Here is a 48796-nt window from a genome sequence, read left to right as displayed (position 1 = left end):
CCCAAAGCTATTGTCAAGCGCGTTCAAATGCGATTCCCCTGCCGCTCCTGCGGCGCAAGCTTGAGGATATGGCGCTGACGGTGCAGGCTCGTCGCGTCGAGGGATTCGCGGCGGCCCTTGATCTGGTCAAGACCAATGACGGCGAGTACCTGTCCCGCAAGCTCGAGCAGTCGCTCGCGGCGATGACCGTTGCGGCGCAAGGCACGCTGGCGGAGCATCTCGGCGACATCGACAGCGGCAGCGCGTGGGTGCGGTGGCTGATGGGGGCTGGCGCGGCCCTCGCGCTCCTCACGATGCTGTGGGCCACGTGGATGCTCTACACCGTCGCCACCACCGACGCGCTGACCGGCCTGCTGAGCCGCAACCAGATCTGGGAATTGTTCAGCGCGCGCAATGGCGGCGCATATTCCAAGATGGCCGCGATGCTGTTCGTGGATATCGACCGCTTCCGTTCGGTCAATCAGGTCTTCGGCCCGGCGCGGGGCGATGCGTTGCTGGCCCAGATCGGCCGGCGCCTCAAGCGGATTGCAAGGGGGCATCACGTGGGGCGCCTGGGCGGCGACGATTTCGCCATCTGCGGGATCGGGATCAGCGCGTCGGAAGCGGAGGAACTGGGCATCGCAGCCGCCGCGATCATCGCCCGCCCCTTCACCATCGATGGCCGGAGCCTGCATCTCACGGCCAGCATCGGGGTCGCACACGTCGACACATCCGGCGATGTGGACCTGCGTCAGGGCGCGGACGACGCCATGTATGTCGCCAAATCCCGCGGCGGCAACCAGGCGGTCGCGTTCGTGCCCTCGATGCATGATTCACGCAAGGAGCAAGCCGAGCTTGAGGAGCATCTGCATTTTGCGCTGGACAGTGAGGCGGAGTTTTCCGTCGTCTACCAGCCGGTGGTGGGCATCGCGAGCGGCAAGCTGATCGCCCTCGAGGCGCTGGCCCGGTGGACCCATCCGCTGCTCGGTCCGATCCCGCCATTGTGCTTCATCGAGCTGGCGGAACGCAGGGGCTTGATCATTCCCCTGGGCCTCAAGCTCATGAGCGTCGTCGTGCGCCAGGCGGCCATCTGGCACGCGCGCTATCCCGGGAGATGCCCGGTCATCAACATCAACATTTCTCCGTCCCAGTTCGCCACCGGCGACGTCATCGCCGACCTGGTCAAGCTGCTCCTGCTTCACAACCTGCCGCCCAGCTCGTTCTGCATCGAGTTGACCGAGCGTGCCTTTGCCGACACCCACGCCCTGCGGGCCTTGAAGGATGCGCAGCAACTGGGCTTCAAGGTTGCCATGGACGATTTCGGCATCGGCTATTCCTCCTTGTCACAACTGCCGCGCCTTCCCCTCAGCTCCATCAAGCTTGACCGCAGTTTCATCTGCAATGCCTCGCAGAGTCCCGGCGACGCCGCGATCCTGATCGCCATCGTCCAGCTCGCCCATACGCTGAAGCTCGATGTGACGGCCGAAGGCGTGGAATCGCCCGAGCAGCTCAAGCTCGTGGCCGAGGGGGGATGCGATGCCGTGCAAGGATATGTCTATTCCCGCCCGCTGAGCGTGGAGGCGCTCGCCCCCTTGATGTCGGGGGAGAGCGCGTTGCTGCCGAAGCCGCCGGAAGATGAGAGCCGGGCCTCGTTTTGCACCGCTGCGCCCACACCCGCGCTTCCGGCGTGAGGGTGGCGGGCGACCGGCGGCACGGCCAAACGCCGCCGGTGCCTGTGGCGAGGCACCTATGGCTGAACGCTGCGCACGCCCTCGGCGGTCACTGACGGGCTCAAAGCCCTGGCCGCGGTCTCGATGACAGCCGCCACCTCCTTGGGATGGGATTCGTACACCGAATGGCTGGCGCCGGGGATTTCGACCGTGTGGCTGTTGGCCCGGGCGTAGTACCAGCGCTCAAGATCGGGATTGATGATCTGGTCGCCGCCCGCGACCACGCCCCAGCTCGGCTTGGTCTTCCAGGCGGCGGCGGTCAGCGGCGTGCTGAAGACGCTGGCCGCGGCCAGGACCTGCGAGCGGGCGACGAAGTCGGCGCGGGCGCGCGGCAGGTCGGGGGCGAACAGCTTCGGGAATTGCGCGGGGTCGAGATAGGTGTAGCCATCCGCCGTCTTCTCGATGGCGCCCGGGGTCTTGGCGAGCACGCTCGGGGTCTTGCGGCCGAGCGCGGCCTCGTCTTCCCCCACGTCGGGCGCATGCGCGGCGACATAGACCAGCCCGACCACCTTGGGGTCCACGCCGGCCTCGGTGATGAGCGAGCCGCCGTAGCTGTGGCCGACGAGCAAGGTCGGCCCATCCTGGAGATCGAGTACCCGCTTGGTCGCCGCGACATCGTCCGGGAACGAGGTTTCCGGTTCCTGCACCATGGTCACCTTGAAGCCGTCCTGGGTGAGGATGTCGTAGACCGGCTTCCAGCCGGACGCATCCACCCAGGCGCCGTGGACCAGGACGATGTTCTTCAGCGGCTCCGCCTGCGCCGATGCGGCGGTGGCCAGGAGCAAAACGGACGCAGCGAGAAGAGGGAATGCTTTGGACGTCTTCATGTCGGGAAGTTCCTGTTGGATTTTCCCGTGATATTACAGGCGCCCGCCGATCCGATATTTCCTCGCGCCCGCTCGTTTGTCTGTATCGCACGTCACCGGCGACGGTTGGCCCGGAGGAGGTGCGCCAGCGACCCCGGCGCAGGCGCGGCCGAAGACCCGGCGGAAGCCCTTGGAGACGCTATGAATAAATCTGTTCAAGGGCGTCCCGCGCGGGAACCAACGGCAACGCTGATGGTTGTCCATGGCTGCGACCTGATGCCCGCGCCCCCTGGCGCGGCATCCGACCATCTGTGCTGGGACCCATGGCCAACTGGAAACTCAAGCTCTCCCGACCCATCACCCTGTCGCGAAGCGCCGGCGGACGGACCCTCGTGACGCTTCGCGACGCGGCCGGCGTGCTGCATCCCCGCTTCGATAAACTGCGTTGTCCCACCAAGACGCTCGCCATCGAGCTGCTCGGGGAAGCCGCCGAAAACGAAGGCCGCGAGGCGATCCGGGACGCGACCGATCAATTGGCCCGCTTCCTCGCGGAGCAGCGCGTGACCCCGGCCTAGGACAAGGCCGCCGGGAACCCTTGCCCCCGGCGGCGCGCGTTCACTTGGTGTCGCGGATCGCGTCGAGGGTCTTCTGGCCGAATTGCTGGGAGAATTTGGCATAGGCGGGCTTCAGCGCCTCGGCGAACTTGGCCTTGTCCACCACGTCCACCACCATGCCGGACTCCTTGAGCGTCTTCACGCCGCTGGTCTCCAGTTCCTCGACCTTGGCGCGCTGCGCGGTGATCGCCTTGGCGACGCCGTCGCGGATGATCTTCTTGTCCTCGGCACTCAGCTTGGCCCAGGCCGTGGGAGAAATCATGATCACGGTCGGTGCGTACACATGCCCCGTCAGGCTGAGATACTTCTGCACCTGGAAGAACTTGGCGGTGATGATGTTCGACAGCGGGTTCTCCTCGCCATCCACCACGCCCTGCTGCAGGGCCGGATAGAGCTCGGGCCAGGCGATCGGGGTGGGGCGGGCGCCGAGCTGGCTGAACGCGGCGATGTGGATCGGGTTTTCCATGGTGCGGATGGTCAGGCCGGACATGTCGGCCGGGGTTTCCACGGCGCGCTTGTTGTTGGTGAGGTGGCGAAAGCCGTTCTCCCCATAGCCCAGGCCCACCAGGCCCTTGGTGCCGAACTTGGCGAGGATGTCCTGGCCGATCTGCCCGTCGAGGACGGCCCGCGCATGGGGCGCGTCGCGGAACAGGAAGGGAATGTCGAACACCAGGACATCCGGCACGAAGTTGCCGACCACCGAGGTGCTGGTCATCGCCATGTCGATGGTGCCGAGCTGGAGGCTCTCGACGATTTCCCGTTCGCCACCAAGCGTCCCGCCGGGAAAGATATCCACCTTGATGCGCCCGCCGGATTCCCCCTCGACCGTCTCCTTGAACGCGGTGGCCGCCGCGCCGAAGTGGCTGTTCATGGGGTTCACGAAAGTATATTTCAACGTCGTCTGCGCCGAAGCGCTTCCCATCGCGGCGAGAAGCAGCGCGCCGATCATCCAAGTCTTCATGTTCATCTCCTGGCTCTCGTGGGGTCGGATTTTTCAAGAATTCTCAAGGTTCCCGGCGGCTCGGCCGGGAGCGTGCTGTGCCTGATCAGGCGATGCGAAAGCGCGCGATCATGGCCGGGTCCGGGTCCAATCCGAGGCCGGGCGCGGTGGGGACGGGCAATTTCCCGTCCACGGGGAGCGTCGCGCCGAGATACAGCTCGTCCTCGAAGTCGCAATAGAGCCGTTCGAGCATGGGCACGGCGCGCTGGGAGGCGCTGATGTGAAGGGTGGCGATCTGCCCCGGCCCGAACAGCGCGCAATGGGGCAAGAACTCGATGGCACTGGCCTCGCAGAAGGCGGCGATCTTCATGAGTTCGCTGATGCCGCCGGTCTTGGCGACGTCGGGCTGGGCGATGTCGATCGCGCCGGCATCCACCATGGCGACGAAATCGTGCAGCGAACCGGCATTCTCTCCGGCGGCGATCCGGTGGATGCCCTCGGCGCGCACCCGCGCGAGGCCGCGATAATTCTCCGGCGGCCAGATCGGCTCCTCCAGCCAGAGCAGCTTCAGGTTCGCCATGCGCTGCTCCATGGCGAGCGCCTCGGCGACGCTCCACGGACAATTGACGTCGAGCATGATGGCGGCATCGTCCCCCGCCGCCTCGCAGGCCGCCGCGATCTCGGCATAGCCCACCTCGTGCAGCTTGATGTGGCGATAGCCCTCGCTAATCGCGCGGCGGGTGGCGGCGGCGACCCCCGCCTCGGAATCGTAGCGCAGCAGGCTGGCATAGACCTCCACCTCCTCGGCGAACGCCCCGCCCAGCAGGTTCACCAGCGGCTCGCCCGCCGATTTCGCGGCGATGTCCCACAGCGCGATGTCGACCGCCGAAATGGCGTACATGGTGGGGCCGACGCGACCGAAATTCTGCAGGCCGAACTCCAGCTTGTGCTTGATCCTGGAGATCGCGGCGGCATCCTCGCCCAGCACCAGCGGCAGCACCCGCGTCTCGATCAGGCTGCGCAGCGAGACGTCCTCGGTGCGCGAGAAGGCTTCCCCCCACCCCACGAGGCCGGTGTCGGTCTCCAGCCGCACCAGCATGGTGTCGAAGGTGTTCTTGGGCGCGCTGGTGAAGGCCCATACGGGCTTGGCGTCGCTCTGGAAGGGGACCGCGACGAGGATGCATTCCGCCTTGACGATGCGTCCGGCGCCAGACATCGGCCTGAGGGTGGGGCGGGCACGTTGCGCAAGATTCACGGGCAACTCCGATCGATAACGCCTCATTTCGTGCCGAGGACATCCGGCAGGAACAGGCTGATGGCGGGGACGAGGGTGATGAGGCCGAGAACCAGGATCTGGATCGCGAGGATCGGATAGATTTCCCGGTTCAGAAGAGACATCGGAACCTTGGCGACCAAGCCGGTGACGGCCAGCAGGCTGCCCACCGGCGGCGTGATCATGCCGAGGTTGAGGTTGACGATGACGATGATGGCGAAATGCGTGGGGTCGATGGAGAGCGCCGCCGCCATGGGCGCGAGGATCGGCGCGAGCACCAGCACCCCCGGCAGCGGCTCGATGAAGATCCCGAACACCAGCAGGAACACGTTCACCGCCAGCAGGAAGGCGATCGGCGAGAGGCCGAGCGAACCGATCCACTGGGTGAGCGCCTGGGGCGCCTGGGCGAAGGTGAGCAGCCAGGCGAAGGCCATCGAAGAGGAAATGATCAGCAGCACGGCGGCGGTCATGAAGGCCGAGCGGGCGAGGATGCCCGGCAGCATGCGCCAGGTCAGGGTGCGATAGACGAACATGCCGCACACGAAGCCGTAGAACACCGCCACCACCGAGGCCTCGGTCGGCGTGAACGCGCCGGAATGCACGCCGAACACGATCAGCGCGGGCAGGATCAGCGCGGGAATGGCGATCCATGTCGCCCGCAGCGCCTGGGCGAGCGTCGGCGGCGTCCCGTCCGCCCTGAAGTTGCGTCGGTGGCTGGCATACATGTTGTAGCCGACCAGCGCGCCGGAGATCAGCAGGCCGGGCAGCACGCCCGCCACGAACAGGCGCGGCACCGAGACGCTCTCATCCTGCAGCGCATAGAGGATCATGACGATGGACGGCGGGATGATCGGCCCGACGAGCGAGGCCGCCGCCGTGATCGCCGCCGCATAGGCGGGCGGATAGCCGGACCGCCCCATCATCCGGATCAGCAGGGCGCCGGGGCCGGCCGCGTCGGCCACCGCCGAGCCGCTGATGCCGGAGAAGAAGGTGATGGTGAGGATGTTGGTATAGCCGAGCCCGCCCCGCTTGTGGCCGACGAACAAGGCGGCGAACCGCAGCAGCACCTCGGCCAGCGAGCCGCTGGACATCAGCTCCGCCGCCAGCAGGAAGAACGGGATGGCCATGAGCGGAAAGCTGTCGAGGCCGGCCACCATCTTCTGCACCACGATGATGGGCGTGAGGTCGGCCTGGGCGCTCGCCACCAGCGTCGCGACGGCGAGGGCGAAGCCGATCGGCACCCCGACGAGGAGCAGCACCACAAGCGCAGCGAACAGGATGAACGTGATCATGCCGTAGGCGCCTGTTCCGGCGAGAGGTCGTCGGAGCTGTCGAACGTGCCCCAGGCGACGAACCGGCCCGCCATCATGAACAGGTGCCAGAGGCAGAGCGCGAAGCCGACCGGGGCTGCGAGCGCCACCAGGGCGAACGGCATCCCGAGCACGGGCGTGGTCTGGTACCAGGAGCGCGCCACATAGGCCCAGCCGGCATAGAGCAGCCACAGCGTACAGCCGGCGACGATCAGCGCGACCACCAGGCGAAGCGCGCGCTGGAGCGGCAGCGACACCGCCGCCACCAGGGAATCCACCGCCACATGCCCGCCCACCCGCAGCACCGGCCCGATGCCGATGAAGGCCAGCCACACCATGATGTAGCGGCTCGATTCCTCGGCCCACACCAGGGTCCCGTTCGAGAGATAGCGCAGGGCGACGCCGACGAACACGAACACCGCCATCACCGCGAGCGCGAGGATCATCAGCCACCGGTTCACGAACATCACCGCCGTGTCCGTGCGCGTCACACCGCGTCGAAGCGCTGCGCCGAGACCTCCATCTGCACCCATCTCGATCTCCACCGGGCCGAAACCAGAAATGTTGATTGTCAACAATTGACCATAATCGAGCCCGTGCCACCGAAATGGTCAAGCCCATAAAGTCGCCAGCCGGGATCAAAAAATGAGCGGAGCTGTCGGTGGAGGCGCCTCGGGCGGGCGGCTCAGCCTCGCACGCCAGGAGTCCCGGCGGTGGCGGCAGTGCAGAAGGCGCGCCGGACTCTGGTCCCGTCCTGGCGGCTTGGTGCATCGCAAGCCTGAAGAATGGGCATGGCCCGTCCCCCTCCCCTGCCCTCCGCTTTGCCGGACGGCGCCGCCTGCGGCGGGCGGCGGAATGTGCCGGGAAGCGCCCGTTTGCGCGCACTCATCGGCTTTCTGACCGGCGACCTCACGCCCAGGGTGAAGCGGTTCCGCAGGAGAGCCGGGCCGGCTTTGGACGTCGCATGCGCAAATTGCGGGCACCGGACGCTGAAAAATTCACGTTGACGGACCGCTAGACTGTCAGCACGCTGATCACCACGAGAGAGGCAATGCTGAGACCGGGATGACCTGATAGTCAGCATACTGATTATCAGCGCCGATCCCTGTCTGCCGCGCCCTTCGCTCATGTGTTTGCTTTTGCGTGATCGAAAACAATAAAATCCAGAGTTCGCCGCGCCCCTTGAGACGCTTTCACTGCGAAATCATGGGGTTCGAAACTGCAAATGTGGACGTTGCTCAAGACGATCTTCATATTGATCAGAGGGGACTAAGACGATGTTGAAGCGCATCGTGCAGACCGGCGTAACGCTTGCCGTAATTCTTGCGGGAATGCAGGCCGCCAACGCACAGACGAAAATCCGGTTCGCACTCGACTGGATTCCGGGCTCCGCCCACGCACCCTTCCTCATCGCGCTGCAGAAGGGCTATTACAAGGCCGAGGGCCTTGATGTGACGGTCGATCCCGGCAAGGGCTCCACCGAGGTGGTCCGCCAACTGGCGGCGGGCGTCTACGACATGGGCTTCCCGGACATCAATGTCCTCGCCGAGTTCAACGCCCGCAATCCCGAGCAGGCTTTCCCGGTCGTGATGAGCGGCTATGAGCAGGCGCCGGCGGCGATCTTCTTCCTGAAGTCCAAGGGCATCACGGAGCCCAAGCAGCTCGACGGCAAGAAGCTCGGCTCGGCCGCGCACGATTCAACCTTCAAGCTGTTCCCGATCTTCGCCCAGATCAACGGCATCGATCTGCCCTCGGTGCAGATCCAATACATCGAGCCCAATCTGCGCGAGGCCATGCTCGCGCGCGGCGAGGTGGACGCCACCCCGGGCCAGCTCTTCAATGCGGTGATGCAGCTCAAGTCCAAGGGCGTGCCGGAAAGCGACATCGGCTACTTCATGTACTCCAAGTACGGCCTGCCGCTGTACAGCAACTCCATCGCCGCCAACAAGGCGTTCCTGGAGAAGAACCCGGAAGCGGTGCGCGCCTTCTTGCGCGCCACCATGAAGGGCGTGCGCGACATGGTGAAGGACCCCGAGGAAGGCGTGAAAGCAGCCCTCGTCTACCAGCCGCTGCTGAATGCCGACATCGAGCGCGAACGTCTCAAGCTGGCGATGGATTGCTGCATCATCACCGCCAATGTCCTGAAGGACGGGTTCGGCGTGATGGATACCGAGCGGCTGCAGAAGGACATCGAGCTGATCGCCAAGGTCAACAAGCTGCCGCGCGTGCCGACCATCAAGGAAGTCTATGACCCCTCCTACCTGCCGTCCAAGGCGGACCTGATGGTCAAGTGAGGCCGACCGGCCGGTCACGGCCGGACTGAACCAGGATGCCGGGACGGCAGGCGCCTCCCGGCATCTCGGCGTGCGGGGCCCCGAAGATGCGCGGAGCGCGCCCCGCCCCGACGGCACCGCGAGCCGAAGCTCCAACGAAAATGCCCACGAGGCCGTCATGACAGATATCGTCCAGGTTCCCTGCTTCATCGCGGGCCGCGAAATCCTCGGCGCGCGCTTCTTCGAGAAGCATAATCCCGCCACCGGCCGCCTCGCCGCCCATGTGGTGGAAACCGACGCGGACATGGTGGACCAAGCGGTGGGCGCGGCCCGCGCCGCACTCTCCGGCCCGTGGAAGCACACCACGCTGGAGGATCGTCTCGCGCTCCTGGAGCGGATCGCCGAGCGGATGGACGCGCGGCTCAGCGAGATCGTCGCGGCAGAGATCGCCGACACCGGCAAGCCCGTCACCATCACCAGCACTGTCGAGATCAAGCGCGCCATCGCCAATTTCCGCGCCTTCGCCGACATCGCGCGCGCCTCCGCCGCGGGCGGTTTTGAAACCGTGCTGGCGAACGGCGGGCGCGCCCGCAATCGCATCGTGCGCAATCCGATCGGCGTGATCGGCATCGTCGCGCCCTGGAACCTGCCGCTGCTGCTGCTGACGTGGAAGGTCGCGCCGGCCCTCGCGTGCGGCAACACCATCGTGGTCAAGCCGTCCGAGCATTCCCCGCGCACCGCCGTGCTGCTGGCGCAGATCGCGCGCGAGGCCGGCCTGCCGGACGGCGTGCTGAACATCGTCCACGGCCACGGCGCCGGCGCGGCCGGCAGCTTCCTGGTGAACCATCCCGGCGTGAATGCGCTCGCCTTCACCGGCGAGACGCGCACCGGCGAAGCCATCATGCAGGCGGCGGCGCAGGGCCCGCGCCCGGTCTCGCTGGAACTTGGGGGCAAGAACCCGGCGCTGATCTTCGGCGATTGCGACCTTGCGGCGGCCATCGCCGGCACCGCCCGCTCCATGTTCGACAATTGCGGGCAGGTCTGCCTGACCACCGAGCGCATCTTCGTCCATCGCTCGGTGGTCGAGCCGTTCGTGGAAGGCATCGCGGCGGCGGCGCGGGCGCTGAAGCCGGGCGATCCCATGGCGGCCGAAACCACCCTCGGCCCGGCCATCAGCGCCATGCAGCGCGACAAGGTGCTGGGCTATTACGCCCGCGCGAAAGAGGCGGGTGCCACCGTGATCGTCGGCGGCGGCGCGCTCGACATGCCGGCGCCGTTCGCCGACGGCTATTGGGTCGCCCCCAGCATCTTCACCGGCCTGACCGACGAGGCGGAGATCTGCCGCCGGGAAGTGTTCGGCCCGTGCGGGCACGTCTCGATCTTCGACGACGAGGACGAAGTGGTCGCGCGCGCCAACGCCACCGACTACGGCCTCGCCGCCACCGTGTGGACCCGCGACGAGGCCCGGCAGGATCGGGTCGCGGGCCAGCTCCAGAGCGGCACGGTGTGGGTCAATTGCTGGCGCGTGCGCGACGAGCGCGCGGCCTTCGGCGGCTTCAAGCGCTCCGGCGTCGGCCGGGAAGGCGGCGCCTGGTCGCTCGACTTCTATTCGGAAATAAAGACCATCTGCGCCCTGGAGCCGACCCGCTGAGGCACAGGCGCAAGGAGGAGCGACGCCCATGAACACCCATAGCCCCGCGCCCGCGGCGCAGCCCGCCGCCACGCGCAACGGCGGGCAGATCCTGGTGGATGCGCTGCGCATCCATGGCGCCGACCGGATCTTCGGCGTGCCGGGCGAAAGCGCCCTGCCGGTCTTCGATGCTTTGCACGAGGGCGAGAAGGGCGTTCGCTTCGTCATGTGCCGGCACGAGGCGAACGCCTCCCACATGGCGGAGGCGGACGGCAAGCTGACCGGCCTGCCGGGGCTCTGCCTGGTCAGCCGGGGGCCGGGCGCCATGCATGCGACCGTGGGCGTGCATACCGCCTGGCAGGATTCCACCCCGATGATCCTGATCGTCGGCCAGGTGCCGCGCACCACGCGGGGCCGCGAGGGCTTCCAGGAGATCAATTATGTCCGCGTGTTCGCCGACATGGCGAAATGGGTGGGCGAGATCGAAAGCGCCGACCTGATCCCGGAATATGTCAGCCGCGCCTATCACATCGCCACCCAGGGACGGCCGGGGCCGGTGGTGCTCTCGATTCCCGAGGACGTGCTCGCGAGCACCGGCGCGGTCGTCGACGCGCCGGCCTTCCACCGCGCCTCCCCCGCCCCGGCGGCGAGCGACATGGCGCGGCTGCGGGACATCCTGCAAGGGGCGCAGCGCCCGCTGGTGATCATCGGCGGCAGTACCTGGACCGCCGAGGCCGCAGGCAAGGTGAGCGCCTTCTGCGCCGCCAGCGGGCTGCCCGTCGCGGCCGGGTTCCGCTCGCAGGACCTCGTGAACAACGACCTGCCGCACTATGTCGGCCATCTCACGCTGGGCTCCAGCCCGGCCCTGACGGAACGGGTGAAGGCGGCCGACGTGCTGCTGGTGATCGGCGACCGGCTCGGCGAAATCACCAGCAAGGCCTATTCCGCGCTCGATGTTCCCGCGCCCAAACAGACGCTGATCCATGTGCACCCCGGCGCGGAGGAATTGGGCCGGGTCTATAATGCCGACTTGCCGATCCTCTCGGGCATGGAGCGCTTCGCCGACGCCCTTGCGGAACTGGAGCCGCTCGAGTCCGGCCCCTGGACCGACTGGGCGCACGCGGCCCGCGCCGAGTTCGAGGCGTTCCAGCAGCCGCCCACCCGCACCGCCGGCTTTGACCTCGGCAAGATGATCCTGCATCTGCGCGAGGTCCTGCCGGACGATGCCATCATCGCCAACGGGGCGGGAAACTACACCGTGTGGCTGCACCGCTTCTTCCGCTACCGGACCTTCGGCACGCAGATGGCGCCGAAATCCGGCAGCATGGCCTATGGCCTGCCGGGGGCCATCGCGGCCAAGCTGCGCCATCCCGAGCGGACCGTGGTGGCCCTGGCCGGCGACGGCTGCTTCCAGATGGCCTCGCCCGAGTTCGCCACCGCCGTCCATTACAAGCTGCCGATCGTCGTGATCGTCGTGAACAATGCGATCTACGGCTCGATCCGCATGCACCAGGAGCGGCACTTTCCCGGACGGCCGAGCGGCACCTTCCTGACCAATCCCGATTTCGCCGCCCTCGCCCGCAGCTACGGCGCGCACGGCGAGGTGGTGAGCGCCGACGCGGACTTCCCCGCCGCCCTCGCCCGTGCCCGCGCCACCGGCGGGCCGGCCATCGTCGAGGTGCGCGTCCCCTCCAACCAGCTCACCCCCGACATGATCCTCTGAGCGGCATCGCAGGGCGCAGTCGCGCGGGCGAAATTCGTCGGGACGAAGTTCGCCGGAATTTGCGGATTCATCGGTGGAAAGAACACTTTTCCAGCGTTTGACTCCGACGTTCTTCTTCGCCCGCCAAATGTTTCACATGAAACATTTGGCGCAAACACAGGCTTTGCGCCCCCCTCCCGGCCCGCTTGCCGGTAGGGGAAGGGGCGGGGAAGGGGCGGGGAAGGGGCGAAAATCCGATTCGCAGAAAATTCTTCGGCAAGGTCCTAAAACATCGGAACGGCCCGAACCGACACGTCCACCTCCATCGCCCGCAGGTCGCCGGCGCTGCCGATGAAGCCGCCGGAGATCGGGATCGCCTGTTCGGACGAGCGGGTGACGCCGACCCGGATGAGATTTGCGCCCGCCACCAGGCCGTTGGTGGGGTCGTATTCCACCCAGCCCGCCCCGGGCAGATAGACGCTGCACCAGGCATGGGTCGCCCCGCCGCCGACCGTCTCGCCGAAGCTGTCGGGATAGAGATAGCCGGTGACGAACCGGGCCGCGAGGCCGAAGCTGCGCAGCGCCTCCATCATCAGAACCGCGAAATCGCGGCATGTCCCGGTGCCCAGCGCCAGCGTCTCGGCGGCGGTCTGCGTCCCCGCCTCATGGCGCGCGCCATAGCGGAACTCGGCCCGGATGGCATGGGTGATCGCCTCCATCACATCCAGCGTACGGCAGGTGCCGCCATTGCCGAGGAACCGCCGCGCCCACTGGTCCACGGTATTGTTGGGGTCCTGCTGCTGGCGTTCCGCGAGGCGGGCGACATCGGGAATTTCCGAAGCGGGATAGGAAAAGGGAAACAGCTCCGCCGCCGGGTCGAGGCTGTAATTGGGCAAGGGCGGCCCTTCGGGATGGTGCGTGAGATCCAGCGTCGACACGATGTTGAGGCGCCGCGTGCGCAGATCCTCCGGCCATTCCAGGAAGCAGATGGAATTGTTGAACACATCATGCGCCCAGCGGATCGAACTCGGCTGCGGCTCCACCAGCAGATCGGCCCGGTGCAGGCGCAGGTCGTGGCTGTCGTCGGGGCGGATCATCATCCGATGGCGCGTCAGGCCGACCGGATTGTTGTAGGTATATTCGGTCGCGTGGACGATGTTGATCCGTGCCATGGGCCCTCATGCGGCAGCGTGTGCCAGCCTGGTCCGAAGAAATCAGATGGGAAAACGGGTGGGCCTCGCCGCAGGTCGGGCCAGGTCGGGCCGGCCGGTCCCTCGCATCCGCACATGCGCCGCGCCGATCTTTGCGTCGCCCATCCCAGTCCTCCCGGCCCGCTGCTCCCGGCATTCGCCGTGTCGCGGCAGACCGTAAAAGCCTGACCGTCGCAGAAGCGTCCACGATCTGTGTCGTGCGGCCGGCGCGCCGTCAAGGTTGCAATCCGGCGTCGATCCGGGGAAGACAGGGCCAAGCGTGGCGGCGGCTCATACAGGAGCCGCCCGGCCGAACCGCGCGTCGGCGCCTTCGAGGATCATTGATGAACGCCCAACTCGCCCTTGTGCTCCTGATGCTGGCCGTCGCGGTTGCCATGTTCATCGCCAACCGGCCGCGCATGGACGCGGTCGCGCTGCTGGTGATCGTGACCATGCCGCTGACCGGCATCATCACCATGGGCGAGGCCTTGGCCGGCTTCAGCGATCCCTCGATCGTACTGATCGCCGCCTTGTTCGTGATCGGCGAGGCGCTGGTGCGCACCGGCATCGCCCGGCGGCTCGGAGACTGGCTGGACGCCAAGGCCGGCGGCAGCGAGACGCGCCTCCTGGTGCTCCTGATGGCGGCCGTGGGCGGGCTCGGGGCCTTGATGAGTTCGACCGCCGTGGTCGCCATCTTCATTCCCGTCGTGCTGCGCATCTGCCAGAATCGCGGCACCGCGCCGAGCCGGCTGATGATGCCGCTGAGCTTCGCCGCCCTGATCAGCGGCATGCTCACGCTGGTGGCCACCGCGCCGAACCTCGTGGTCAACGCCGAGCTGATGCGCCAGGGCGCCCAGGGCTTCGGCTTCTTCAGCTTCACCCCGTTCGGCCTGCCCCTTCTGGTGCTCGGCATCGGCTACATGCTGTTCGCCCGGCGGATGCTGGGCGGCAAGGCGGGACCGGCCGTGGAGGCGAAGCGCCGGCCCAGCCTGCGCGACTGGGTCGAGGCTTATGGCCTCTCAGCGCGCGCCCACCGCGTGCGGCTCGCGCCCGGCTCCCCCCTGGCCGGCCGGCGCCTGGAAGAAGTGTCGCTGCGTGCGGCGGGCGTCAACCTGCTCGCCATCGAGCGCGGCACCCGCCGGACGCTGGACGTCATCCGCCCCATGGCCCGCACCCGCCTGGAAGCAGAGGATATCCTGCTGGTGGATGTGCTGGCGACCCCGCAGGAGCGCGAGGCGCTGTATCAGACCTGGCGGGTCGAACCCCTGCCGCTCGGCGACGGCGATTATTTCAGCGATCGCTCCCAGGAACTGGGCATGGTGGAGGTGATCCTCCCGGTCGAATCCCGGCTCGTCGGCAGCACGGTGCTGGAGGCGCGCGTGCGCTCGGAATATCAGCTCACGGTCATCGGCCTGCGGCATGGCGCGAAGGTGGTGGCGGACGACCTGCTCCACGAGCGGCTGAAAGTCGGCGATACGCTGCTGATGGTCGGGTTCTGGTCGTCCATCGGCGCCCTGCAGGACCATCTGGACGACATGGTGGTGCTGAACATGCCGGCGGAACTGGAAGAGGTTCTGCCCGCCGCGAGCCGAGCGCCCCAAGCCCTCGCGGTGCTGGGACTCGTGGTGGCGCTGATGGTCAGCGGCGTCATTCCCAACGTCCAGGCGGCGATCATCGGCTGTCTGCTCATGGGCCTGCTCCAATGCGTCGACTTCAACAGCGCCTATCGCTCGATCAGTTGGAAGAGCCTGATCCTGATCGTCGGCATGCTGCCCTTTTCGCTTGCCCTGCAACGCACCGGCGGGGTCGATCTGGCGGCCGACGCGGTGATCGCATTGGTGGGTGAGGCGGCGCCGCATCTGGTGCTCGGCACCATCTTTGTCATCACCGCGCTGCTGGGCCTGTTCATTTCCAACACGGCGACAGCGGTTCTCATGGCGCCGGTGGCGCTCGCCATCGCCAAGGACCTCGGCGCCTCCCCCTATCCCTTCGCCATGGTGGTGGCGCTGGCCGCCTCCTCGGCCTTCATGACGCCCATCTCCTCGCCGGTGAACACGCTGGTGGTCGGTCCCGGCCAATACAGCTTCGGCGATTTCGTGAAGGTGGGGGTGCCGTTCACCATCGTGGCGATGATCGTCAGCGTGTTTCTGATTCCGATCTTCCTGCCGCTTTAGGGCGGGAAGGCGGTGTCAATTTTTGGCCGATGACCGCGCCATGATTGCTTGCGCATCGCAGATGCATCAGCGTCCATCGATGGACGCTGATTTTCTCGCCCTGGTCGCGATTTTTGCAACCATCCTGTCGAGTGGCGCCGCGCTGCTTTGGGTTCTGCTGCGGCTTATCAAAGGACCCTAGAGGCAACCCCGCTTGGCAGGCCACGTGGCCGGGGGCCTGGATATCCCTCACCTGCGCCCCAGGGGACGGGTCGCGATCCAAATGACATGGCGCGCCCCGCCCCGCTTGCCGTTCGCGCGGACCCGCACTTCGTCGACAGCGAACCCGGTCCGGCGCAGGCGCTGGGAGAAGGCGGCGTCCGGCGCCGAGGACCACACCGCAAGCAGACCGCCCGGCCGCAAGGCAGCCCGCGCCGCCTGGAGCCCGGGCGCATCGTAGAGGCTATCGTTGGCGGGACGGGTCAGGCCGTCCGGCCCATTGTCCACATCCAGCAGGATGGCGTCATAGGGCGCCTCGGGTTCTCGGATCAGGGCGCCAACGTCACCCTCGCGGACCTGCACGCGCGGATCGTCCAGGCAGGCGCCGAACAGATCGGCCATGGGGCCCCGCGCCCAGGCGACCACCGCCGGCACCAGCTCGGCGACAACCAGAGTTGCGGCGCCGGGGAGGCCGGCGAGGGCGGCCCGCAGGGTGAAGCCCATGCCGAGGCCGCCGATCAGGACACGCGGCGCCTCCCGCCCTTGCAGCCGCTCACAGGCGAGCGCCGCGAGCGCTTCCTCCGAGCCGCTCAGGCGGCTGTTCATCAATTCCGTGGCACCGGCCATGATGGAGAATTCGGCCCCGCGCCGCATCAGCCGAAGCTCTCCCCCGCCATCGGGCACGGTTGCGGTATCGAGCTGGAGCCAGGGAATCACGGAAGGTACTTTCGAGCCGATCACGCATCTTGCGCGCGCCGCTACATAGGCCCAAGGCCGGCCTGCCCGCCAGATCCCCTTTGCGGCCGCGCGCCCGACCACTCCTGCGCCCAGAGTTCTGCCTTTCAATTGGAAAAGCCGGAGGTTCGCTGTATGAAGCGGCCCCATGCCGTTTGCTCAACGCGCGAAACCGATGCGACTCTGGGTGTTTGGCGCCCTCATCCTATGCACAATGGCCGACGTTTCGGCCAAGGCCGCCCCGCCTTGTGCGGCACCGGGCGCTTCTGGCGGGTGCGCGGACCGCGTAGCGGCGTCCGCGCAGGTGCCGAGACAGAACTGGACCATCGTCGAGGCGAAATCGCCCTTGGTCTCCAGTCGGCAGATCTCCGCCTCCATCTGGGCGGAACAGGATCAGGCCATCGTCGCGATCCGCTGCCTCGACGACCGGCTGGATTTTCTGTTTTCACCGAGCGGGTTGGCGGCGCCGCACGCCACGGCGAAAGTGACTTACCGCATCGGCGAGGGCGCTCCTATCACCGGCACCTGGGATGTGGCGCCCAACCGGCAGGACCTGCTCGCCCGCGACCCGGTCAAGCTGTTCGAGGCGCTGCCCGACCAGGGCGTGCTTTCTTTCCGCGCCGAGGGGCGCGCGAACATCGTTTATGCCGCGAGCTTCGCGTATCGCGGCATGAACGAGGTGCGCACCCGCTTCGCTGCGATCTGCGATTGGAAGGCGAAGCCACAGCCGGTGGCGCCCCCACCACCGCCTTCTGCCCAAACCGCGCCGGCACCGCCGGCACAGCAAGAGGCGCCGGCGCAAGCTTCTTCCGGACAACCCATGCTGCCGCAACAAAACCCGGAGCCAGAGCCGCCGTTGCGGCGCCTGCCCGACGATCTGCGCCGGTAATCAGGCGCGGCGGGCGATCTGGCCCCAGGCGAGAAGAACGATGAGCGCGCCGACAACCGCGCCGATGAACCCGGCGCCCTGACCGGCCTGATACCAGCCGATGGCTTGGCCGAGATATGTCGCAACCAGCGCGCCGACGATCCCGAGCACGGTGGTGAGGATGAACCCCTGCGGCTCGTTCGCGCCGGAATAGATCAGTTTCGCGACAATGCCGGCGACGAAGCCGATGATGATGGTCCACAACACGCCCATGCTACCCTCCAGGCTGGAAACACGCCACCAACGGCGACTGTCTTGCTTGGGTTCCACCCGCGCCCTTTCATCTGCGCAGGGGAAAGCCCGCCCGGTCAAGTCCTAGCTGCGCCGGCAGGATAAGGCAGCCGCGGGACTTGAAGCGAATAACCTCTCCCCCACGGGGAGAGGTCGGCCGCGCAGCGGGCGGGTGAGGGGGCAGAGCTTCCCCCTCACCTCGGGGGATGGTGGGGTTGCGACGGCCGTTCCTGGATTTGGCCAGCGGCCGGGCTCAGGATGCGGCCGCGGCTGCCATGGTTTCATCAAGGCCGCGATAGGCCAGAGTCAGCAGGCGGGTAAACCTAGCACTCCACGCCAGCTGACCGGGTCCGTCGCCGATAAGGTCCTGGCGGATCTCAATGGCGACATGGGGAATCCCACGCCGCTCCCCGTGCACAGGAATGGTGTAGTCCGTGTCATCGCTCACGTTGTAGGGCTCATTGTCGCCGACGACGAGACCATCCTCCCGTCTCAGCAGCCCCAGCAGCAGATGGGCGAGGCGCGGGTCGCGATTATAGAGCACCCCCGCATGCCACGGCCGCGCGGCATTGAGGTACACAGGTGTAAAGCTGTGCATCGATACCAGGACGACCGGGCGGCCAGCCAGCCGCCGCGTCTCCAGCTCGGCTTCGATGCGATCGTGATAGGGCTGGAAGATCGCCCGAGCACGGGCCGCCGCCTCGGCCGCGCTCACCGAGAGATTGCCGGGAATGCCGGTGCGCTCGCTGACCTCCGGGATCGACGTCGGCGTTCCCGGAGGTCGATTGCAGTCGATGACCAGGCGCGAATAATTCTGCTGGATTAGCGTCGCGTCGAGTGCATCGGCCAAAGCGCGCGACACGCCGGCGATTCCGATGTCGATGGCGATGTGGCGGCGGCATTCGGACTGCGGAAGCCCGAGGCGGCCGAGGACGCGCGGCATGGCGTCGCCGGCATGGTCTGCGACGAGAAGGAACGGTGACCGCCCCCGCGCGTTATGGACCGTGACCGGCGCCGGCTCATCGGCTCCCAGGAAAGTATGCGCCATAAGATTCCTTGGACTTCATCGTTCGCTGAACGGCGCGATCTCCCGGAGGAATCGCGACGCCAGCTATACTCTATAGGGACTTGGGGCGGCAGCGGCCCAGGTGGTTTCCAGGCATGCGCTCTTCAGATGCCGGTTATTTAGCCAGCCTTTGCCGGCGATGATGTGACAATCATCGGCGGCCTGGGCCGGATGATGGTAATGTCGAGGGACAAGACTCGGCAAGGACATCGCGCGGACGAAATTTGCCCAGGCAAAGACTCGACACTGTGACGACCACGACCTGATCTTTTGCCGGCGCGTTGAGCGCAAACCATAGGGCTTTGCTCGCGCCGTCTCCGGAGACTTTCGATGAAGATTCACGCCGGCTACCAGATAGCCTACGATTGCCCGCAGCCGACCCCCATGATCTTGACCCTGAGCGTGCACCCTTCGCGGGTCGCCGATCTTCTGACCCCGGACCGGGTCATGCTCGACCCCTCGGTACCCGTGAACACCTATCACGACAGTTTCGGCAATTTCTGCCACGTCATCAACGCGCCCGCCGGGCGGCTGACCATGTCCGCCGATTTCACGATCCTGGACCCTGGGCAGGCGGACGTCTATGCCCCCCACGCGCAGCAGCATGCTCTGGGCAACCTCCCCGTGGAAGCGCTGCTCTATCTGCTGGGCAGCCGCTATTGCGAGACCGACCGCCTTTCCAACATTGCCTGGTCCCTGTTCGGACAGGTGCCCAAGGGATGGCCGCTGGTCGCCGCGATCTGTGATTATGTCCACGGCCACATCACCTTCGGCTATGCCCATGCCAGCCCGACCAAGACGGCGTTCGACGCCTATACGGAGCGGCGCGGCGTGTGCCGCGACTTCGCCCACCTTGCCATCACACTGTGCCGCTGCATGAATTTGCCTGCGCGTTATTGCACCGGCTATCTCGGCGATATCGGCGTGCCGCCGGATGGCGCAGCGATGGATTTCAGCGCCTGGTTCGAGGTCTATCTCGGCGACCGCTGGTATACGTTCGATGCGCGGCACAACAAGCCCCGCATCGGCCGCATCCTGATGGCGCGCGGCCGCGATGCCACCGACGTCGCAATCGTGACGTCCTTCGGCCCCTGCACCCTGGCCAGCTTCCAGGTGACCACCGACGAAGTCGCCTAGAAAGGGTCGCCGTTTCCCTCAGAGCGCAAGGCTTCGAGGGCGCATGAAAAACCGATGCCGCCAGGCGGCATCGGTTCGGAGGCGGGTGGGGTCAACCGGCGCCGCTTAAGATCTCGCGCTTGCCCGCATGATTGGCGGGGCCGACGATACCCTCGGTCTCCATGCGCTCCATCAGGCTGGCCGCCTTGTTATAACCCACCTGTAGCCGGCGCTGGATGTAGGAGGTCGAGGCCTTGCGGTCGCGCAGCACGATCGCCACCGCCTGTTCGTAGAGGTCCCCGGTCACCTCGCCGAGGGCGCCCTTGTCGAACACCGCGCCATCCTCACCCTCGCCGGCCCCTTCCGCGTCATCCTCACTAGTGACGGCATCGAGATATTCCGGCCCGCCCTGGGCTTTCAGATGCGCCACCACCTTCTCCACTTCGCCGTCGGAGACGAAGGGACCATGGACGCGGGTAATCCGCCCACCGCTCGCCATGTAGAGCATATCGCCCTGGCCGAGCAGTTGCTCCGCGCCCATCTCGCCGAGGATGGTCCGACTGTCGATCTTCGAGGTCACCTGGAACGAGATGCGGGTCGGGAAATTCGCCTTGATGGTGCCGGTGATGACATCCACCGACGGGCGCTGGGTGGCCATCACCAGATGGATGCCGGCGGCACGGGCCATTTGCGCGAGACGCTGGATGGCGCCTTCGATTTCCTTGCCGGCGGTCAGCATCAAATCTGCCATCTCGTCGACGATGATGACGATGAACGGCAGGGCCGAGAGATCCATGTCCTGCTCTTCGAACAGCGCTTCTCCGGTCTCCCGATCGAAGCCCACCTGGACCTGGCGCTTGATGACCTCGCCCTTTGCCCGCGCCTCCGCCATGCGGGCATTGAAGCCGTCGATGTTGCGCACCCCAAGGCGGGACATTTTCTTGTAGCGGTCCTCCATCTCGCGCACCGCCCATTTGAGCGCGATGATGGCCTTCTTAGGGTCGGTCACGACCGGCGTCAGCAGATGGGGAATGCCCTCATAAACCGACAATTCCAGCATCTTGGGATCGATCATGATCAGCCGGCAGGCCTCGGGCGCATGCCGATACAGCAGCGAGAGGATCATGGTGTTGATGGCCACCGACTTGCCCGAGCCGGTGGTGCCCGCCACCAGCAGATGCGGCATGCGGGCGAGATCGACGATCACCGGCTCACCGCCGATGGTCTTGCCGAGCGCGATGGCAAGCTTGGCATGGGCCGCATCAAGATGCGGGCTCGCCAGCAGCTCGCGCAGCCACACCGTGCCCCGCCGCCGGTTCGGCAATTCGATGCCGATCACGTTGCGGCCTTCGACCACCGCCACGCGCACCGAGACAGCGCTCATGGACCGGGCGATATCGGCCGCCAACCCGATGACGCGGCTGGACTTGGTGCCGGGCGCCGGCTCGAACTCATACAGGGTCACGACCGGGCCTGGATTGGCGTCGATCACCTCGCCGCGCACCCCAAAGTCACGCAAGGTCTGCTGGAGGATGGCCGAGCTTTGGTCCAGGAACTCTTCAGACAGCTCGAAATCGGGTTCCTCGGCCGGCGGCTCGCGCAGAAGGGACAGGTCGGGGAGCGTGTAGCGATCAAGCTCGCCTTCCTCCGCGTCCAGGAGTGGTAGGACGACCGGGGATGGCGGTTCGGAGGCGACGACCTGCGGAAGAACGGGGGCGGCCGGCGGGACGATCTCCGGGTGAAACTGCAGGGTCGGAAACGTCCAATGGAAGGATGCCGCGACGGCGGCGGAGACCGGCGGGAGTTCCGGCAGGCTCCGAACAGGCTCAATCTCCAAGTCGCCGAGGACCACGGCGTCCTCAACAGCCTCGACCTCCCCACGCGCCTCCGCGTCTTCTCTAGCCGGTGCGTCTCCAACAGCCTCCGCGCTGGTCAGTGCAGTAGCGGCCTCAACTGCGAAAGGCGGCGCGGCTTCAGTCGCCGCCGCCCAGATCTCGGCCTGGGGCAGCAGGTCTTGATCCGCGTTTGCTCCAAGGGCGAAGCTTTCGCCGATCTGGATCAGGCGGGCGAGCTTCGCCAGGGTGGCGGGCACCTGCGTTTCAACCGCGACCGGTGGCTCGCCCGGCTCCAGAGAAACGCTGTCGTGGGCCGGCGCTTGAATAGGCTCGATTTGCGACGTCGTCTCGTCCAATTCATCCATTGGCGCGTCCAGCACCGGCGGGCATTCGCAAGCCACCTCGCACGTCAGCACAGGCGCCGCCTCGGGCAAGCCCTCATCACGCACGGGCAGGTGGTCGGTTGCTTCCTCCACGCCGGCGGGCAAATCCAAATCGCCCGGCAGAACCGCGGATACGGCAAGACCAAGGTCGGGGAGAGAAATGGGGTCAAAATTTGCAACAGGGAGCTGTGGACCGGGCATGGCCGACGGCTCCGACATCGCGTTCCACGCCATGGTGCTGGTCTGCGTTTCCGGCTCGGTCTCCTCCACCAGGAAGCGCCAGGTCGGGCCGCTGGCCGCGACCGCCGCAGGTTCAAAAGTCGGAAGCGATTCGTTCGACACGGGGGAGATTTCAGCGAGCTGCCCGGAGGCCTTGTCGGCCGGTGCGTCCGCCGCACGCCGGGGCCGCAGAAAAAGGTCCGGCGTCCGCGTGAAACGGGTGTTCTCGTCGAGGGTAAACGGCCGCAGCCAGCTCGGCACCAGTTCGATCGCGACCCACGGCGAGGTCGGTCCGGCGGCGCCATCGCGGGGCAGCGAAGGCCGCGTCGGCGGCAGGGCGGCGCCGGCCCGGGCGGGGGCGGAAAAAGATGGCTCGAATGATCTGGGAGGGCGATTTGAAGAAGGCATGATCTTCCAGGACCCGGAGGGCCGGCCGAGCCGGCCGCGTTGCCTCCAGAGATACGGAGCCGGCGTTAACAGGAGGTTTGGAAAACACCATCGTCCCCAGGCCGGTACGCCCAGCGCAGGCGGCCCAATATGGCGCAGATACAGTATTTTCCGTCGCCCGCATCGGTTTCGGGATTATTTTCGGCGGCCCGGCAATCATTAACTCCGTGGAGTTTGAAGCCGCGCCTCAAGCGCCCGGGGAGGGCGCGACCGCGTGTGCCCCGGCCTGACGATGCCCGGCCCAAAAAATGCTGGAGAGGGACCGCTCACCGCTTTTGCGTCCGGACGCGGTATAGAAGATCAACTCTTTTCCCGGAGCCTGCCGATGCCCGAGCTGAATGGACCCGCCAAGACCGCGCTTTTCCTCGCCCCAGTGGTTGGGTGAGGCGGCATGACCTCATCGGCAGCGGCGCCGTCACCGGGCGACAATGACGCGTTCGCCCTGGTGTGCGCGTGCGCGACGATTCTCTATCTGAACGGCCAGACCACCGAGCGCACCATCGAGAACATCGCGCGGCTCGGCCGCGCGCTCGGCCTGTCCGTCGCGGTGTTTCCAACCTGGGGCGAGTTGATCATCCGCATGGAACCCTTAACCGGCCCTGGGATTTCGCGCGTGGAAGCCATCGTGGCGGCCCCGGTGGGCGTCGACATGAACAAGGTGACGCTGACCATCGAGCTCATCGACGAGGTCTGCGCCGACCGGATGGATATCGCCCACGCCCGCGCGGCGGTCCAGGACATCGCCCGGCTTCCGCCGGCCTCCACGCCGCGCTTCATCGGTTTGGCCGCGGCGGGAGCCGCGGCGCTGGGGGTCATCTTCGGCGCATCCGACCTGCCAAGCCTACTGCTGATCGCCCTGAGCGCCGGGGCGGGTGCCGCGCTGCGGCGCTTGCTTGCCCGCGTTTCACGCAATTTTCTGATGCAACCGCTGTGCGCGGCGTTGCTCGCCGGCCTGATCGGCGCCGCCACGTCGTGGCTCGTGCCGGAGGCCAACCTCTATCTGATCGCCCTGTGCCCTTGCATGGTGCTCGTGCCCGGGCCGCACCTGCTCAACGGATCGCTCGACCTCGCGCATCTGCGCATCGCCCTCGGTGCGGCCCGGCTGGGATTCGCGTCCCTGGTGATCCTGCTGATCTGCGTCGGGCTGATCGCCGGCCTGTCGCTGGGCCAAGCGTGCTTCCCCCCACCCGGCCCAATGGTGCCCGTGCCGCTCGCCCTCGATGTCGCGGCGGCGGGGGTTGCGGTCGCCGCGTTCGGCACATTCTTCTCCATGTCGTGGCGCACGCTGCCGATCCCTATCGCCATCGGCATGACCGCCCATGCGAGCCGCTGGGTGGCGATCGCCGACGGCGCTAGCCTCGCCGGTGGCGCGTTCATCGCCTGCCTGATCGCCGGCACCCTGGTTACGCCGATCGCGAATCGCATGCGGCTGCCGTTCGCCGCCTTTGCCTTCGCCTCTGTGGTCTCGCTTATTCCCGGCGTGTTCGTTTTTCGCATGGCGGCGGGGATGGTGGCGATCCTGGATGCCGGACGGACGGCCTCGCCGGACTTGCTGCTTCCACCGATTCTTGACGGCACCACCGCCGGCGCGATCCTGCTGGCCATGGCGTTCGGCCTCGTCTTGCCGAAAATGCTGCTGGAGCGGCTGTTCCCGTCCTGGGCTGGCATCAACCGCCATACCGCCTAAAGGTGAGAAGCCGTCCCCTTCATGAAAATCGAAACCCGCTTCGCTCGATAACCTCTCAGATGCCCGCTTTCGCTTTCACCTTGCGCCCGGGAGCCGGAGCGGAGGGCGTGACGAGGCTCGCATCAAGCACGGCCAAGGCAACCTTCGCTGCCTCTTCGATATGGCGACGACAGGCCTTCTCGGCCGCATCGCCATCCCCAGATGCGATGGCGTCGTAGATCTCACGGATTTCCACGATGCTGCGCGCCAACCGCCCGGTTTGGGTCATGGACGTGAAGCGCAGCAGGGTGATGCGGTTGTGCAGGCTGGTGAGCATCTGGGTGACGAACACATTGTCCGCCCCGTTCATCAGTACTTTGTAAAAACGTGTCTTCGCCTCGATCAAAGCCAGTTGCTCGTCGCTTTTCGCAGCTTTCACCAAGGCCTTGACCGTCTTGTCCAATTCCTTGACGGCGTCCGGATTCTTGCGCTCCGCGAACTGGCGGCCGGCATAACCTTCCAGCAGGGCGCGGATCTCATAGAGCTGGCGCGCCTCCTGCGCCGAAATGCTGCTGACGATAGGCCCGCGGTGGGGGATCGTCTGCACCAGCCCTTCCGCCTCGAGCTGGCGCAGCGCCTCGCGAATGGAGGTGCGCCCGACGCCGATCAATTCGCACAGCTCGCGCTCGATCAGCCTTTGGCCGGGCTTGAACAGGCCCTTGGCGATGGCGGCGCGCAGCTTCTCTTCCACCATGAGGCGCAGCGTTGCCGCTTGGCGTGTGATGTGTAGATCCTGATTGTCCATCGCCCGGCCTGACAAACGTGCGGTCCCGTTTTGCCATAACAGGCATGGCCTTCAAACCGCTGTCAATCTCACAGGAGAATATTGTCTGATTGACTGATAGAAGGGGCGCCGATAATTTTCCCGCACCGGCCACCCGCGGCGGCACCAAGCCGGCGAGCAAGCCAGATCAAAATGCCGGGGCAGCCCTCTGCTGGAAACACTCATCGAGGAAACCATGCGTATTCGCGCCGCCGTCCTGCGCGCCTCGCCCGTCGAGCGCCCCTATGCCGTCAACAAGCCGCTGAGCATCGAGACCATCGAGCTGGATCCGCCCGGCGCGGACGAAGTGCTGGTCAAGATCGCCGCCGCCGGCCTTTGCCATTCCGATCTTTCCGTCATCAACGGCGACCGCCTGCGGCCGACCCCCATGGTCATCGGCCATGAATGCGCCGGCGTGGTGGAGGAGGTCGGCGCGGGCGTCAGCGACCTGAAGCGCGGCGACAAGGTGGTGATGAGCTTCCTGCCCACCTGCGGCCATTGCATGCCCTGCATGGAGGGGCGCGCCCAATTGTGCGAGCCGGGCCACGCCGCCAACGGGCGCGGCACGCTGCTGTCCGGCGCGCGGCGATTCCATTGCGACGACGGCCTGCAGCCCTATCACCACAGCGGCGTTTCCGCCTTCGCGGAATATGCCGTGGTCTCCCGCCGCTCGGTGGTGAAGATCGATTCCGACATTTCGCTGGTGGAAGCGGCGCTGTTCGGCTGCGCGGTGATGACCGGAGTTGGCACCGTGGTGAACACCTGCAAGGTGCGGCCCGGCGACAGCGTGGCCGTGGTCGGCCTCGGCGGCGTCGGCCTGTCCTCGGTGCTCGGGGCCGCGGCCTGCGGCGCGACGCGCATCGTCGCCATCGACCTCGCCCAGGACAAGCTGGACCTGGCCTTGGAGCTCGGCGCCACCGACGCCTTCCTCGCCACCGATCCGGACATCGTGGAAAAGGTGAAGGCGGCGACCAAGGGCGGCGTGGATCACGCCATCGAAATGGCCGGTTCGGTGCGCGCGTTCGACCTCGCCTATAAGATCACCCGGCGCGGCGGCAAGACGGCGACGGCGGGGCTCGCCAATCCCAATTCCCAGATCACCTTGCCGCCCGTGAACCTGGTGGGCGAGGAGCGCACCATCCACGGCAGCTATATGGGCAGCTGCGTGCCGTCGCGCGACATCCCCCGCTTCATCGCCCTTTATGAGCGCGGCAAGCTGCCGGTGAATCGCCTGCTCTCCGGCACCGGCCCGCTGGAGGAGATCAATGCGGCCTTCGACCTGCTCGACCAGGGCAAGGTCGTGCGGCATGTCATCACCTTCTGAAGTGGTTTGAAAGCTTCAATCGAAGCTGACCAACATCGCCCGAAATGCCCGGCCCCGTGCCGGGCATCCCTGCGTTTGCGGCACCTTGCCGGCGCCCGCCGCTGCCGATTTCCACCCCGGTTTCGTGCCGTTTCCCACACCCTCCCGCGCGGCGGCGCCTGCCGGACAAGAAACCTGCTTTGTCATGTTGACGGATTGTCTGATAGCAGGCAATCTTCCCACAAGGTCAGCGACAAGCTGCGGATTTCTTGGAGGAGACGTTCATGATTGCAAAGGCCGCCATGGCTGCGCTCAGCGCCGCCGTACTCGCGATTACGCCGGCATCCGCGGTTGAAAAACCCAAAGAGCTAGTGATCGGAATCACCACCTTCCTGTCGGGTCCGGCCTCGGTCTTCGGGGTTCCGGGAAAGAATGCGGCGGACATGCTGATCGCCGATATCAACGCCAAGGGCGGCATTCTCGGCGTGCCGGTTCGGGCCATCGTCATCGACGAAGGCGCGGGCGCCAACCAGCTGATGTCGGAATATCGCCGCGTGGTGCTGAACGAGGGCGCGCAGGTGATGCTGGCCTCGGTCTCAAGCGCCAATTGCCTTGCGCTCAGCCCGGTGGCCGAGGATCTGGAAGTCCCGAACATCCTGTGGGACTGCAGCTCGCCACGCATCTTCGAGGACAACAAATATAAGTATTCCGTGCGCACCCAAGCGCACACCGGCGCGGAAATGCTGGCCGCGGCCCTGTATCTCGTGAAGAACAAGCCGAACTTCAAGACCATCGCCGGCGTGAACCAGGATTATGCCGCCGGGCGCGACCAGTGGGGCCTGTTCCTCACCGCGCTCAAGGCGCTGAAGCCCGACGTGCAGGTGGTGGCGGAGCTGTTCCCGAAGTTCGGCGCGCCGGATTATTCCACCGAGATTTCCCGCCTCCAGGCGCTGAAGCCGGACGTGGTGGTGAACACCTCGTGGGGCGGCGATCTCGACACCTTCGTCCAGCAGGCGGCGGCGCGGGGCTTCATGACCCAGAGCACCTTCGTGCTGCCGCTCGGCGAAAGCTCGCTGGAGCGCCTGGGCGACGCGGTGCCCGCCGGCGTCATCATCGGCGGACGCGGCGATCATTACTTCCTGCATCCCAAGCATCTCAAGGACGCGGCGTTCCAGGACTTCGTGAAGCGCTATCACGACAAGACCGGCGCCTATCCGATCTATCCCGTGTTCCACATGGCACAGGCGATGGCCGCGCTCCAGGATGCCTATGTGAAGGCCGCCAAGGACAACAACGGCCAGTGGCCCTCCAAGGATCAGCTGCTCGCCGCGTTCCAGAATCTGAAATTCCACGGCCTCACCAGCGACGTGACCATCCGCGCCGATCACCAGGGCCTGGAAGACCAGCTCATCGGCACCACCATCCGCGTGCCGCAATATCCCTTCGCGGTGCTCGACAACATCTCGATCTATCCCGGTGCGCTCGTGACCACGCCCATCGGCGAGAAGTCGGCCGAATGGCTGAGCAAGATCAAGCCCGCGATGGCAAGCGACCCCTCCATCGAAACCTTCGCCGCGGCGAAGTAAAGGGATCGGTGAGGCCGTCTTCATGTCCTTGGACATCATCCTTCTGGCCATGCTCGATGGCCTCTCCTACGGCGCCCAGGTGTTCCTGGTCGCCGTGGGGCTTTCGTTGATCTTCGGCGTCCTGCGGATCGTCAACGTGGCCCATGGGAGCTTCTATGCCATCGGCGCCTATGTGGCGGCGTCGCTGGGCATCTGGATCGCAACCGCGGGCTGGAGCCCCTGGCTCTCCTATCCCGCCATGCTGGTCGCCGCGATTCTTGTGGGCGTGGTGGTGGGCGGCCTCCTGGAGGCGACGCTTCTGCGCCGCATCTACGGCAAGGAGCAGGTGCTCCAGCTGCTGGTGACGTTCGCCGTCTTCATGATCCTGGAAGACGTGCAGAAGGTCACGTGGGGCGTGAAGCCATATTTCGTCAACACGCCGCTGAGCCTGCTCGGCACGGTGAACGTGCTCGGCATCAATTATTCGGTCTATCAGCTGGCGGTCATCCCGCTGGTGGCGCTGTGTGTGCTGGTGGGGCTGCGCTTCATCCTGCGTTACACCCGCATCGGCCGCATCGTCACCGCCGTGACCGAGGACCGCGAGGCCTCCATGGCCATGGGCGTGGATTCCAGCCGCGTCTATCTCTTCACCTTCATGGCCGGCGCCGCGCTCGCGGCGTTCGGCGGGGCGCTGGCCTCGGGCTCGACCTCGCTCGTTCCCGGCATGGGCTCGGGCATGATCATCCTCTCCTTCGCGGTCGCCGCCACGGCGGGGCTCGGCCAGATCGAGGGCGCGGCGGTGGCGGCGCTCATGATCGGCCTCGGGCGCTCCATCGCGGTCTATCTCGCCCCGGAATTCGACGTGCTCATGCCATATCTCATCATGTTCGTGGTGCTCCTGTTCAAGCCGCAGGGCCTGTTCAGCACCCTCCAGACGAGGAAGGTGTGATGCGCTTCGACCTCCTGTTCGGCGCGATCGCCTTCTGCGCGGTCGCGGGCGTTCCCTTCTTCATTCCCTGGGCGACGGTGATGCTCACCATCGCGCTCGGCGTGGGGCTTGCGGTGCTGGGCGTCGTGGTCCTGCTGCGCGCGGGGCAGATCTCGTTCGGCCACGGCCTGTATTATGCGGCCGGCGCCTATACGGTCGCGTTCCTGGTGCAGGCGCGCCTGGGGCTCGACACCCTGCTGCTGCTGCCGGCGGGCGCGCTGGTGGCGAGCGTGATCGCGGTGGTGTTCGGCTTCTTCGCCGTGCGCTATCGCGACATCTTCTTCGCCATGATCAACCTCGCGGTGTCCATGGTCGCGTTCTCGCTGCTGGAAAAACTCTATTCCATTACCGGCGGCGGCGACGGGCTCAACGTGGCGCGGCCGACGCTGGCGGGCCTCAAGCTCGGGCGCGTTTCGTTTGAATTCTGGATGTTTTACACCACCCTCGCGATCGTCCTTGTGGTGGCGCTGGTGGTCGGGCGCTATCTCGCCTCGCCGCTCGGCAAGGGGCTGGAGGCCATCAAGTCGAACGAGACACGGCTTGAATATCTCGGCGTGTCGAGCGGGCGCATCCTGCACATAGCCTATGCGGTGTCCGCGTGCCTCGCCGGGCTCGGCGGCGGCGTCATCGCCATCGTCACCGGCCATGTGGCGCCGGAATTCGCCTATTGGGTGCGCTCGGGCGAATTCGTCTTCATCGCCATTCTCGGCGGCGCGGGCAATGTGGTGGGCGCGTTCGCCGGCTCGATTGTCTATGAGGTCGTCCGCAATTACGCCGCCGCGTTCGCCGCCGATTACTGGCAGACCATTCTCGGCGTCTCGCTCATCGCCATCATCATGTTCGCGCCGCAGGGGCTGACCCAGATGCGCTTCGGCAAGAAGAGGGGCGGGGCATGACGCAGATCGTTCTGAAGGCCGAGAATCTGCGCCTGCGCTTCGGCGGCGTGGTGGCCGCCGACGGCGCCTCGCTGACCGCCCATGCGGGCGAGCGCATCGCCATCATCGGCCCCAACGGCGCCGGCAAGACCACCTTCGTCAATATCTGCACCGGCTATCTCAAGCCGCAGTCGGGGGCGGTGATCTTCGAGGGCAAGGACATCACCCAGCTTGCCCCGCGCACCATCGCGCGCGGCGGCATCGGGCGCTCGTTCCAGCTGCCGCAGCTGTTTCTCGACAATACGGTGTTCGAAAACCTGCTGCTCGCCCTCTCCGCCCGCGAGGGCACCTGGCGGCCCTGGATGCGGCTCGATCGCCATCCCAAGGCCGACGAGATGCGCGACATGCTGGAGGTGATCGGCCTCAGCAGCGTGGGAGACCGCCCCGTGCGCGAACTGCCCGAGGGCATGCGCAAGCTGATCGACATCGCGCTCGCGCTCGCCCTCAAGCCGCGCCTCGTGTTCATGGACGAGCCGACCAGCGGCGTCTCCAGTCGGGAGAAATTCTCTATCATGGATACCCTGGTCCGTGCGTTGGATCATAGCGCCACCACTGCCATTTTCGTCGAGCACGACATGGATGTGGTCTCCCGCTACGCCGATCGCGTGGCGGTGTGGACCGGCGGCAAGATCGCCTTGGAGGGAACGCCGGAGCATGTGCTCAACGATCCCGACGTGCGCAAGAACGTGATCGGGGTCTGACATGCTGAAGATCGAACGGCTCTCCGCCCAGATCGAAGGCATCGAGGTGCTGCGTCACGCGGACCTCGAAATGCCCCAGGGCTCCACCATCGCCCTCATCGGCCGCAACGGCGCCGGCAAGACCAGCCTGCTGCGGTCCATCATGGGCTTCATGAAGATCACCGCCGGGCAGGTCACGCTCGACGGCAACAGCCTGGCGCAGGTGCCGCCCCATCGCCGGCCCTATCTCGGCATCGGCTATGCACCGGAGGACCGCCGGCTCTACGGCGCCTTCACCCTGGAACAGAACCTGCGCTTTCCCGCCGAGGTCATGCGCCTGCCCGAAACAGAAATCGCGCGGCGCCTGGAGCGGGTGTATGGCGTGCTGCCAGAGCTGAAGGACATGCGCGAACGGCCCGCGGCGGGCCTTTCCGGCGGGCAAGGCAAGATGGTCGCGCTCGGCCGCGCGCTGATGGCCGGCGACCGCATCATCCTGCTGGACGAACCGTTCCAGGGCCTCGCGCCGGTGCTGGCGATCCGCTACGGCACCGCGCTGCGGGCGCTGCGCGACGCGGACCGGGACATCACCCTGCTGATCACCGAATCCAATCCCAGCCTGCTGCGCGCGTTCGCCGACCGGATCTATGTGATCGAGCGCGGCGAGGTCTCGACTCTCGACAGCCTGCCGGAATCCTCTCTCGCGGAAGCCGGTCTCGGCGGACATTGACGTGGTCGCCACCCCCTTCATCAAGCTTAAGGAAAACCGATGTCACTGGAAGGAAAAGTCGTCATCGTCACCGGATCGGGCAGCGGCATCGGCAAGGCTGCCGCCACCTTTTTCGTGCGAGATGGCGCGAAGGTCGTGATTGCCGACAGCAACGAGGACGCCGCCCAGGAGACCGCCGCGGCCCTCGGCCCGAACGCCCGCGCCGTCCGCACCGACGTCAGCCAGGATGCCGATGTGCGCGCCATGGTGGATTTCACCGTCGCGCAGTTCGGGCGGATAGACGTCCTCGTGAACAATGCCGGGTTCGGCTTCACCGGCACCGTGGTGAGCATCGCCGAGGCGGATTGGGACCGGTTGATGTCCGTCAACCTCAAAGGCGTGTTCCTGTGCTCGAAGCACGTCATTCCCCTGATGGCGGCTCAGGGCGGTGGCACGATCGTCAACACCGGCTCCTATACCGCCATGGTCGGCATCGCCGACCGCGCCGCCTATGTCGCCTCTAAGGGCGGCGTCGTGGCATTGACGCGCGCGATGGCGCTCGACCACGTGCACCAGAACATCCGGGTCAATGCCGTTGCGCCCGGGACGGTCCATTCTCCTTATTTCGACCGCATGTTCGCACAGGCCGCCGACCCGGCCGCCATGAAGAAGGCACTCGACGACCGCGCCCCCATGCATCGCATGGGCCGGCCGGAGGAGATCGCCGAGGCCATCCTCTGGCTCGCCTCCGACAAGTCGGCGTTCGCCACCGGGTCCACCCTCACCATCGACGGCGGCACCTCCATCTGGTGATGGCGGGTTCGCATGCGCTTTTTCAAGGAGCTGATCCCATGGCCAACACGCGTCCGCGTTCCGAAAAATTCGAAAAAGGCCTCAAGACCCGCCGCGAGGTGCTGGGCGAGGACTATGTCAACCGCTCGGTCGACAACGCCACCGACTTCAACTGGCCGATGCAGGTGCTGACCACCGAATATTGCTGGGACAATATCTGGAACCGGCCCGGCCTCGACCGCCGCGCGCGCTCCATCTTGAACCTCGGCATGATCAGCGCGCTGAACCGCCCGCACGAGCTGAAGCTCCACGTTCGCGGCGCCATCAACAATGGCCTTACCAAGGAAGAGATTACCGAGATTCTTCTGCAGATCGGCGTGTATTGCGGCATCCCGGCCGCCATCGACGGTTTCCGCATCACCAACGAGGTGCTGAAGGAGATGGGCCTTGACTGACCCTGAGGCCTCGATGCCCGTCGTCGCCTTCATCGGCCTCGGCATGATGGGACTTCCCATGGCGGCACGCCTCGTCAAGGCCGGATTCGAGACCCGCGGCGCCGATCTCTCGCCGACCGCGCGGGAGGCTTTCTCGGCGGCCGGCGGCGCGGCTTTCTCGGCGGCCGGCGGCGCGGCTTTCGCCGATGCGTGCGAGGCGGTGGCCGGTGCGGGCGTGGTCATCACCATGCTGCCCGACGGCAAGATCGTCCGGGAGGTCCTCCTGGGGCTTGCGGCGGACCTGCCGTCTGGCACGCTGATCATCGACATGAGTTCCTCCGCGCCCCTCGGCACCGTGAAGCTCGGCGAAGAGCTAGCGGCGAAGGGGCTGCGCTTCATCGACGCCCCGGTCTCCGGCGGCGTGAGGCGCGCCGTGAATGGCACGCTCGCCATCATGGCGGGCGGGCCGCAGGCGGATGTGGAGACGGCCCGCCCGGTGCTGGAAGCCATGGGGCAGTCGCTGTTCGGCACCGGCCCGCTCGGCTCGGGCCATGCCATGAAGGCGTTGAACAATTACGTCTCGGCTGCCGGCCTCGTGGCGGCGGCGGAGGCGATCATCGTCGCCAAGCGGTTCGGGCTCGACCCGAACGTCGCGGTGGACGTTCTCAACGCTTCGACGGGCAAGAACAATTCGACCGAAGTGAAGATGAAGCAGTTCATCATCTCCGAAAGCTTTGGGTCCGGGTTTTCTCTCGCCCTGATGGCAAAGGACCTGCGCACGGCGGCCGAGCTTGCGGACCAGCTCGATCTTCCCATTCCGGCCATCCAGTCCACCGCCGACCTCTGGGACAAGGCGAATGCCGCCCTGGAGCGGGGTGCGGACCATACCGAGATCTATCGCTTCCTCGCGCAGATCTCGGCCGACAAGAGCTGAGCGCGACGACACCGGAATGAGACCTTGCGCCTCATTCCGCCACGATAGTAACGCAAAGCCCCCGCAACGCTCACCCCTCCTCGCCGGAGAATTGCGGGGGCAACGTACCGGCCTTGAACAGGATGGTGGGTGCGTCGTCATAATCGCCCATCTCCGCATCGCCGGAGGAGGAAAACGCCACGACCCCGGCGCGGTTCTCCGCCAGCCGCTCGGCCAGCCGCTCAGCGGCCCCGGCCGACTTGCAGGAGATGGGCGCCTCGGCAATCAGCCGCTTGCCTTTGCCGGCCTTGAACCCCTGGACCAGATAAACCGTCTCGCGCGCCATGGCATGTCCTCGGCGACCCGCTGTCCCGCGACGCGACTCGCGGCATGAAGGGGGCACACTCCCGGCCCGGCGTATAGCCATGGCGTGCGGATCGCCCCCATACGGGCGCGGGATGGCGGCGGTTTTTTTTAACAGCTCTTGTCGGGAAACCGTCGCGCACGACGTCCTTGGGGCTCGCACCGGAAGGAGACGCCAATGCCGAAGCTCATTTTCATCAACCTACCCGTCACCGACCTGCCGCGCTCGAACGCTTTTTATGAGGCTATCGGCGCACGGAAAAACCCTCAGTTCTCCGATGATACCGCGACCTGCATGGTGTTCTCCGAGACCATCCACGCCATGCTGCTGACGCACGACAAGTTCCGCATGTTCTGCTCGAAGGACATCGCCGACGCGCGCACCACCAGCGAGGTGCTGATCTGCATCTCCGCCGACAGCCGCGAGGAGGTGGACGCCATCATGGACAAGGCGAAGGCGGCGGGGGGCGGGGTCGACCCGACGCCGACCCAGGATTTCGGCTTCATGTACGGCCGCAGCTTCGAGGATCCCGACGGTCACATCTGGGAAATCATGTGGATGGACATGGAAGCCGCGACCGCCGCCATGGCCGCCGACACGCTCGTGCAGGGCTGAAGCCACTATACCGCGGGACACTCCCGCGCCTCCCCGTCCGGAAGGAGACGCCATGTCCAAGATATCCCCGTGCCTCTGGTTCGACGGCGAGGCCGAAGAGGCGGCGACCTTCTATGTCTCGCTGCTGCCGGATTCGCGCATCGCGCATATCCAGCACAACGTGATCGACTCACCTGCCGGCAAGGCCGGATCCGTGCTCCTGGTGGAGTTCACCTTGGCGGGCCAACACTTCCTGGCTCTCAATGGCGGTATGCGTTTCGAATACTCGCACGCGGTTTCGTTCAAGGTGGATTGCGACGACCAGGCGGAGGTGGACCGTCTTTGGGAGGTCCTCGGCGACGGCGGCCAGGTCGAGCAATGCGGTTGGCTGAAGGACCGCTACGGTGTCTCCTGGCAGATCGTGCCTGCGATCCTGCCCATGCTCCTCCGCGATCCCGATCCTGCTGCTGGACAGCGGGTCATGGCGGCCATCCTCAGCATGGTGAAGCTGGACATCGCCGCACTCAAGGTGGCTCATGCCGGCACCGCACCGGCATGAGGATCACGAACCCTTGCGCCGCCGCCCGTTGGGACGCGCCGCGGGCTCCTCGGCGGGCGAGCTGAGCGACCATAAAGTTTCGAACAGCGCCGTCTGCAGCCGGGCGAAATCCTCGCTCTCGATGACCAGTCCGTAATTCTCGCGCTTGGAGGAGATGATCGCGACCTTGTCGTCATAGACATATTGCGTGACCGACAAGGTGATGGCGTCCGGCGCATAGCGCAGCTCGCGCAGGTCCTGCGCCGTGGACGGCCAGATCCGCTCCGTGTCCTTGTGGCGCGAGCGCACGACCTGGAGCTGAATGCCTTTCTTCAAGCGCTCGGAGATATAGGAATCCATCTCATCAAGACCAGGGGTTTCGATGAGCTCGTCCATGGAGAGGATGCCGCGCAGCAGCTTGCTCTGGCAGGAGAGCGTTTCCCACAGCACCGTCCGCACCCCTTCCTCGCCCTCGTAAAAACGGATCTGCGGCTTGCCCTTGGCGCGATTATAGAGCGAGCGGATCTGCGGCATCAGGTCTCCCAGCACCTGCCTGCGCAGTTCCAGGCGCTGAAGCATGCCGACGGGATCTTCCGCGACAATGAAGCGCCGGCCCTGGCGCTCCTCCACGCGGATCAGCTCCTCCTGCTCCAGGCGGGCCAGCACGTCATAGGCCGTGGTCCGCGCGAGGCCGGCGCGGGCGGCGACCTCCTGAACGGGCGCCTCGCCCAATTCAACGGCGGCCATATACAGCTTGAACAGCTTGCCGGTGATGCCGATCTTGGCGAGCTTTTCCTCGATGTCCATGTTGCCCTATGTGAGTGAGGAGCCTGGCGGGGCCGCACCGTACCGCAATCCGCCGCGGCCCGCGCGACCGCCCGGGCACTATACGGTGGATCGCCCGGGATCGAGAACCTGCGTCCCGTTCAGCCCTTCAGGGCCACTGCGGCCTGGGGCGCTTCGTTGACCGTAAGCGTGAACACGTCGGGTCGCGCATAATTGCCGGCGACGTCGAAATCGAACTTGGCCCGGCCGAGCTCATCCATGTCCAAATCGGCCGTCAGAAGGCACTCCGCGTCGAACACCGGGCCGGCCAGCACCCGCCCCAGCGGATCGATGATGGCCGCGCCGCCGTGCATGACATAGGCCTCGGGATCATCGGTGACGGCGCAACGATAATCGGCGGGAAAATCCCCGCGCTTCACCACCTGGCAGGTGGAGAGCACGAAGCAGCGGCCCTCCAGCGCGATATGGCGGATGGTGGGAAGCCAGGTCTCGCGGTCGTCGGCGGTGGGCGCGCAATAGAGCGATACGCCCTTGGCATACATGGTCATGCGCAGCATGGGCATGTAGTTTTCCCAGCAGATGACGGCGCCGATCTTGCCGATGGGCGTATCGAACACCGGCAAGGTGGAGCCGTCGCCGAAGCCCCAGGCGAGCCGCTCGCCGGCGGTGGGCATCAGCTTGCGATGCTTGCCCATCAGCGTGCCGTCCGGGCCGAAATAGAGCACGGTGCAATACATGGTGCCGAGTTCGCGTTCCATGACGCCCATCACCACGAAGCAATTGGCCGCCGCGGCCGCCCTACCCAGCCGCTCGGTCTCGGGACCTGGAACGGTGATCGCAGCATCAAGATAGCGGCGGAACTCGTCGCGCCCGCGCACCGTGCGCACGCCGATGGAAATGTCGAAGTCCGAGCCCTTCGGATAGACCGAGATGAACGCCTCGGGGAACACCACGATCTGGCATCCCGCTTCGCCCGCCTTCGCGATCCATTCCTCGGCCTTGACGACCGAGCCCTCGACATCGAAGGGCACCGCGCCCACCTGGGCGACGCCGGCTTTTACAATCATGATACGCTCCGTTTGAAAGATGAGGCGGTGCTAGACGCCGAGGTAGGCCCGCCGCACGCCCGGGTCCGCCTGGAGATCCTGTGCGCTGCCGCTCAGCACCACGTGGCCGGCTTCCAGTACGTAGCCCCGATGGGCAACCGACAAGGCGAGTACGGCGTTCTGCTCCACCAGCAGCACCGAGACGCCCTGCTTGTTGATCTCGCCGATCGCAGCGTGGAGCTCCTCCACCACGATCGGCGCCAAGCCGTGGCTCGGCTCGTCCAGCAGCATCAGCTTGGGATTGCCCATCAAGGCGCGGCCGATGGAGACCATCTGTTGCTCGCCGCCCGACATGGAGCCGGCCATCTGCGTGCGCCGCTCGGCAAGACGCGGGAACAGGGCGAACACGCGGTCCATGCGCGCAGAAAGATCGCGGCTGCGCCGGTCGCCATAGGCGCCCATCATGAGATTGTCGGCGGTGGACATGCGCGGAAACACATGACGCCCTTCCGGCACATGACCGATGCCGAGCGCGGGAATGGTGTGCGCGAGGCGCCCGAGCAGGCTCTCGCCCTCGAAGACGATACTGCCGCGCGCCTTGGCGACCAAGCCGGAGATGCTACGCAGAAGCGTGGTCTTGCCAGCTGTATTGGCGCCAAGCACCGCTACCGTCTCGCCACGCGCCACGTCGAGCGCGACATCCTCGAGTACATTGGGTCCGCCATAGGAGGCGCTGAGGCCGCGGATCTCAAGCATGGTCGCCTCCTTCGGTGGGCGCCGTCCCGCCAGCGGCGCCGTGCGCCGCCCCTTGGCCAAGATAAGCTTCGATCACCAGCGGATTGTTCGCGACCTCGAGGGGGGTACCCTCGGCGAGCAGCCGACCGAAATTCACCACAAGGAGGCGGTCGCACAAAGCCATGATGGCACGCATGTGATGCTCGACCACGAGGAAGGTCAGCCCCTCGTCGCGCAGCGCGCGGATGACCGCCATTACCTCGTCCATCTCGCTCGGGGTGAGGGCGGCCATCACCTCGTCCAGCAGGAGGACCTTGGGTTCGGTGGCGAGCGCGCGGGCCATCTCCACCAGCGCCTTCTGGGGGAAGGTGAGATCGGCGACGTCGGCATCGGCGATCGGGCCAAGGCCGAGCTTGTCGAGCACCGTAAGCGCCTTGGCCCGGGCGTTGGAAAGGTCGTGGCGCAGCAGGGCGGCGGTGAGGACATTCTCCAGTACGCTCATATCGGGAAACAAGGCGGCGTTCTGGAAGGTCTTGGTCATGCCCTTGGCGGCCACAACGTGCGGCTTGACGCCGGACACCTTCTCGCCCCTCAGAAGCACGCTGCCGGAGGTGAGCCGCTGGAGACCGACCAGCGAATTGAACAATGTGGTCTTACCGGCGCCATTGGGGCCGATCAGGCCGACGATCTCGCCGGCTCCGAGGGTGAAGGAGATGCCGTCCACCGCCTTCAGGCCGCCGAAGGTGACGGCGATGGCCCGGGCTTCGAGTACCGGGGCCGGGAGGGATTGCGCGTGCATCTCACTTGCCTCCCTGCGTACCGGCGGCCACGGCAGGCGATCTGCCCGCAGGCGCGGCGGCCGGGGCAACCACCCTGCGGCTCCAGCGCTTTGGCCAATAGGCCATAATCCCGCGCGGCTGGATGAGGATCGCCGCAATCAGGATCGCGCCGAACACCAGTTGCGACAGACCGGCCGCCTTGGAGGACAGCGTCGCGTTCGCCGCCTCCTCCAGTGGGATCAGGAACAGCGCGCCGATGATCGGGCCGCCGAGCGTGCCGAGCCCGCCGACGATGGCAATCATCGCCATCCGCACCGAGACACCCGCCAGCGAGAAGATGGAATCCGGATCGAAGAAGAAGGTGAATTGTGCGAACACCGAGCCGCACACGGCGGTCAGCGCCGCCGAAATGACGCTGGCGGTGAGCTTTACGCGGAAGGTATCGACGCCCGCGACTTCGGCGGCCGCCTCATTCTCGCGCACCGCCCGCAGCCGATAGCCGATGGCGCCGCGGGCCAGCAGCCCGAACACCAGGCACACCAGAGCCAGCAGGCCGAGGATGATCCAATAATAAGAGGAGACCGCCCGAAACGCGAAGTTCAGCGGCTGGCTGCCCACGAACGGGATGGAGACCCCCACCGGCCCGCCCGTCAGCGAGGCCCAGGAATTGGCGATCACCCGCATCACCTCGGCGAAGGCGAGGGTGGCGAGGGCGAAATAATGCCCCTTCAGGCGGAAGGTCGGCAGCGACAGCAGGGCCGCCGCCAATCCCGCCAGCGCCGCGCCCGCCACCAGCCCCAGCCAGGGCGAGATGCCGAGCCGCAGATAGAGCAAGGACGAAGTATAGGCGCCGATCCCGAAAAACGCGGCATGGCCGAGCGAGACCTGGTTCGCGAGCCCGCCGACGATGTTCCAGGATTGCGCCAGCGCCGCGAACAGCAGCGCCATGGCGGCGATGCGCAGCACATGGCCGCGCGGGTCCACGTAAAACGGCAGCAGGGCCGCCGCGACGAAGAACAGGAGGAGGAGCACCAGCCCCGGCGTGAGTTTCGCGCGCATGGCTCAGGCGCCCTTGATGAGGCCCTGCGGGCGCAGGGCGAGAACGGCGATGAAGATGACGAATAGGCAGAGATTTTGGAGCTGGATCGGGAAGAACAGGGTGGACACCGACTGCACGATCCCCACCACCAGCCCGCCGGCCAGGGCACCCCCGACGCTGCCGAGCCCGCCCAGCACCACGACCGTGAACATGACCACCACGAACTGGCCGCCGATGGTGGGGCTGACCGTAATGTACGGCAGGATCACCGCCCCGCCGAACGCGGTCAGCGCGACCCCGAGGCCGAACGCCACCCCATAGGTGAGGCGGGTATCCACCCCGGTCAGCGTCGCCGCCATGGGGTCCTGCGCCACCGCGCGGATGGCACGTCCGGTCCAGGAGCGGTCGAGGAACAGCCACAAGGCAGCTGAAAGGAACAGGGCCGCAGCAAACGCATAGAGATACGGCGCGCCCACAAAGATATCGCCGAAGCGGAAGCCCTGCACCTGATAGGGCACGCTGACAGAACGGAAATCCGAGCCGAACAGCATGAGCGCGGCATTCTCCAGCACAATCAGCAGGCCGACCGTGAGAAACACCTGAGCCGCCGGCGGCGCCTTCAGCACGCGGGCGATCAGCAGGCGCTGCACCAGATAGCCGACGACGAACACCACGGCGAAGGACAGGACCGAGCCGAGCAGCGGATCGAGCCCGAGATAACGCCAGGCGAACCATGCGACATACATGCCGAGCATCAGGAACTCGGCCTGGGCGAAATTGACCACGCCCAGAACGCCGAACACGAGAGACAGGCCCGTGGCGATGACGCCATAGACGCCGCCGAGAAGAATGCCGTCGACCAGGGATTGCAACATGACGTCCACCACGAAGGGAGGAAATAAACCCCTCTCCCGCCGGGGGAGAGGGGGCGAGATCGCTCCGATCAGGGGATAGGCTTGCCGGCCCACACCGGCTTCTGCTTCGCCGCCTTCGGGGGATAGACGGTGACCGGCTCGTCGCCGCGCCATTGCACCATGATGGGGAAGGCCGAGGCATTGAGTCCGTTGGCGTCGAACTTCACGCAGCCGCCCGGCACGCCGCGCGCGAAGCCGGCGCAATAATCCAGGGTGGCGAGGGCGTCGCGGATCTTCTCGGGATCCTTGGACTTGGCCTTCTCGATGGCCTGCACCACCGCATCCAAGGCCGCCGCGTGGATCAGCGCCTCATGGGTGATGAAGGTGCCGTACTTTTCCTTGTACTTGGCAGCGAGGTCGGGGATCAGGTCGCCGGAGGCGGCGGCCACCGAGAGCACGCCTTCGGCGTACTCGCCGAGGCCCTTCTTGAAGTCGGGAATGATGTAGCCGGCCGCGCCGCCCACCACCGGGATGTCGATCTGCTGCTGGCGCAGCGCGCGGATGATCTGGAGGCCGTCATTGAGATAGGACACGGGAAAGGCCATCTGCGCGCCGGATGCCCGCAGCTTGTTCACCAGCGGGGATACATCGGTGATGCCGAGGGGATAGGCCTCGTCCAGCACCACCTGAACGCCCGCCTGCTTGGCCGCCTCGCGCAGGCCCTTGGCCTGGGCGGTACCATAGGCAGTGTCCTCATAAAGGATGGCGATCTTGTCGATCTTCTCGCCTGCGGCCTTGGCGATCTCGGTCGCGTAATCGAACTGCGCCGCGCCGAAAACCGTCCCCTTGGGCGACACCTGGAACACGTATTTGTAACCGCGTCCGGTAATCTGATCGGCGAAGGCGAAGGTCACCAGCGGAATACCGGCGCGCTCTGTCACTTCGGATGCTGCAAGCGTGGTGGAAGAGACGAAAGCCCCGATCACCGCGCTGACATTGTTCTGGGAGATCAGGCGCTGGGTGGCGGCAGCGGCGGTGGCCGGGGTCGGCACGTCGGCCACCACGAGGCTGACCTTCGCCCCGCCGAGCGCCTTGATGCCGCCGGCGGCATTGATCATTTCCGCAGCCAGCTCGGTGCCCCGCTGCGAGCCGATGCCGAACTGCGCGTTAGGCCCGCTGAGCGGCTGGATCACGCCGATCACCACATCTTCCGCCGCCACAGCGCCGTTCACGGCGAAGGTCCCGGACAGGGCCAGGCTCATCAGGCCGGCAAGAACGATACGGCGACGGACGGTCGCTTGGAACATGACGTTCACCTCGCAGAAAACGGTCGCTGAGGACCCGATAACGACGAGCCTAGGCCACGTCGGTATTTCTCGTCAACTTGTGTCTTGCGTCGAAAATTGGGCGCCCAAGCTCAGGAACCAGGCATTTCCACTTAACTTATTGATATTTATATGTTTTATATGCATACAAATTCATCATTAGATCTAATTGTCTTCGATCCATATCGTGTCGGACTTTTTCGACCATTGCCCGTCTTTTAACAGATAATAATTGATCGATCCGGTCGGGATTAAAGGCCAATAATCCGTTACATGTCGAATTTAGTCGACGTCCTTATTTTCGGAAAAACCGTTATATATGCTCATTTTTTATGCATCAAATAAATAATTTTTCGAGTTTAGTCGGAGTGAATTGACATCTATTCAACTTCGTTTTCATTCTGTCGCGCCTTCCATAAAAAACGGGAACATGCACATGCGCGACATCTGGAACGGGAGCCGGGCGACGATCCTTGCCGCCGGCCTCTCCCTCGCCGTCGTCCCCGCCGTACACGCCCAGGAGAGCGTGAAGATCGGCGTCGTCCTGCCGCTCAGCGGTCCGAACGCCCAGTTCGGTGTCAACAGCCGCAATGGCATCGAGATGGCGGCGGACGCCATCAATGCCGCCGGCGGCCTCAAGGGGCTCGGCGGCGCGAAGATCGAGTTGGTCTATGCCGACGTGCCAAGCCCGGCGTCGGCCGCCGCCGCCACCCAGCGCCTGCTCAGCCAGGACAAGGTGGTGGGCATGCTCGGCGCCTTCGTCTCATCGGTGACCCTGGCCGCCTCGGAGGTCACGGAGCGCGCCGGCATCCCCATGATCACCCATTCGTTCGCCGACCAGATCACAGCGCGCGGCTACAAATACATCTTCCAGGTCTCTGCCAAGGCGACCACCTACGGACAGGCGCAATTCGATTACGCCGCCGCGCTGGCGAAAAAGGCGGGCGCGCCGGTCACCAAGGTCGCTATTTTCTATGAGGACACCGCCTATGGCACCGCCCAGGCCAAGGGCCTGCGCGAAGCGGCCAACAAGGCCGGCATCCCTCTCGTGGTGGACGAGGCCTATCCCCTCGGCATCACCGATGTATCCCCGCTGATCAACAAGCTGCGCGCCTCCGGGGCGGACATCGTCTTCCCCGTCTCCTATTTCAACGACGCGCTCCAGATCATCCGCGCCATGCGCCAGCAGAAGATCGAGATGCCCATCGTCGGCGGCGCCGCCGGATACATCATCCCCGACTTCGCCAAGGGCCTCGGCGAATATGCCGACGGCGTCTTCTCCATCGCTCCAGCGAATTACGATCTCGCCCCGGCGCTCGCCGCCAAGTACAAGGAAAAATACGGGACTTTCATGACCCACGAGGTCATCATGTATGGTGCCGCGCTCGAACACATGGCCAAAGCCATTGACACCGCCAAGTCGCGCGATCCCGACAAGATCCGCGATGCCATCGCCGCTCTGAAACTGTGCGGCGAGGGCTTCGCCAAGGGCATTCCCGGCGGCTGCACCGCCTTCGATGCCACCGGCCTTTCCTCGACCGCCTATCCCATCTTCGTGGAATGGCGGGGCGCCGATCTCGTGACGGTCTATCCCTTCGAGACCGCCAAGGCGGCGGCGCGCTGGAACGGCAAAACCCTCAACTGATACCCTACCCTCAACTGATGCCCTGCGGCCGCGACGCGTTGAGGCGCCGCGGCCGCGGTCTCTGCCAGCACCTGTCCCCGTCCCGCGAGCCCGCCATGGTTTTCCACGTCACCTATCCGCGCATCGTCCCGGAACGCCGCCCACCCGGCCACGAACCGGCGGCGCCGCGCTTCTCCCTGCGCTGGAGCGAACCCGTGAGCCTGCTGGTGAGCGATTATTTCGCGCTCCAGGGGGAAGGGCTCGACTGGGCGGAGCAGGCGGACTTCTTCACCCGCCTGCGCGCCGCTTTCGAGGTGGACGGCCCGTGCGAGCACGAAATCATGCGCACCACCGACGAGACCGGAGCGGTCAACGCCATCCTGGTCGCTTATTGGCTGGACGCGACGGCCCATGCCCGCTGGAGCGCGGCCTCGCCCTTCATGACCTGGTTCCGCGATCCCGCCCGGCGCGCCGGACCGCGCGGCCTGTGGCGCGAGACCATCCGCGTGCCCTACGACCGGCACGAGACCATCTATTCGGCTCCGAACTATCCCATCGGCCTTGCCCGCACGCCGGGTGCCACCCTCCAGCCCATCACCATGAACGGCTATTTCGGCGCCGCGCGCGACCGCATGCCGGTGTCCGCCATCGATCCGCTGGACAGCCCCTATGGGGAAGGCATGCCGACGCGCCGCACGCCGGCGAGCCTCGGCCGCCGCCTGCGGGTGACCTCATCCCACAATATGATTGCCATCCGCTCCGGCCAGTATTGGGAAGGCGCGGGCAACGAGCAGACCGCCGATTACCACGACAATCTCCAGCCCAAGCTGATGCGCGGCATGGGCCATCTCGTGGACAATCCGGTCGAGACCGGCACCCTGTCGCTGCGGGTGATGACCAATCTCGATCCGGAGGGAACGCCGCGCAAGGAAACCTCCGTGCACGGCTATTTCATCTCTCTGGAGCATCTGGAGCGATGGGCGAAATCCCACGAGACCCATCTCGACATCTATCGCCACGCCATCGCGATGAACCGCCTCCACAAGGAGAAGCGGGAGGTCGTCACCTGGCACGAGGTGTTCGCCCTGCTGGAGGGCGCGCACATGGAATATGTGAACTGCCATCCCGGCACCGGCCTGCTGCCCTATTTCGAGGCCGTGGATATCGGCGGTCGCGGCACCTGAGGCCCATCCGGTACACGGTATCGCACACACATGCGCCTCCTTGGGTCCGGGCGGCGCATGATGTACCGTGCGCCAACTTCAGGGAGGCTAGGCTATGGGCTTGAATCGGCGGCTGTTTCTTTCCGGCGCTGCGGTCGCGCCCATGGCGCTCGCCACGGCCTCGATCGCCAGTAGCGTGCCCGAGGGCGTGCGCTCAGGCTTGGCGCAATTCGACAAAGTGACGGGCACCAAAAGCTGCCTGATCGTGTGCGAGGGGCCAGGCCAAAGCTGGCAGGATCAGCGCGACCCCGATGCCCCCCTGTTCATCGGCAGCGCGGTGAAGACTTTCATCCTCGCCCAGACGCTGCGGGCCCAGGAGGCCGGACTGCTCTCCGAAAACGACCAATGGGCGGTCGACGATGCCGTCCGCTCGGTCAGCAGCCCGGTGTTCTTGAACCTCACCGGTACCACCCCGGCCCGCAGCATTCTCGAGGCCATGATCACCCACAGCGACAACACCGCGACCGATATCGCATTGTCCAAGGTGGGACCGGACAAGGTGCGCGCGCTGATAGCGGAAGCCGGGCTCACAAAGACCCGCATCCCCGATTCCACGCGTCGCCTGTTCTCCTACATCGCAGGCGCGCCAATCGGCACGGATATCGGCTGGGAGGGCGTGCGGAAGCTTGCCACCGGCTGGACGCCCGGCGCCCCGCGCTCCGCCATCAACGACCACGAAACCATGGTGAGCACCGCCTCAGACCTGGTGCAATGGTATCGGACCGCGCTCACCGGGAAATATTTTTCCAAACCGGAAAGTCTCACCGAGTTCATGCGCATCCAATCCATGGCGGACGCCATCGCCCAGGTGGTGCCGCCGGGGCTTGCCGCCTATGCCAAGGGCGGAAGCATCGATTGGAACAAATTCCACTGCTTCTGCTTGCCGGGCCAGATGGTGGTGGGTGCGGCAAGGGTGACCTTCAGCTTCACGATCAACTGGACGGGGCCCGACGAAAGCGTCGCCGCCCTCTTCCCGGCGTTCCGAGATAGCGTCGCGGCCACCCTCAAGGGGGCAGCGGACGCGCTCAGGGGCTGAGAACACCTGAAGCGCCCCCCGGCAAGGCCAGCTTAGCCGCCGCCCAGCTCCAGCTTCTTGTTGATCTGCAACGCCACCAAAGTGCAGATTGCGCCTGAAAGCAGATAGGCGCCGGCCGAAATCAGGCCGAAGTTGCTCGACAGCAAGAGCGCGACCAGCGGGGCAAACCCCGCTCCGAACAGCCAGGCGAGATCGTTGGTCAGGGCCGAGGCGGTGTAGCGATAATTACGCCCGAAGTTGGCGGCAACCGCGCCGGAGGCTTGGCCGAACGACAGGCCAAGCAGGATGAAGCCCATCACCATGAAGGCGGTCTCGCCGACCAAGCCGGCATTCAGCAATTGCGGGGCGAAGCCGCTGAACACCGCGATCGCCGCCGCCGAGGCGCCGAGCAGGTTTCGCCGGCCCACGCGATCGGCGACGAAGCCGGACGCGACGATGGCCCCGATGCCGAAGACCGCGCCGACGATCTCGATCACCAGGAAGCGCGCGGCCCCCTCGTTGGTGAACAAGAACACCCAGGAGAGCGGGAACACCGTGACCATGTGAAACAAGGCGAATGTGGCGAGCGGCGCGAATGCGCCGATCAGGATGCCGCGCTTTTCCGCACGCACGGTTTCGGTCACCGTCGCGGGCCGCAATTCGCCGCGCTTGAACAGCTCGGTATATTCCGGCGTCACCGCCATGCGCAGGCGAGCGAACAGGGCCACCACATTGATCGCAAAGGCGACGAAGAACGGGTAGCGCCAGCCCCAGGTGAAGAAGTCTCCAGGCGAGAGGTTGCCGACGAAGAAGGCGAACAAGCCGTTCGCGACGATAAGGCCCAGGGGCGCGCCCAATTGCGGGATCATCGCGTACCAGCCGCGCCGCTCAACTGGCGCATTGAGCGCCAGAAGAGGCGCCAGACCGTCCCACGTGCCACCCCAGGATAGGCCCTGGCCGATCCGGAACAGGGCAAGGATAAGCGCGGAGGTCCAGCCGATTTGATGATAGCTGGGCAGAAAGGCGATCGCCACCGTTGAAGTGCCGAGCAGGACCAACGCTGCCGTGAGCTTCGCGCCGCGCCCATAGGCCCGGTCGACCGCCATAAAGAGTGCGGTGCCGAACGGCCGAGCGACGAAGGCGAGAGCAAAGATGGCAAAGGAATAAAGCGTTCCCGTTAGGGCATCCACATAGGGAAACACCAGTTTGGGAAAGACCAGGACTGCCGCGGTGGCATAGACGAAGAAATCGAAAAATTCGGAAGTTCGGCCGATTATCACGCCGATGGCAATCTCGCCGGGATCCACCGAACCATGGCCGGCATTGATCTGCCTGGCGTCCCGTTCCATCGTCGATGACGCTTCCGCCATGATCTTCACACCATTTTGAAGTTGCTTTTTCATACGACAGGCCCCCGCCGCTGGGAAGCGGGGGATCCCAGTGTTCCTTTTCTCTCTCAAGTTTGCATTGCGGCATTGGGCAAATTGTCCAATGTCCCTCGTGGTGCGGTGCAGCTAGCGATGCGGCGGGTCCCAACCACGTGCGTGACAGGTGCTGTATTGAGCCGCTTCCGCGTCCTCGCCTTGCTGCCGCTCATGGCCATTTTGAGCGGCTGTAATTTAACCGTGCTGCATCCGGCGGGTGACGTGGCTTGGCAGCAGCGTGACCTGGTGATCATCTCGACCGTGCTGATGCTGATCATCATCATCCCCGTGATGGTGCTTACCGTGCTGTTTGCCTGGCGCTATCGCCAGTCCAATACCGAGGCGCGTTATGAGCCGGAGTGGCACCACTCGACCCATCTGGAACTCGTGATCTGGGCGGCGCCGCTGCTCATCATCATCTGCCTCGGCGCGCTGACCTGGATGGGTACTCACCTGCTCGATCCCTATCGTCCCATCGACCGCATCGCCGAGGACAGGCCGGTTCCCCCGAACACGCAGCCGCTCGAAGTTGAAGTGGTGGCACTCGATTGGAAGTGGCTGTTCATCTATCCGCAATACGGAATCGCCTCGGTGAATGAACTGGCAGCGCCGGTGGACCGGCCGATCGCCTTTCGCATCACCTCTTCTTCAGTGATGAACTCGTTCTACATTCCCGCGCTCGCCGGTCAGATCTATGCCATGCCGGGCATGCAGACGAAGCTTCACGCGGTTATCAACAAGGCCGGCACGTACCGCGGCTTTTCCGCCAACTACAGCGGCGCCGGCTTCTCCGGCATGCATTTCCGGTTCCTCGGCCAGTCCACCGCCGATTTCGACACATGGCTGGCCAGCGCCAAGGCGGGCGGTGGCAACCTCACCCGCCCAGCTTATCTCGAGCTTGAGAAGCCAAGCCAGAATGTCCCCGTCACCCGTTTCGCCCAAGTGGATCCGGCGCTCTACAATGCGATCCTCAACATGTGCGTCGAGCCGGGCAAGATGTGCATGAGCGAGATGATGGCAATCGACGAGAAGGGCGGCCTGGGCATGGCCGGCATCGCCAATGTCCTTCCCCTCACCTATGACAAATATGCCCGTCGTGGCAGCGTGTTCGGCGGTAAGCCCGGGATGGTGGTTGGAATCTGCTCGCCGGAAGATCTGATCGCGCCGGCCGCAAGCATCGGCGCCCTGGCGCCCAGCGCGGCGCCCGGACCTGCGCGCATCCTCGGGGCCGGCCTGCCGGCACCCTCCTTCACGCCCATCAGCGCCCCAGCGGACCTTCTCGCGCCCGCGGCGCGCCGGCCCTCAAACTCCTGACGCGAGACGCCATGTCTGTAACCAACGTGTCTCAATCCGCCGTGTCCGCGTTCTCGACGCCTGTAAGCCCGATTTTCGGTCGGCTGACGTTCGAGAGCCTGCCCTTCCATGAGCCCATTCTCGTGGCCACCTTCTCCGTGGTGGCGTTGGGCGGCATCGCGGTGGTCGGCGCGCTCACCTATTTTCGGCTCTGGGGTTATCTCTGGCGCGAGTGGTTCACCAGCGTGGACCATAAGAAGATCGGCATCATGTACATGGTGCTCGGCATCATCATGCTGCTGCGCGGCTTCGCCGATGCCATCATGATGCGCCTGCAGCAGGCGATGGCCTTCGGCGGGTCCGACGGTTACCTGCCCGCGCATCATTACGACCAGATCTTCACCGCCCACGGTGTGATCATGATCTTCTTCGTCGCCATGCCGCTGGTGACCGGACTCATGAACTATGTGGTGCCGCTGCAGATCGGTGCGCGCGACGTGTCCTTTCCGTTCCTGAACAATTTCAGCTTCTGGATGACCGTCGGCGGCGCTGTCCTCGTCATGATGTCGCTCT

At 65.8% G+C, this 48796-nt stretch carries 46 protein-coding genes (1 of these 46 cut by a window edge); 26 read left to right on the top strand and 20 right to left on the bottom strand.

All coding sequences use genetic code 11. From position 1 onward, the window contains the following. A partial coding sequence (locus V5F77_RS06870; protein WP_429004589.1) for an EAL domain-containing protein occupies window positions 1-1670 on the top strand: 1670 nt, incomplete at its 5' end. A gap of 56 nt (window positions 1671-1726) precedes the next feature. Here V5F77_RS06870 and V5F77_RS06865 read toward each other — a convergent pair. Then, window positions 1727-2536, bottom strand: a complete 810-nt coding sequence (locus V5F77_RS06865) for an alpha/beta hydrolase (RefSeq protein WP_429004588.1) — start codon at window positions 2534-2536, stop codon at window positions 1727-1729. A gap of 302 nt (window positions 2537-2838) precedes the next feature. Between V5F77_RS06865 and V5F77_RS06860 the strand changes: the two genes are divergently transcribed. After that, the gene (locus V5F77_RS06860; protein ID WP_429004587.1) at window positions 2839-3090 is read left to right on the top strand and encodes a hypothetical protein; all 252 of its coding nucleotides are present in this window, start codon (window positions 2839-2841) and stop codon (window positions 3088-3090) included. Between the two features lie 40 nt (window positions 3091-3130). On the opposite strand, the gene V5F77_RS06855 is transcribed toward V5F77_RS06860, so the two are convergent. From V5F77_RS06855 to V5F77_RS06840, 4 genes are all read right to left on the bottom strand, one after another. Next, a complete protein-coding gene (locus V5F77_RS06855) occupies window positions 3131-4090 on the bottom strand; it encodes a TRAP transporter substrate-binding protein (RefSeq protein ID WP_429004586.1) in 960 nt (319 codons plus the stop codon). An 85-nt stretch (window positions 4091-4175) separates the two neighbouring features. Beyond that, window positions 4176-5324 (bottom strand): mandelate racemase/muconate lactonizing enzyme family protein, encoded by a 1149-nt coding sequence (locus V5F77_RS06850; protein WP_429004585.1) that lies wholly within the window; start codon window positions 5322-5324, stop codon window positions 4176-4178. A 23-nt stretch (window positions 5325-5347) separates the two neighbouring features. Beyond that, entirely contained in the window at window positions 5348-6634 is a 1287-nt protein-coding gene (locus V5F77_RS06845) for a TRAP transporter large permease (protein WP_429004584.1), read from the bottom strand. Beyond that, complete coding sequence (locus V5F77_RS06840; protein ID WP_429004583.1) at window positions 6631-7185, bottom strand: TRAP transporter small permease; 555 nt, start codon at window positions 7183-7185, stop codon at window positions 6631-6633. Before V5F77_RS06840 ends, V5F77_RS06845 begins: the two co-directional genes overlap by 4 nt. Window positions 7186-7929: 744 nt before the next feature. Here V5F77_RS06840 and V5F77_RS06835 point away from each other — a divergent pair. From V5F77_RS06835 to V5F77_RS06825, 3 genes are all read left to right on the top strand, one after another. Then, on the top strand, window positions 7930-8946 hold the full coding sequence (locus V5F77_RS06835) for an ABC transporter substrate-binding protein (protein ID WP_429004582.1): 1017 nt from the start codon (window positions 7930-7932) through the stop codon (window positions 8944-8946). A gap of 157 nt (window positions 8947-9103) precedes the next feature. Then, window positions 9104-10576, top strand: coding sequence for an aldehyde dehydrogenase family protein (locus tag V5F77_RS06830; protein ID WP_429004581.1), 1473 nt, complete (start codon window positions 9104-9106; stop codon window positions 10574-10576). A 28-nt stretch (window positions 10577-10604) separates the two neighbouring features. Continuing rightward, window positions 10605-12278 (top strand): thiamine pyrophosphate-binding protein, encoded by a 1674-nt coding sequence (locus V5F77_RS06825; protein WP_429004580.1) that lies wholly within the window; start codon window positions 10605-10607, stop codon window positions 12276-12278. Window positions 12279-12541: 263 nt separating this feature from the next. Here V5F77_RS06825 and V5F77_RS06820 read toward each other — a convergent pair whose 3' ends face one another. Further along, window positions 12542-13429 carry a transglutaminase family protein gene (locus V5F77_RS06820; protein WP_429004579.1) on the bottom strand — a complete coding sequence of 296 codons (888 nt, stop codon included), beginning with the start codon at window positions 13427-13429 and terminating at the stop codon, window positions 12542-12544. A 362-nt stretch (window positions 13430-13791) separates the two neighbouring features. On the opposite strand from V5F77_RS06820, the gene V5F77_RS06815 reads away from it, so the two are divergent. Both V5F77_RS06815 and V5F77_RS06810 read left to right on the top strand, forming a co-directional pair. Further along, window positions 13792-15621 carry an SLC13 family permease gene (locus tag V5F77_RS06815; protein ID WP_429004578.1) on the top strand — a complete coding sequence of 610 codons (1830 nt, stop codon included), beginning with the start codon at window positions 13792-13794 and terminating at the stop codon, window positions 15619-15621. Between the two features lie 22 nt (window positions 15622-15643). Continuing rightward, a complete protein-coding gene (locus V5F77_RS06810) occupies window positions 15644-15802 on the top strand; it encodes a hypothetical protein (RefSeq protein ID WP_429004577.1) in 159 nt (52 codons plus the stop codon). 47 nt (window positions 15803-15849) lie between these two features. On the opposite strand, the gene V5F77_RS06805 is transcribed toward V5F77_RS06810, so the two are convergent. Continuing rightward, window positions 15850-16536, bottom strand: coding sequence for a spermidine synthase (locus tag V5F77_RS06805; protein WP_429004576.1), 687 nt, complete (start codon window positions 16534-16536; stop codon window positions 15850-15852). A 322-nt stretch (window positions 16537-16858) separates the two neighbouring features. Between V5F77_RS06805 and V5F77_RS06800 the strand changes: the two genes are divergently transcribed. After that, window positions 16859-17443, top strand: coding sequence for a hypothetical protein (locus tag V5F77_RS06800; RefSeq protein WP_429004575.1), 585 nt, complete (start codon window positions 16859-16861; stop codon window positions 17441-17443). Here the strand turns inward: V5F77_RS06800 and V5F77_RS06795 are convergent, their stop codons facing one another. Next, window positions 17444-17695, bottom strand: coding sequence for a GlsB/YeaQ/YmgE family stress response membrane protein (locus tag V5F77_RS06795; RefSeq protein ID WP_429004574.1), 252 nt, complete (start codon window positions 17693-17695; stop codon window positions 17444-17446). It abuts the gene before it with no gap. 271 nt (window positions 17696-17966) lie between these two features. Beyond that, window positions 17967-18761, bottom strand: a complete 795-nt coding sequence (locus tag V5F77_RS06790; protein WP_429004573.1) for an N-formylglutamate amidohydrolase — start codon at window positions 18759-18761, stop codon at window positions 17967-17969. Window positions 18762-19109: 348 nt separating this feature from the next. Between V5F77_RS06790 and V5F77_RS06785 the strand changes: the two genes are divergently transcribed. Continuing rightward, the gene (locus tag V5F77_RS06785; RefSeq protein WP_429004572.1) at window positions 19110-19916 is read left to right on the top strand and encodes a transglutaminase-like domain-containing protein; all 807 of its coding nucleotides are present in this window, start codon (window positions 19110-19112) and stop codon (window positions 19914-19916) included. A gap of 91 nt (window positions 19917-20007) precedes the next feature. Here the strand turns inward: V5F77_RS06785 and V5F77_RS06780 are convergent, their stop codons facing one another. Continuing rightward, window positions 20008-22740 (bottom strand): DNA translocase FtsK, encoded by a 2733-nt coding sequence (locus V5F77_RS06780; RefSeq protein WP_429004571.1) that lies wholly within the window; start codon window positions 22738-22740, stop codon window positions 20008-20010. Window positions 22741-23170: 430 nt separating this feature from the next. Between V5F77_RS06780 and V5F77_RS06775 the strand changes: the two genes are divergently transcribed. Continuing rightward, window positions 23171-24466, top strand: a complete 1296-nt coding sequence (locus V5F77_RS06775) for a threonine/serine exporter family protein (RefSeq protein ID WP_429004570.1) — start codon at window positions 23171-23173, stop codon at window positions 24464-24466. Window positions 24467-24521: 55 nt separating this feature from the next. On the opposite strand, the gene V5F77_RS06770 is transcribed toward V5F77_RS06775, so the two are convergent. Beyond that, on the bottom strand, window positions 24522-25250 hold the full coding sequence (locus V5F77_RS06770; protein ID WP_429004569.1) for a GntR family transcriptional regulator: 729 nt from the start codon (window positions 25248-25250) through the stop codon (window positions 24522-24524). Window positions 25251-25464: 214 nt separating this feature from the next. Between V5F77_RS06770 and V5F77_RS06765 the strand changes: the two genes are divergently transcribed. The 9 genes from V5F77_RS06765 (at window position 25465) to V5F77_RS06725 (ending at window position 33605) form a co-directional block, all read left to right on the top strand. After that, complete coding sequence (locus V5F77_RS06765; RefSeq protein ID WP_429004568.1) at window positions 25465-26592, top strand: zinc-dependent alcohol dehydrogenase family protein; 1128 nt, start codon at window positions 25465-25467, stop codon at window positions 26590-26592. A 263-nt stretch (window positions 26593-26855) separates the two neighbouring features. Beyond that, window positions 26856-28157: an ABC transporter substrate-binding protein gene (locus V5F77_RS06760; RefSeq protein WP_429004567.1), complete on the top strand. Its 1302-nt coding sequence runs from the start codon at window positions 26856-26858 to the stop codon at window positions 28155-28157. A gap of 22 nt (window positions 28158-28179) precedes the next feature. After that, entirely contained in the window at window positions 28180-29085 is a 906-nt protein-coding gene (locus V5F77_RS06755; protein WP_429004566.1) for a branched-chain amino acid ABC transporter permease, read from the top strand. Then, window positions 29085-30020 carry a branched-chain amino acid ABC transporter permease gene (locus V5F77_RS06750; protein WP_429004565.1) on the top strand — a complete coding sequence of 312 codons (936 nt, stop codon included), beginning with the start codon at window positions 29085-29087 and terminating at the stop codon, window positions 30018-30020. The genes V5F77_RS06755 and V5F77_RS06750 overlap by 1 nt, the downstream gene beginning before the upstream one ends. After that, window positions 30017-30760: an ABC transporter ATP-binding protein gene (locus V5F77_RS06745; RefSeq protein WP_429004564.1), complete on the top strand. Its 744-nt coding sequence runs from the start codon at window positions 30017-30019 to the stop codon at window positions 30758-30760. The genes V5F77_RS06750 and V5F77_RS06745 overlap by 4 nt, the downstream gene beginning before the upstream one ends. A 1-nt stretch (window position 30761) precedes the next feature. Continuing rightward, a complete protein-coding gene (locus V5F77_RS06740) occupies window positions 30762-31466 on the top strand; it encodes an ABC transporter ATP-binding protein (protein ID WP_429004563.1) in 705 nt (234 codons plus the stop codon). Window positions 31467-31505: 39 nt separating this feature from the next. Next, entirely contained in the window at window positions 31506-32258 is a 753-nt protein-coding gene (locus tag V5F77_RS06735) for an SDR family oxidoreductase (RefSeq protein ID WP_429004562.1), read from the top strand. Between the two features lie 38 nt (window positions 32259-32296). Next, on the top strand, window positions 32297-32692 hold the full coding sequence (locus V5F77_RS06730) for a carboxymuconolactone decarboxylase family protein (protein ID WP_429004561.1): 396 nt from the start codon (window positions 32297-32299) through the stop codon (window positions 32690-32692). A 13-nt stretch (window positions 32693-32705) separates the two neighbouring features. Further along, window positions 32706-33605, top strand: coding sequence for an NAD(P)-dependent oxidoreductase (locus tag V5F77_RS06725; protein ID WP_429004599.1), 900 nt, complete (start codon window positions 32706-32708; stop codon window positions 33603-33605). A 70-nt stretch (window positions 33606-33675) separates the two neighbouring features. Here V5F77_RS06725 and V5F77_RS06720 read toward each other — a convergent pair whose 3' ends face one another. After that, window positions 33676-33930 carry a hypothetical protein gene (locus V5F77_RS06720; protein WP_429004560.1) on the bottom strand — a complete coding sequence of 85 codons (255 nt, stop codon included), beginning with the start codon at window positions 33928-33930 and terminating at the stop codon, window positions 33676-33678. Between the two features lie 195 nt (window positions 33931-34125). On the opposite strand from V5F77_RS06720, the gene V5F77_RS06715 reads away from it, so the two are divergent. Both V5F77_RS06715 and V5F77_RS06710 read left to right on the top strand, forming a co-directional pair. After that, entirely contained in the window at window positions 34126-34563 is a 438-nt protein-coding gene (locus tag V5F77_RS06715; protein ID WP_429004559.1) for a VOC family protein, read from the top strand. Between the two features lie 52 nt (window positions 34564-34615). Continuing rightward, window positions 34616-35101: a VOC family protein gene (locus tag V5F77_RS06710; protein ID WP_429004558.1), complete on the top strand. Its 486-nt coding sequence runs from the start codon at window positions 34616-34618 to the stop codon at window positions 35099-35101. A gap of 3 nt (window positions 35102-35104) precedes the next feature. On the opposite strand, the gene V5F77_RS06705 is transcribed toward V5F77_RS06710, so the two are convergent. The 7 genes from V5F77_RS06705 to V5F77_RS06675 all read right to left on the bottom strand — a co-directional run bounded on the left by V5F77_RS06705 (window position 35105) and on the right by V5F77_RS06675 (window position 41626). Beyond that, a complete protein-coding gene (locus V5F77_RS06705) occupies window positions 35105-35887 on the bottom strand; it encodes a TrmB family transcriptional regulator (protein ID WP_429004557.1) in 783 nt (260 codons plus the stop codon). 119 nt (window positions 35888-36006) lie between these two features. Further along, on the bottom strand, window positions 36007-36933 hold the full coding sequence (locus V5F77_RS06700; protein WP_429004556.1) for a carbon-nitrogen hydrolase family protein: 927 nt from the start codon (window positions 36931-36933) through the stop codon (window positions 36007-36009). 30 nt (window positions 36934-36963) lie between these two features. Next, entirely contained in the window at window positions 36964-37668 is a 705-nt protein-coding gene (locus V5F77_RS06695; protein WP_429004555.1) for an ABC transporter ATP-binding protein, read from the bottom strand. Beyond that, on the bottom strand, window positions 37661-38446 hold the full coding sequence (locus V5F77_RS06690) for an ABC transporter ATP-binding protein (protein WP_429004554.1): 786 nt from the start codon (window positions 38444-38446) through the stop codon (window positions 37661-37663). The genes V5F77_RS06695 and V5F77_RS06690 overlap by 8 nt, the downstream gene beginning before the upstream one ends. A gap of 1 nt (window position 38447) precedes the next feature. Next, the gene (locus tag V5F77_RS06685; protein ID WP_429004553.1) at window positions 38448-39485 is read right to left on the bottom strand and encodes a branched-chain amino acid ABC transporter permease; all 1038 of its coding nucleotides are present in this window, start codon (window positions 39483-39485) and stop codon (window positions 38448-38450) included. 3 nt (window positions 39486-39488) lie between these two features. Continuing rightward, a complete protein-coding gene (locus V5F77_RS06680) occupies window positions 39489-40340 on the bottom strand; it encodes a branched-chain amino acid ABC transporter permease (RefSeq protein WP_429004552.1) in 852 nt (283 codons plus the stop codon). A gap of 68 nt (window positions 40341-40408) precedes the next feature. Beyond that, a complete protein-coding gene (locus tag V5F77_RS06675; RefSeq protein WP_429004551.1) occupies window positions 40409-41626 on the bottom strand; it encodes an ABC transporter substrate-binding protein in 1218 nt (405 codons plus the stop codon). A 454-nt stretch (window positions 41627-42080) separates the two neighbouring features. On the opposite strand from V5F77_RS06675, the gene V5F77_RS06670 reads away from it, so the two are divergent. From V5F77_RS06670 to V5F77_RS06660, 3 genes are all read left to right on the top strand, one after another. Further along, window positions 42081-43289, top strand: a complete 1209-nt coding sequence (locus V5F77_RS06670; protein WP_429004550.1) for an ABC transporter substrate-binding protein — start codon at window positions 42081-42083, stop codon at window positions 43287-43289. Window positions 43290-43384: 95 nt separating this feature from the next. After that, window positions 43385-44452: a phenylacetaldoxime dehydratase family protein gene (locus V5F77_RS06665; RefSeq protein ID WP_429004549.1), complete on the top strand. Its 1068-nt coding sequence runs from the start codon at window positions 43385-43387 to the stop codon at window positions 44450-44452. 94 nt (window positions 44453-44546) lie between these two features. Beyond that, window positions 44547-45527 (top strand): serine hydrolase, encoded by a 981-nt coding sequence (locus V5F77_RS06660; RefSeq protein WP_429004548.1) that lies wholly within the window; start codon window positions 44547-44549, stop codon window positions 45525-45527. A 32-nt stretch (window positions 45528-45559) separates the two neighbouring features. On the opposite strand, the gene V5F77_RS06655 is transcribed toward V5F77_RS06660, so the two are convergent. Further along, entirely contained in the window at window positions 45560-46855 is a 1296-nt protein-coding gene (locus tag V5F77_RS06655; RefSeq protein WP_429004598.1) for an MFS transporter, read from the bottom strand. A 210-nt stretch (window positions 46856-47065) separates the two neighbouring features. Here V5F77_RS06655 and cyoA point away from each other — a divergent pair, with 210 nt between their 5' ends. Together cyoA and cyoB are read left to right on the top strand one after the other, a co-directional pair. Continuing rightward, a complete protein-coding gene (gene cyoA, locus V5F77_RS06650) occupies window positions 47066-48244 on the top strand; it encodes a ubiquinol oxidase subunit II (RefSeq protein ID WP_429004547.1) in 1179 nt (392 codons plus the stop codon). A gap of 11 nt (window positions 48245-48255) precedes the next feature. Next, window positions 48256-48796 carry the beginning of a cytochrome o ubiquinol oxidase subunit I gene (gene cyoB / locus V5F77_RS06645; RefSeq protein WP_429004546.1) on the top strand. 1499 nt of this gene lie beyond the right edge of the window, so only the first 541 of its 2040 coding nucleotides appear in the window; its start codon is at window positions 48256-48258; the stop codon falls past the right edge of the window.

The organism is Roseixanthobacter psychrophilus (assembly GCF_043195195.1).
Classification (GTDB): domain Bacteria; phylum Pseudomonadota; class Alphaproteobacteria; order Rhizobiales; family Xanthobacteraceae; genus NCEH01.
The sequence above is the reverse complement of the archived record's forward strand: the minus strand, read 5'-3'. Positions and strand labels throughout refer to the sequence as shown.

Excerpts from the sequence above, each read along its gene's own strand:
- V5F77_RS06865 (WP_429004588.1), bottom strand. The coding sequence starts at position 2,536 with ATGAAGACGTCCAAAGCATTCCCTCTTCTCGCTGCGTCCGTTTTGCTC.
- V5F77_RS06860 (WP_429004587.1), top strand. The coding sequence starts at position 2,839 with ATGGCCAACTGGAAACTCAAGCTCTCCCGACCCATCACCCTGTCGCGA.
- V5F77_RS06855 (WP_429004586.1), bottom strand. The coding sequence starts at position 4,090 with ATGAAGACTTGGATGATCGGCGCGCTGCTTCTCGCCGCGATGGGAAGC.
- V5F77_RS06845 (WP_429004584.1), bottom strand. The coding sequence starts at position 6,634 with ATGATCACGTTCATCCTGTTCGCTGCGCTTGTGGTGCTGCTCCTCGTC.
- V5F77_RS06840 (WP_429004583.1), bottom strand. The coding sequence starts at position 7,185 with ATGGGTGCAGATGGAGGTCTCGGCGCAGCGCTTCGACGCGGTGTGACG.
- V5F77_RS06835 (WP_429004582.1), top strand. The coding sequence starts at position 7,930 with ATGTTGAAGCGCATCGTGCAGACCGGCGTAACGCTTGCCGTAATTCTT.
- V5F77_RS06830 (WP_429004581.1), top strand. The coding sequence starts at position 9,104 with ATGACAGATATCGTCCAGGTTCCCTGCTTCATCGCGGGCCGCGAAATC.
- V5F77_RS06825 (WP_429004580.1), top strand. The coding sequence starts at position 10,605 with ATGAACACCCATAGCCCCGCGCCCGCGGCGCAGCCCGCCGCCACGCGC.
- V5F77_RS06820 (WP_429004579.1), bottom strand. The coding sequence starts at position 13,429 with ATGGCACGGATCAACATCGTCCACGCGACCGAATATACCTACAACAAT.
- V5F77_RS06815 (WP_429004578.1), top strand. The coding sequence starts at position 13,792 with ATGAACGCCCAACTCGCCCTTGTGCTCCTGATGCTGGCCGTCGCGGTT.
- V5F77_RS06795 (WP_429004574.1), bottom strand. The coding sequence starts at position 17,695 with ATGGGCGTGTTGTGGACCATCATCATCGGCTTCGTCGCCGGCATTGTC.
- V5F77_RS06790 (WP_429004573.1), bottom strand. The coding sequence starts at position 18,761 with ATGGCGCATACTTTCCTGGGAGCCGATGAGCCGGCGCCGGTCACGGTC.
- V5F77_RS06785 (WP_429004572.1), top strand. The coding sequence starts at position 19,110 with ATGAAGATTCACGCCGGCTACCAGATAGCCTACGATTGCCCGCAGCCG.
- V5F77_RS06780 (WP_429004571.1), bottom strand. The coding sequence starts at position 22,740 with ATGCCTTCTTCAAATCGCCCTCCCAGATCATTCGAGCCATCTTTTTCC.
- V5F77_RS06775 (WP_429004570.1), top strand. The coding sequence starts at position 23,171 with ATGACCTCATCGGCAGCGGCGCCGTCACCGGGCGACAATGACGCGTTC.
- V5F77_RS06770 (WP_429004569.1), bottom strand. The coding sequence starts at position 25,250 with ATGGACAATCAGGATCTACACATCACACGCCAAGCGGCAACGCTGCGC.
- V5F77_RS06765 (WP_429004568.1), top strand. The coding sequence starts at position 25,465 with ATGCGTATTCGCGCCGCCGTCCTGCGCGCCTCGCCCGTCGAGCGCCCC.
- V5F77_RS06760 (WP_429004567.1), top strand. The coding sequence starts at position 26,856 with ATGATTGCAAAGGCCGCCATGGCTGCGCTCAGCGCCGCCGTACTCGCG.
- V5F77_RS06755 (WP_429004566.1), top strand. The coding sequence starts at position 28,180 with ATGTCCTTGGACATCATCCTTCTGGCCATGCTCGATGGCCTCTCCTAC.
- V5F77_RS06750 (WP_429004565.1), top strand. The coding sequence starts at position 29,085 with ATGCGCTTCGACCTCCTGTTCGGCGCGATCGCCTTCTGCGCGGTCGCG.
- V5F77_RS06745 (WP_429004564.1), top strand. The coding sequence starts at position 30,017 with ATGACGCAGATCGTTCTGAAGGCCGAGAATCTGCGCCTGCGCTTCGGC.
- V5F77_RS06740 (WP_429004563.1), top strand. The coding sequence starts at position 30,762 with ATGCTGAAGATCGAACGGCTCTCCGCCCAGATCGAAGGCATCGAGGTG.
- V5F77_RS06735 (WP_429004562.1), top strand. The coding sequence starts at position 31,506 with ATGTCACTGGAAGGAAAAGTCGTCATCGTCACCGGATCGGGCAGCGGC.
- V5F77_RS06730 (WP_429004561.1), top strand. The coding sequence starts at position 32,297 with ATGGCCAACACGCGTCCGCGTTCCGAAAAATTCGAAAAAGGCCTCAAG.
- V5F77_RS06725 (WP_429004599.1), top strand. The coding sequence starts at position 32,706 with ATGCCCGTCGTCGCCTTCATCGGCCTCGGCATGATGGGACTTCCCATG.
- V5F77_RS06720 (WP_429004560.1), bottom strand. The coding sequence starts at position 33,930 with ATGGCGCGCGAGACGGTTTATCTGGTCCAGGGGTTCAAGGCCGGCAAA.
- V5F77_RS06715 (WP_429004559.1), top strand. The coding sequence starts at position 34,126 with ATGCCGAAGCTCATTTTCATCAACCTACCCGTCACCGACCTGCCGCGC.
- V5F77_RS06710 (WP_429004558.1), top strand. The coding sequence starts at position 34,616 with ATGTCCAAGATATCCCCGTGCCTCTGGTTCGACGGCGAGGCCGAAGAG.
- V5F77_RS06705 (WP_429004557.1), bottom strand. The coding sequence starts at position 35,887 with ATGGACATCGAGGAAAAGCTCGCCAAGATCGGCATCACCGGCAAGCTG.
- V5F77_RS06700 (WP_429004556.1), bottom strand. The coding sequence starts at position 36,933 with ATGATTGTAAAAGCCGGCGTCGCCCAGGTGGGCGCGGTGCCCTTCGAT.
- V5F77_RS06695 (WP_429004555.1), bottom strand. The coding sequence starts at position 37,668 with ATGCTTGAGATCCGCGGCCTCAGCGCCTCCTATGGCGGACCCAATGTA.
- V5F77_RS06690 (WP_429004554.1), bottom strand. The coding sequence starts at position 38,446 with ATGCACGCGCAATCCCTCCCGGCCCCGGTACTCGAAGCCCGGGCCATC.
- V5F77_RS06685 (WP_429004553.1), bottom strand. The coding sequence starts at position 39,485 with ATGCGCGCGAAACTCACGCCGGGGCTGGTGCTCCTCCTCCTGTTCTTC.
- V5F77_RS06680 (WP_429004552.1), bottom strand. The coding sequence starts at position 40,340 with ATGTTGCAATCCCTGGTCGACGGCATTCTTCTCGGCGGCGTCTATGGC.
- V5F77_RS06675 (WP_429004551.1), bottom strand. The coding sequence starts at position 41,626 with ATGTTCCAAGCGACCGTCCGTCGCCGTATCGTTCTTGCCGGCCTGATG.
- V5F77_RS06670 (WP_429004550.1), top strand. The coding sequence starts at position 42,081 with ATGCGCGACATCTGGAACGGGAGCCGGGCGACGATCCTTGCCGCCGGC.
- V5F77_RS06665 (WP_429004549.1), top strand. The coding sequence starts at position 43,385 with ATGGTTTTCCACGTCACCTATCCGCGCATCGTCCCGGAACGCCGCCCA.
- V5F77_RS06660 (WP_429004548.1), top strand. The coding sequence starts at position 44,547 with ATGGGCTTGAATCGGCGGCTGTTTCTTTCCGGCGCTGCGGTCGCGCCC.
- V5F77_RS06655 (WP_429004598.1), bottom strand. The coding sequence starts at position 46,855 with ATGGAACGGGACGCCAGGCAGATCAATGCCGGCCATGGTTCGGTGGAT.